Raw genomic sequence first — 57,671 nt, forward strand, 5'->3', positions numbered from 1 at the left:
TCTGACCGATCGTGCTGGTCATTATCCTGCACAGTTATCAGGTGGGCAAAAACAGCGTGTAGGTATTGCTCGCGCGATTGCTCCTAGTCCAAAAGTGTTGTTAGCCGATGAGCCAACCAGTGCACTTGATCCTGCAACGACCCGCAGCTTGCTAACTTGTCTGCGCGATATCAATGAGCAACTTGGCGTGACTATCGTTATTGTGACCCATGAGATGAGTGTTATTCGTAGACTTTGTGATCGCGCAGCGTTATTGCATCAAGGACAACTGTTAGAAGTTGCGGATGTGCGAGATGGTCTGATTCAAGCAACCACCCCGATTGGTAAAGGCCTAGTCGTCGAGGACTAATGAGGCAGGAGAAATAGATATGTTAACTGGTACTGAATTATCCGCCTCTATAGACAAGCTACTTGTGTTACGCAAAGAGATCGTGAGCGCGTTTGTTGATACGTTTGTGATGCTCGGTATTTCAACCACGGTAGCCATCGTCATCGGTGGGCTGTTTGGCGTATTTTTGTTTTTGTCTAGCGATCGACAGTTTTTGCAAAACAAGACACTGTACGCTGTGCTTGGCGGTATTACCAACTTTATGCGTGCTTTCCCTTTTGTGATTTTGATGATTGCGATGAGCCCATTTACCAAAGCCATCGTTGGTACAGGTATTGGACCGATCGCGGCATCACTCGTACTTGCTATCGCTGGTTCGTTTTATTTTGCACGTTTGGTCGAGCAAAATCTGCGTGAAGTACCGCGCGGTATTATCGAAGCAACAGAGTCAATGGGTGCACGACCTTTTACCATTATTAAAGTATTACTCAATGAAGCTCGCTCAGGTTTGGTATTGTCAGTCACTATTCTTTGTATCAGTTTGCTCTCTTATTCAGCAGCCGCTGGTATGATTGGTGGCGGCGGTTTGGGCGATTTAGCTATTCGTTATGGCTACTACCGCTATCAAACCGAGGTAATGATTTTTATCGTGATTGTCCTATCCCTCATGGTCATCTCGATTCAAGCCTCTGGTAACTGGCTCGCCAATCGTTTAGACAAACGTTAAACCGCTTTAGAGAATACTTGACTTTACGAGCGACTAGGTTTATTTTTGGCAATACCTAACCCTTATCTCAGCTCTTATACAAAAGCAGCATTGCTATTTATAATGTTGCTTTTTTAATGTTCAGACGATAAACGTTTTACTCAATCCCATTCATTATTAAGGACATATTATGAAATTAACAGATATCAGCCGTCAGTTAGCCAGCGCATTTGCTGCTGTTGGTGTATCAGGTCTAGTCTTAGTTGGTTGCAGCAATTCATCAGCGCCAGAAGCATCTCAAGAGCCAGTAACTGAAGGTGCAACTGCAGAAACTGCCGCTAGCGATATCGATCCTGATCATACCAAAATCGTTATCGGTACGACTGAAGGTGATTTTGCTGATATGGTACGTAACCAAGTAAAAGGTACGCTTGAAGATCAAGGTTATGAGGTTGAGTTGATTGCTTTTACTGACTATGTCCGCCCTAACCTTGCATTGGCTGAAGGCGATTTGGATATCAATATTTTCCAGCATAAGCCTTATCTTGATACCTTCAAAAAAGAAAACAACCTTGATTTGGTTGAAGTATTCCAAGTACCAACTGCACCACTTGGCATCTACTCAGGTAAAAAGACTAGCCTTGACGCTGCATTCAAAGGTATGAGTGTTTCTGCACCAAACGATCCAAGTAACTTTGCTCGTGCTTTGGTTATGATGGATGATCTTGGCTGGATTAAGCTAAAAGACGACATCGATCCATTGAACGCATCAAAAGCGGATATTGCTGACAACAGCAAGTATGATATCGAAATCGTTGAACTAGAAGCGGCTCAATTGCCACGCGCGCGTGATGAAGTTGACTTCGCAGTAATTAACGGTAACTATGCTACCGACTCTGGTATCGAGTTGACCGAAGCGTTGTTCCAAGAGCCAAGCTTTGCTTACGTAAACTGGTCAGCAATCAAATCTGCTGACACTGGTAAGAAATGGGTTGAAGATGTAACTAACGCTTATAACTCAGAATCTTTCAAAAAATACGCTCATGAAACGTTCCCTGGCTACAAGTACCCAAAAATCTGGGGTACTGATCATAGCGCACACATGGAGACTGCTGCTGAAACTGAAAGTGTTGACGCTTCAGAAACTACAGAAGCAGCTGCTCAGTAAGACTTTAGGTCAAAAATACCTAGTTTTAAGGTGTGATGATTAATATAAATGCCCATTACTTGACAGTGATGGGCGTTTTTTTGGCTTTGATTTTAGGAGTATAGCCTTCTAGATAGTCAATAGAACGCTTACTAACTATCAAATGACTAATAAAAATCACGTTACAGCCTGTTTGCCCTTTGTAGGAAACCGTCACTCACTCTTCCACTTATCTTTTGTTTTTCTTATAGTGAGCAAGCTTAATAGTGAATTGTTAGCTAAGTCTGACTATTCATGACATTTAAGAGTGATGAAAATTATAAGATACAAAAAATAAGGATAATAATATGAGTGCTAAAAACTATAATATTCGTACTGCTGGACAAGCAAATATTCCAATACTAGGTCTAGGTACTTGGCAGTCAACTGGACAAGATTGTGTGGACGTAGTCAAAAAAGCATTAGAGATGGGTTATGAGCATATCGATACTGCTCAAGCTTATGATAACGAAAAAGAAGTTGGCGAAGGCATCAGACAATCAGGCGTCGCTCGTGACAAGTTCTTTTTGACTACCAAGATTTTCCCAGATGATATGAAGTTTGAGCCAGAAAAATTGGTCGCAGCAGCGAAACGTTCTTTGGAAAATTTGGGTACAGATTATGTTGATCTGTTGCTACTACACTGGCCTGATGATCGCGTACCATTATCTGAAACCATTCCTGCGTTGTGTGAACTTCAAAAACAAGGTTTGACTCGTCATATTGGTGTCTCAAACTTCAATATCGCTAACATTATTGAGGCCAAAAAATATGCTGATGTACCTATCGTCGTTAACCAAGTAGAGTTTCATCCATTTATCAAGCAAAATACGTTACAGACATTTTTGAATAATCATCATATTCTGCTAGAAGCATACTCACCATTAGCGCGTGGCGATGTGTTCGATAATGAAGTGATCAAAGAGATTGCAGACAAACACGACGTAACACCAGCACAAATCTCACTAGCATGGATCTTATCAGACAAGCATCGTGTGGCTATTCCAAAGACATCTAACCCTGACCATCTGCAAGGTAATCTAGATGCTACTAAGGTCGAGCTAACTGCAGATGAGTTAGAGAAAATCGGTAATTTAGCAAGCTCTGATGGTCGTAAAATTGAGCATCCTGACTATAGCCCAGTATGGGATGACTAATAGAATTAACAAATAGTTAATCACATTTCAATAAAAAGCCACCGATAATCGGTGGCTTTTTTATATGGTAGGAAAACTCATAATATTTATTGTTGTAGCGTTTCAGTCTCATGAACTTTTTCGGCAGGACTGTACTGTTCAGAAGACGGTACCGCTCCGCTGCGATTGTTTTCTTTCATCGATTTGGCGACTTCAGGTGGCATATAGTTTTCGTCATGCTTAGCCAACACTTCACCTGCGACAAAAGTATCGCCCTGCATTTTACCCGTAGCAACGACGCCTGAGTTTTCAGCAAATAAGTCTGGCAGAATACCTTGATATGTCACTGGCACTGTTGATTGAAAATCAGTAATCGCAAATTCAACATTTAATGGATTATCTGCTGCACGCTGCACACTACCTGAGACCACCATACCACCAGCACGAATACGCTTGTCTTGAGGCGCTTCACCTTGGGCAATAGCGGTTGCATCAAAGTAGTAGTCAGTTTGCTGCCCGATGGCATAGATAACCAACATTACTGCTACTGCCGCACCTGCCAGCGTAAACATAACCCACGTCAGTTTTTTCCGACGAACTGCATTCATACCACTACCCCATTAATGAGTCACTGTTTTATAAACCATAATCCATTTATAAAACAGAAAATTTTGAAGAAACTACCATTAGAAAAACGTTCTAAAAATGTCTTTCTAATCGTACTCTTCTAATCGCTATATAGTAGCATCTTTCAGACGACCCAATAAGCACCATCGCTACCTGCAAAGTCATATTTTTGTCGGGATAAGGATACAGTTTCTTACGCTAAAACTATGATATTAAGATGATTTTTCATTTAGCTTGTTTGGTCACAGGTATTGAGGTTTTAGTGGTTCGCTGTGCTTGACGCGCTTGCTGGATAGTCAGCTGTTTAATGAGTGACTGTCGTTGTTTGCGGCTATAGATAATAAACGCCAACATCACGCCGATCGTTATCGCCCAGCACGACCACACAAAAACCCCATGCTTACCCATGGCGATGAATTCAGATACGCTATAAAAGTAAGGCTGCATAGTATTTTCCTAGCCGTTATTTGAGTTGACCACGAATGTATTCTTTAACCCACGCTTTGCCTTGATCACGGTATAGAATTAGCGTGTTAGTGCGATAAATTGCTAATGTCGCAACCAGTAAATAGCTACCGATAATCATCAGTAGCAAAGGCATCCACATATCTGCCGACATCTTCGGTGCTGCGGTCAAACTAAAGGTTGCGCCTTGGTGCAACGTATTCCACCACTCTACTGAGTACTTGATAATAGGCAGATTCACTGCACCCACGATAGACAAAATAGCAGCCGCTTTACCACGATTGGCCGTATGTTCAAAGGCAGCAAACAGTGCCATCACGCCCGCGTATAGAAACGCCAATATCAGCATTGACGTAAGGCGTGCGTCCCATACCCAGTAAGTACCCCATGTTGGCTTTGCCCAAATGGAACCTGTAAGCAAACTGATGACACATAGTAAAAACCCCATCGGGGCAAGTGCCTGCGCGACCAAACTGGCCGTCTTGATCTTCCATACCAAATAAATCACCCCTAAGACGGCAAGGGCAAAATAGATAGAAATGGCAATACTAGCCGCTGGAACATGGATAAAGATAATGCGATAGCTATTGCCCTGAAGATAATCAGGCGGCGCAAAAGCAAGGCCCCATACGCTACCAATGAGCAGACAAAGACTGGCCAATATCGCTAACCACTTAACCCAAGGGCTAAAGATACGAAAAAACTGCTTGGTACCCACAGTGGTCAAGAAACCCTGCCAAATGCGCTGCCATAAGCTAGGGGATGAGACGTTATTCAGGTTGGGCATGGGAAGAAACCTATTACACAGCTTACTGGCGATAAATAATGCGGTCTACACAAGCACCACGATCAACTCACCTGCTGGCGTTAAACACTGGATAGAATCTACAAAGAGCTGTTTACGTATTCAATTGACTATTATAGCAAAATTGCCAGTTTTCACCACGATGATAATACACAAGGTTTAGATGGCTAAGTTTAGATAATCGAATCTTGATAACTGGACTTTAGGATTACAGCAAGCAAATTACTTAATTCAGCCATGACATCTTTAAAGTGGTAGCAATCACCCAAGGCATGACCAAGACAGAAACAATACTTCCTGCTAGTAATAAGGCTAAAATAGGTAAACCATTAAGCCCAGAAACAAATAAATCAACCGCACCCGTAGCAAAAATTAATACTGGCAACTGCATCGGTAAAGCAATCAACGGAACCAATACCGCCCCATTCTTTAACGATAGCGTCAAGCTACTTGCGACTGCAGATAGCATTAGAAGCATTGGACTACCTGTCACGATAGAGGCCATCAATATCCATGCTTCAAACCAACTGAGCTGAAACAACGGCACGGCAAGCAAGCTAAGGACAGCCACAATACCACTACTAAAAACCCAATGAATGACCAGTCTAATCAGCACCCATAATGGTAGTGACGCTTTAGCCACGACCAATTGCGCCAGCGTACCATTATCAAGCGCAGGTTTGAATAATCCATCAACGCCCATTACCAGTGACAGCAACGCAGCAATCCACACTGCTGATACGCCCAGACGCTGCAATAGCGCAGGCTCACTACCGACTGCTAGCGGAAACAAAGTAATAATCACTAAGAACAGAACCAATGGATACAACCATTGCACCGCTCCTTGCTGCTTAACTTGCCATTCGCGACGCCAGAGCTGCATAAACCCAATACTGCGAGGTACTGCAACAATAGCATTTGGTTTTTCATTCATAGCGGCTACTGATCCTACTTGTATTGGACTGTCTGTCATTATTTGTCCTTGCACATATACTGATGGTACTGATAGCAATCAAACTTATACCATGTAATCTGACAAATCGAGCACTTGATTGGCAACACCGACTGCCTGATGACTGGTCATTAGTATCGACCCTCCAGCCTGTGTAAACTCGCATAACCGCTCTTCCATACGTGCCACCATATCGACATCTAACGCCGTGAAAGGCTCATCAAGTAACCAGATTGGTGTCACATCAGGAGTTAGTAGGTACAATCGCGCCAGTGTAATACGCCGCGTTTGACCAGCAGACAGATGGCTTGAGCTAATCGTTTCAAACCCTTGTAGCCCAACCCATGTGAGTGCGTCATCAATATCGGTAGCGCTTGGCGTGATACCATATAAATTCAGTAGAAATGTCAGGTTTTGCGCCACTGTCAGATTCGGATGAATACCCAACTGGTGCGAGACATATAACGGCTGAACTGGCAAACTCGACTGTCCTTGATAAGCAACCTCACCTGACAAAACAGGCAGTAGTCCTGCTAGTTGCATCAGCAGTGTGGTTTTTCCTGTCCCATTTGCCCCGATTAGATGGCAAATACTACCGGCAGATAGCTGCAACGCAACTCCTTCGCATAGCGGTATCTCACCGCGCTGAACCGTCAGCTCATCAAGCGCAAGTAAAGGCGTATCCAAAACCGTCATCAAAACCTCTGGCTATTTATCAAGCAACAGTCAATATTCATCACAAACAAAGGCAATGTTCGTGGCATAATACCCTATGCTCGCTACAAACACACAGTATAACAAATTGTCGATTACTCTGACTTCAAAAAGTACGACCTCAAAAAATACAACTTTAAAATATGATTTCAAAACCTATGCCGACTTCACTAGATAGCCAAAAACCTAATACTGCTGCAGAAACTAAAAATGACAACGCAGACACTAATTTGTCAAAAGAACAGCCTGTCAGCCGTTTGACAGTAGATAGCTTGATCGATGCTCAAGTTAACTTTATACAGCAGTGGCTACACAATCAAGCTGAGCCACTAGTGATGGAGGCTTGGCAATGGTTTGGTGCACAGCCTTTAAGTAAATATATCACCTGTGACCATTTACAGCAGCTGGTGAAAGACTGGCTGTTAAGTCAGCCAATGACTGAAGTAATGCGTACTGATATCCGTGATATTTTGCACACTATTATTTATCATCCAGTCAATGACAACGTACCTTTGTCTGAACTGGTCGACGATACTCAAGTTGAAACTTTGGCCAACTATGTCGGCAGCCATGAGCAGCAGCGTAACATACTGATTCATACGCTGGTCGGTAACGAAACCTTTGCAGATTTATTGACCCAAACACTCTATCACGCTATCAATGATTTTATGGAAAGTACGCTTGATAAAGCAGGTGGCGTTGGTAAATTGATGAAGCTTGGTCGTAGCTCTTTTGAAAAGGCGACCAACAGAAACCTTGATGAAAAACTGCAAACGTACCTGCATCGCAATATCAAAGATTTGACGCGCAAAGCTGAAGCTAATGCACAAGAGCACCTATCCAACGAAGAAGTTGCACGCTTGATGGTCATGGGCTGGGATCGTATCAAAGACCAACCGATCAGTGAACTACAAACTTACTTAAGCGATGAGCCTGGCAACAGTAGCATTGACCATATCGAAGCCAGTATCCAGCAAAGCTACAACCGTCTGCGACTGTCACCGTATCTGCATAGCTTAGTATCATCAAGCATCGATACTTGGTATGCCAATCATCAGTCTGACACGATGGCGACCATCGCTGCGAGTTTGCACATTGATGACGCAGCCATGAAACAGTGTAGTACTGCTCTACTGCCTATAGTGTACGATGTTCTTGAGACGCCTTGGTTGACAGCTCATATCCGTGAAATGCTAGAAGCGTTTTATGCACAGCCTACTATCAAAGAAAGTTTGGCATTCACTCACGATTAATTTATAACCCCTATTTGTCAGCATACTATTATGAGTCAACGCAATAAACTTAGCTTGTGGCAAAAGATCAAACGGTTACTGACTGCTTCCGCACCTCAGTCAGTTGTCAATGAGGCAAGCGAGCACGCACACTCACCACTTACTGAGAGCATGACTGATAATACAGCGAATATATCGGCTGATATTCCTAATATCAGCACTCAAGCTACTGATATCAATGCCTCTGATATCTCTCATGAATTAGAGGCAAAGCAAGGCAGCGAACAGCATAACGCTCAAGCAAATGCATCTCAACTCAAAACTGATAGCTTAGAAACCGATAGCGCCAATGCAGAACCCCAAAACCAAAGTCACACCCCTATCGTCAACTGTTTAAAACAATACTTCAATGACAAGCAGTGGCACTATACGCATTATCAACCCAAAACCAACGACAGCCAACAATCACATCATCTATCCTTGAGAATGCGTCACAAACAAATAAACTGTGGCTATCTGTTTCGGGTGCAAGAAAAAAACAAGCTACTGGCCGTCTACGGTATCTTGCCATTTTTGATACCAGATAGTCATCAAAGTGCCGCGATGCTACTCATCACCCAAATCAACTACGATATGCTAATCGGCAATCTAGAGATGGATGTTAACGATGGTGAGATACGCTACAAAAATGCCATCGATGTCGAAGCGGTTGGGATTGATAATGAGATCATTGAGCATTTACTACAAAGCGTGGTTGCGATGACCACTGTCGCCAACGAGCTGTTTGTGGATTTGATTAATAATCAATATCCTGCTGAAGATATGCAGACGCTACTCTTGGAGTTACGCCAACAGATAGACGCACGGACATTCTTTTTGCCAACTCAGTTTGTTCAATAACTTAGCTTGTTTAATGATTCAGTTCATTCAACCACCCAACTCATTCAATGAACTCGCTTTTCGATCAAGCTATAGTTAACGACAACTCTTACTTACGTCTTTATTCATCTATCTAAAAAACCATCAATACTAAGCTAGAATTATTATGCTAAAAATTGCCTACTCTGACGTCTTTCGCTACTCCGTACCAGAAAAGCACCGCTTTCCCATGCAAAAGTACATTATGATTCCTGAGCGTCTGCTGGCAGAAGGGACTATCAGCCAAGATAATTTTTTTGCTCCTGCTCGCTTGAGCGAAGATGAGATTTTGACCACTCATACCGCCGAGTACTGGCATCAGCTTAAAACCCAAACACTGCCGCGCAAGGCTGCTCGTACGATCGGATTTGAGATGACGCCTCAGTTGGTCGAGCGTGGACGTTATATTGCCCATGCAACATATGAGTGCGCGCTATATGCTCAGCAATATGGCGTAGCCATGAATGTCGCAGGCGGCACCCACCACTCATTTGCTGGTCATGGAGAAGGGTTTTGCGTTTTTAATGATGTCTGTATCGCTAGTAATTTACTACTAAATCGTGGACAGGCACAAAAGATTTTAGTTATCGATTTGGATGTTCATCAGGGCAATGGTAACGCCAGCATTATGACAAATGAGCCACGCGTCTTTGTCTTTAGCATGCATGGTGCCAAGAACTATCCGTTTCGTAAACAAGTATCAGACTTAGATATTGAACTAGACGATGATACAGGTGATGCTGAGTATTTACAGATATTAGAATATACGCTGCCACGTTTAATCTCTGAAGTTGCACCAGATATGATTTTTTATCAGTCTGCGGTCGACGTACTCGCGACCGATAAGCTAGGCAAACTTGGCTTGACACAAGCAGGTTGTAAGGCACGTGATGAATATGTCCTGCAGCAAGCAAAAGCCGCTAATATTCCTGTTGCTATCGTGATGGGCGGCGGCTACTCAGAAGATATCGAAGATGTGGTCGAAGCGCACTGCAATACCTTTCGTTTGGCAAAGCAGATATTTTTTGAAGAATTGGTCTAATAAGATATCGGTGACAAGGTAAAGATGATTTCTGAACTGAAATGGCTTGTATAGTTTATCTATAACAATGCGGTAATACCTTGCCAGCCAACGCGTATCCCAAGCACGATTAAGATTAATAAAATAAGCTGACGGAAACGTGCTTGCGGTAAGTAACGACGCAAGCGGATTCCAACTAAAAGTGTGACTATAGACAGTACACTCAAAAAAGCAATCAGCTGCCACTCGCCACTGCTCAATGCCATGATGGGCTCACGTAACACGATAATTTGGGCAATCTTTCCTAAGAAATAGCACATATTGCCAACTTTGGCGATGGTATTTTTATCATCACTGGCAGACAGCAGATACATCATCAATATCGTCGACATGGCGTTGGTCGAGCCGCCAATAACACCTGCACCAAAGCCAACGGCTATCAACATAGGCCTAGTATTTGGTAAACGGATTTGCTTGCCGAGTAAGCTACTCACAACGTAGAAGGCAATGACCGCGGCCAACAACAAGAGAATATAAGCGCTATCGACCCATAGCAATAGCTTCGCACCTAAAATGCTACCTAGTAGACTGGTAAGCGCAAGTAACCAATAGCGTCTGCCATAGTAGATAAAGTTTTGCCAAATGGTGCGCTCACCGCCGACTAGCCAAGTCATGGCATTGACTACTAGCGAAGGGAAAATTACTAATACAATGGCGTGTTGTAGTGGGTACATGCTAGCAAGCGCAGTGGTCGTCACTAGCGTTGCACCCAGTCCACTAATACCGTGTAGCAGTGAAGCAAGCGCAAAAATGACCGTCAGTACTAGCATCTGAGTGCTATCGTTACCAGCTATATTTATCATATCGGTCACACCATTTTAGGCTCAGCGTCTGTATCTATACACTATCTACAAGCTAGCTATCAGACTTAGCGCCTGTATTTTTAACTATTTTTACGTTGACCGATTGTTTCACCGATGATGCTAGCTAACTGCTCAGCAATTTTGTCTTTACTGGTTTTTTCAAGTGCTACCGCGTCACGCTCATAGCACTCAGAGAAAAATACCTGCATAGCATTGTCATCACTGGCAAAACCAATATCTGCACGCGAGACATCATTACAGGCAATCATATCTAAATCTTTTGCGACCAACTTACCACGGGCATAACGCTCGACATCTTGCGTTTCTGCTGCAAAGCCAACGACAAACAGCTCTGGATCCGCAAGAGAAATGGTCGCTAAAATATCAGGGTTTTTAACCAGACTGAGCGTCATGGCATCTTGCGTTTTTTTGATTTTTTGCGGTGCGGCTTCTTCCGTACGATAATCTGCCACGGCTGCGGTCGCAATAAAGATATCTGCTTTCACATATTGGCTGCCATCATGAGACTGTAATGAGTCATGGTTGACGTTATGGACGTTTACATCGTCATCACCGCAACCACAGTCGCCATGATGATGTTCGTGAGAATGATTGTGCTCATCTTCATAGACCAATTGCAGCTCGCTATGCGTGCCATCCACACATTGCTGCGCCGCTGTCAGCATATCTTCGGCAGACAATACGTCGATCCGTGTGACATTAAGCGGTGTAGGCAATGCAACTTTACCACCAGCTATTAAGACAACGTCTGCACCAGCAGCGACACAGGCACGCGCCAATGCAAAGCCCATTTTTCCTGAAGAATGGTTAGACAAATAACGTACAGGATCAATCGCTTCTACTGTTGGACCTGCGGTAATGACCACTCTTTTGCCTGCCAGCAGTTGCGGCGTTGTATTCATCGCGATGAACAGTAATACCTCATCCAACAATTGCTCAGGCTCAGGCAAGCGCCCTGCTCCGACATCACCGCACGCTTGCTCACCGCTGGCTGGTTGGATAATTTGATAATTCATATCGCGCAATGTTTGCACGTTTAGGTCAACTGCTGGATGTGCCCACATCTGCTGGTTCATAGCAGGAGCGATAATAATAGGCGCAGTAGTAGCAAGGCACACTGTGGTCAATAGATCATCGGCCATACCCATAGCCAGACGCGCAAGCGTATTGGCAGATGCAGGTGCAATCACGATTAAATCGGCCCACTTAGCCAGCTCAATATGTCCCATGCCTGCCTCTGCTTGTTCATCGAGCAATGAGACATGTACCTCGTTACCTGTCAACGCTTGTAGCGTCAGTGGTGTGATAAATGCTTGTGCACCTGTCGTCATGATAACGCGCACATCAAAACCCGCCTTAACTAACAAGCGGGCAAATATAGCAGATTTATAAGCGGCGATACCGCCAGTAATAGCAAGCACAATATTGGACATAAGCGTGACTTCAATAAAAAAGTAAAAAGATAAAATTGCGCTTATAGTAACAATTATGAGATAAATTGGGTAAGATTTTCCGTATCTATCTCGATAACGAGTATCAACCCATTTTCAAGGAGTGACAATGGCGATCAAAGACTGGCATGAGGATGACAGGCCACGCGAAAAACTTTTAAAATTTGGTGCAGCTCATTTGTCTGATGCAGAGATACTGGCTATATTTTTGCGGACAGGCACTCAGTCACAGTCAGCGATTGAATTAGCGCGGCATTTGATTGATCAGTTTGGTAGCTTAGCCGAACTATTGGCCGCTCCTCAAAAAACAGTGCTTGCCTGCCATGGTATTGGCCCTGCAAAATACGCCCAAATATTAGCCTCCCTTGAGATGGGTACGCGCTATCTAGACAGTCAACTCAAAACTGGGCAGTCGCTCGGCCGCTCACAAGCGGTCAAAGATTATATCAGTACCCAGCTGCGGGGTGAGCGTCGTGAAGTATTCGCGGTACTCTGTCTGGATAACGCTCTCAACCTTTTAAACTTTGAAATACTATTTACTGGTGGCATCTCATCATGTTCAGTCTGTATCAAGCACGTACTGCGACATGCATTAAGTCACGCTGCTAGCCAACTTATTATCGCCCACAATCATCCTCATACCGATGCCAAGCCGTCGACGGCAGATAACTTACTGACCTATGAATTAAAAAAGGCCTGTGATTTGTTAGATATCTCGCTTGTCGATCACATTATCGTTGGACGTAATGATACTTTGTCTTATGCCGAAAGCTGTACTGCCCCTTTTGGCTAGCTTATTTGTTAATTATAGATAGTAGCTAGTTATAGATGACAGCTGGCTATGTAATCTACGTAGCTGCTTGTCAAACCTCCAAACCATCATGTTTGATACATATCATCGACAGAGCGTAGCATTTTGGCTCTTGATAGTTATAGACAACTGTTTCATATTAGTAGCCATTATTGTCATTTATTTGTCAATTACTTGCTAGGCCGTTAATACTAGTATTTGAAAGACGTAGAATCGAACACTTAGTGATTAACAAACCATTCGACATACTTATAAAACAGTTAGTGGCAAGACGAAAAATAATTATAGTCAGTTCTTTCACTCACGTACTTTTCGCAGTTTTTATTCAGCATTTTAAAGGAGATAGTCATGGCAATTGGCTTATTTATTTTGGCAGTCGTCATACAGTTAGCCGTGGTCTTGGCCATCTTTTTGTTGTCCTTATCACGGGTCACGGGTAGCATCGTCGCCCTAGTTACGGTTATCGTCACCGCGATTATCAGTTCATGGTCGCTCATTTTGGGTATACCACTAGCACTACTGTGCTTAGTGCTACTTATATCGCCGTTACGTCAATCACTTATTACTAAGCCTGTCTATAAGGCACTAGGCGGCGCGATGCCGAGTATGAGTGATACGGAGCGTGAAGCGCTTGATGCGGGTACTAGCTGGTGGGAAAAAGAGCTATTCATGGGTGCGCCAAACTGGGATACCTTTGCTAACTATCCTTATCCGCAGCTTTCAGAAGAAGAGCAAAGTTTCATTGATAACGAAGTAGAAACCTTATGTGTCATGCTTGATGAGTGGCAAATTCAGCATAAAGATAAAGACCTATCGCCTGAAGCATGGCAATTTATCAAGAGTAATGGCTTTTTAGGTTTAATCATTCCAAAAGAGTTTGGCGGTTTGGAATTTAGCTCTTATGCGCAAAGTCGTGTAATGAGCAAGATTGCTTCGCGCTCGCCAACGGCTGCTGTGACCTGCATGGTTCCAAACTCGCTCGGTCCTGGTGAGCTATTGATGCACTATGGTACAGAAGAGCAGAAACAGCGCTGGTTACCAGGTCTTGCAAAGGGCGATGAAGTGCCCTGTTTTGGTTTGACTGGGCCCGAAGCTGGCTCTGATGCAGGTGCAATTCCTGATACGGGTGTGGTTTGCTACGGTGTGCATGAAGGCGAGCAAGTGCTCGGCCTACGTATGAACTTCTCAAAGCGCTGGATTACTTTGGCACCTATCGCTACTGTCGTTGGTTTAGCATTCAAAATGCACGATCCAGAAGGTCTGCTTGGTAACCCTGAAAAAACCGATTATGGCATTACTTGTGCTCTGGTTCCCGCTGACCATGAAGGCGTCATAACAGGGCCACGCCATAACCCAATCGGTTCACCATTTATGAATGGTACGGTCGATGGTAAAGATGTCTTTATTCCGTTAGATTACATTATTGGTGGCGTTGAGAACGCTGGTCGCGGTTGGCGTATGCTGATGGAGTGCTTGGGCGTTGGGCGCGGTATCTCTTTACCTGCTTTGTCGACATCAGCCAGTGAAATGACCTATCTGTCTGTCAGTGCATTCGCAAAAGTTCGTGAACAGTTTAAGATATCAATAGGTAAGTTTGAAGGTGTACAAGACGCCACTAGCCGCATGGCGAGTAACACCTATATGTTAGAGGCGTTCCGTCATTTAGTCACTTGCGGACTGAACCAAGGTGGTACACCATCTGTCATGACGGCCATGGCAAAATACTACGCGACTGAAACCATGCGTAGTGTGGTCAACGACGGTATGGATGTAGTCGGTGGACGTGCTGTACAAATGGGTCCACGCAACTTCTTGGCCACGCCTTATCAAGCAATTCCTGTCTCTATCACCGTTGAAGGCGCAAACATTCTGACGCGCTCACTCATGATCTTTGGTCAAGGTGCGATGCGTTGCCACCCTTACCTGTTTGACGAGCTTCAATTACTACAAAGCGAAGATAAAGCTGATGCTACTAAAAAATTCGATATCCTTTTCTTTAAGCATTTAGGTTATACGTTTAACCGTGGGGCAAAAGCATTTGTAGCAGGTTACGTTGGTGGTAGTAATGATGCACCAAATTTCGCTGATGCTTTTACCCGTCCTTACTACAAACATATCAACCGACTAAGCGCGAGCTTTGCCTTGACTGCTGATATGGCATTAGGTCTATTAGCAGGCGATTTAAAGCGTAAAGAAATGCTCTCTGGTCGTTTGGCAGATATCCATAGCCACTTATTTATTGCGACTGCTATTTTGCAATTCTATGAGCATGGCAGCAAATCTGAATCTGAACGCTTGCATGCTGAAGTTGCGCTACAGACTAGCTTATATACGATTCAAGAAGCCTTTGTTTCTTTCTTTGCCAATTTCCCTAATCGTATTGCAGCCAATGTGGTTAGCTTCGTAACTTTCCCAAGTGGACGTATCTTTACCCCTGCAAGCGATGAGCTCAAACGCCAATTGGGTGATACTTTCATGGATGACTTTGCAGCCAATCCGTTCCGCGACTACCTCAAAACCATGGTTCATTATAATACCGATGTAGATGACGTGACTGGTCGTATGGAACATGCTTATCAGACTCTAATCGAGATTGAACCATTGTGGCAGAAGTTTAAAAAGGCGGAGCATAAGGACAGCTTTGAAGGGTTAACCTTTGAAGACCATGTGGTACACGCCAGTCAAAATGGTGGTATTACCGAAGAAGAGGCTGAAGTGCTCATTCAATATAACGCCATGCGTTTTGATTCATTATTGACTGATACATTTGATGCACACCTATCAGAAGCGCTAGAACGTGACAATCCACATGCTCTTGAAAATGCAGTTCACCAATTGACTGACTATGCAGAGCTAAAAAGACAAGCTCAAAGCAGAAACGGTATCGCTGCGGATAGCAATGCATCTGCCGTTGATGAGTTATCCGCTGAGGAACTAGATAATACTACCAATACAGACAACCATACTGGCGATGCCAACCCTAACCATGGGTATGAGAGTGATGGCGATGTAGAGTTGGTCAGTGAGCAAGATACTGTCGAAGAAGTAAACTCGCAGACAGATTTTGAAGAGTCAGAACCTAAAGTAGAGGCACTAGATCGTCGCCATCGTGATGCTGAATCACATCTTAATGAGCGCATGGGTAACAACCATAATCGTCACATTGCACCATCTGACGAAACAAATACTGAAGCGAGTGATAATGACATTAAACCATTAGATCGCCAGTCTCCTTCGCCGCGTGAGGAGGATGATAAGGTTTAATGGTCTACTCTATTTTTAATATTATAATTAGACACTGGGTTTAATTATAATTTATAGTAAAATTTTCACTTCTTATCAGCCAGACTATCTATAAACGATAGTCTGGCTTTTTTTAGTTCTACCGAAAAATTGAACCCAATCAATCGTATAAATACTACACTTCTCTTTCCATTTTAATAACTTGGAATCACTAGCTCTATATAAATAGTTTGATACGTTCACTTATTCTAAGCGCTCTTTCATAAATATTTTGTTTCATATGAGAAACAAACCGTTTAGAATAAATATTGACTGTATTATGGGCACATAGTTATAACGAGAAATGTACATTTAGAATAAAATCAGAAAAAAATCTTGCAGTGCCCTTAGCTATTCTTTTATATTGTCCACGAAAATGTGACATCGAGCGACAATCACAGGAACTTAATAGTCATAACAAGCTTTGCAGTAAGGCTGATAAGTACAATCATGTTGGCTACTAAACACTTACTATAAAGCTGTTATGCACACAAAGGATATGAATTATGTGGAAGAATTTGGGACTGACGGGCAAGATCATTGTTGCCATGGTGCTCGGTATTGGACTGGGCCTATTTCTAAACTACTCAGGACTAAACGGCGAAGGTAGTTTTGTTGATACTTATATTACTAATGGCTTCCTCGCCATTGTCGGTAAGCTATTTGTCAACTCGCTAAAAATGTTGGTCGTACCTTTGGTGCTTATCTCACTGATTTGCGGTGTATGCGGTATTGGTGATATTCGCTTACTTGGACGTATTGGTACCAAAACATTCATTATTTATATGTTTACCACTGCGCTTGCTATTGCAACTGCGATTGGCCTTGGTTCGCTATTCGGTATCGGTAAAGGCATGAATATCGCATCTGAAGCTGAGTTTGAAGCAGCGTCAGCGCCGCCTCTACTTGATGTGTTCTCTAACATTGTCCCATCGAACCCCATAAGCGCTATGGCAAATGGCGATATGTTATCGATCATCTTCTTTGCTATCTTGATCGGTGTCAGTATCTTGATGGTAGGTAAACCTGCTAAAGGCTTAGTGCAAAGTCTAGAGCTGATCAACGAAGTCATCTTAAAGATGGTGACGATCATCATGAACCTCGCACCATATGGTGTATTTGCTCTGTTGACCAAAGCAATGGCAGAGTTAGGTTTAGACCTGATCTGGTCACTACTTGGCTATGTCGCGGTATTGGTCGGTTCATTGGCCTTCCACTTCTTTATTACAATGATGATTGTACTTAAGATCGCATCAGGTCTCTCTATCAAGACGTTCCTGGCAAAAATGCGTGAAGTTCAAATCTTTGCTTTTAGTACATCAAGCTCGAACGCGACGATTCCTATTACGTTGCGTACTGTGACCAAGCGTATGGGTGTAAATAACTCAGTTGCCTCGTTCACTGTTCCTTTTGGTGCGACCATTAACATGGATGGTACGGCCATTATGCAGGGTACTGCGACCATCTTTATTGCCAATATTTATGGTATTGATTTGGGCATAACCGAATACTTAACCGTTATCTTGATGTCAGTACTGGCCTCTGTTGGTACGGCTGGTGTGCCTGGTGTTGGTCTCATCATGCTGTCTATGGTATTTGCTCAAGTAGGTCTACCAATCGAAGGTATCGGTCTAATCTTGGGTGTGGATCGTATTCTTGATATGTTACGTACTGCTGTAAACGTGGGCGGTGACGCTGCTGTTACCACTATCGTGGCAAAATCAGAAAACAAAATGGATCTGGCTATTTACAACGATCCTAACGCTGGCGCAAAAGACGTATTTGATGGTCACATCGATGAAGACAATGGACGTGAATTCTCTGAAGTCTTTAGTGATGGCATCATGGGAAGTGAATACGACGATGTTGATCGTCGCCACTAATCCAATCTTGCTAGATGAAAGTGCATAAAATAGAAAACCTCAGTCAAATTGGCTGAGGTTTTTTTATAGGCAATAATCAATAACCAGTCAATAGTAATAGTTGATACTATTTAGCTAACAGCCAATTAGCCAAACACATACTTAGTCAGCATTGCCAAACAGACCAATACAATCACTGGGCGAATCAATTTGCTACCGCCTTTGACCACCATATGTGAGCCAAAATAAGCGCCGATGGTTTGTCCAACCATCATCGCCAACCCCACTTTCCACAGTACGTTACCGCCTAAAATAAAGAAAATTAACGAGCCAATGTTGGTCGATAAATTCAATACTTTAGCTGCGCCTGTCGCCTCGATAATTTGACGACCGCGCAATGCCACATTGCCAAGCGCAAAGAACATACCAGTACCCGGACCAATATAACCATCATAAAAACCAATCAATGGCGCTACTACTTTTTGCCACTTGCTCTCTGAGATACGCGGCGCCGCTTCTACTTCACCCAATCTAGGAGCAAATAGCGTATAGATACCGATAGCCGCGATCAAAAATGGAATTACTTTTTCAAGCAAGTCAGGTGGTGACATCTGTACAGCGATGGTACCGATAACAGAGCCAATAAAAGCGGCGATGATGGCTACTTTGATACGTTGTGGTTTGACCACCCCTTTTTTAATCATGGTGATAGACGCAGCGAGCGCGCCTGATGCTGCTTGCAACTTATTGGTACCGAGCGTCAATACTGGTGGAATATTGGCCAGTAGCATGGCAGGGATCGTCAATAGTCCGCCGCCGCCCGCAATAGCATCAATAAATCCTGCCAAAGCAGCTACCGCTGTAAGCATTAAAATAATCTCTAACGAGAAAGTTAAGTCCATGACACTGACCTGCAAAATTTTATAAGAAAGAAAAAGGAGTTCTAGGATAAGACTAAAGTGTCACTATTGATAAGCTGACCGCTTACCAGTACTGGCAAAAGAAATAACGACACGTCGTACAGCGCTGCTCATTATAAAGATAAAACCGCAAAAAAAGCCAAAAACGTCACAAAGTCTGCTAAATTTGTTCAATAACGTTCCGAATATACTCAATCAAATAGCCACTTATTAAAAAGATGTAACGACTTACAACTATTGTGCTCGTTAAATCCTCTTTATAATATTGCTATTGTGAATATAAAACAGTAGACCGTTAGCGTTGGCTCGACGTATTTTGTTGTCTATATTGATAAGAGTATGAGAAACTGTTTCTGTCTATTTGCTACTTCAACATTATAAGTAGCGCAGACATTGATGGATATTTGAGGTTATTTAGTAAATTGCACTTAGCGAATGAGGATGATATGGCAATACGAAGGATTAAGGCATTTTTTGAATTTGAGGCAGCAGGCGGAATCGTCTTAGCATTGGCTGCCGTTGCTGCAATGATCATTGCCAACTCCCCTCTTAATGTGTGGTACGAAAGTTTTATCCACGCACCAGTTGCGATTCAAATTGGTGACTTTGCTATTGCAAAAGATGCTCACCACTGGATCAATGATGGTCTGATGGCAGTGTTCTTTTTCTTGGTTGGATTAGAGCTTAAGCGCGAAGTACTGATTGGTGAGCTGTCCAACGTCAAGCAAATCATTCTACCAGCTGGTGCAGCATTGGGCGGCATGATTATGCCAGCGATTGTATATATACTTTTTAATCTCAATGAGCCTGAGTATTGGAAGGGCTGGGCAATTCCTGCTGCAACCGATATCGCATTCGCACTTGGTATTTTAAGCCTGTTAGGTAGCCGCGTACCCAACTCCCTAAAAGTCTTCTTAGTCTCTATCGCTATTTTTGATGATATTGGTGCGATTTTGATCATCGCTCTATTTTATACCAGTGAATTGTCATTAGAGTCGTTAGCAGTAGCTGGTCTATGTCTGCCATTCTTATACCTGCTCAATCGTCGCAATGTGACCAATATCACGCCTTATCTGCTGATCGGTATCGTCATGTGGATTGCGGTACTCAAATCAGGTATCCATGCAACATTGGCAGGTGTGGTATTAGCATTATTTATCCCTATGTTTGACCGTACTGATCCTGAGCATTCTCCGCTAGAGGAGCTAGAGCATGATCTCCACAACTCTGTCGCCTTTGGTATTTTACCAATATTTGCTTTTGCTAATTCAGGCATCTCACTCGAGGGTGCAGGGCTTGCTGAGCTATTCCACTCAGTCCCACTAGGTATCGCTGCAGGCCTATTTATTGGTAAACAGGTAGGCGTTATGGTCATGTGCTGGTTAATCTTTAAGCTTGGTCTATCTACTATGCCAAAAGGCATGGACTATAAGCAAATATATGGCGCAGCATTATTATGCGGTGTTGGTTTCACCATGAGCTTGTTCATCGGTGGCTTGGCTTTCGCTGGCGACACCACTATGTTTGATGAGCGCTTAGGCATTATTATGGGTTCAATCGTCTCTGGTATCGCGGGTTATATCATGCTGAAAGTAAGCTTGAAAGACAATGTTAGCAGTACATCAGTCGATTTGACTCGTCCGCATTAATGGAGTTGAGAGTAGCTTATAGTAGTACTGCTGAATCGCAATACCACTTATAAGTTACTTTTATTTTGTTCATGTGTGCGTTATCGAAATATCTATAAGTGACTTAGCAATCAATCACAAAGCTGCATAATGTAGTTGATTGCTAGCATCGTTTATTTGCGTTCATAGTTATGATAGTTATCGGAGCTAACCGTGTACCGACCTATACACCGCGTTGTACGTCATCTGACATTGGGATTGTCTGTTTTCGGTAGTATCTATCTGTTAGCAGGCTGCGCAACACTATCAAAGCAAGAATGTCTCATGGGTGACTGGCAAACTATCGGTTATAACGATGGCGTCGCAGGTTATCATTCAGGCCGCTTAGCGTCCCATACCAAAGCCTGCGCTAAAGCCAGTGTCACACCTAACTATCAAGCGTGGGAACATGGTCGCAAGCTTGGTCTACAGCAATACTGTACTATCAGTAATGCCTACAATATTGGCAGACGTGGTCGTCAGTTAAACAACGTTTGCCCAATCACTATGGTCAATACATTGCAATCGGCTAATCGAAAAGGGTTAGATTACTACGCTTTAGACAGTCAGTTAGACGAAGACAATCGCCTCTTAGATACTTATCAATCAGAATTCGATAAATTAGAAAATGGTGAAATGCTCGATTTTGCTAATGAAAAAGAAGCCCGTGCAAGGCTACTATCGCTGTCTGATGAGATTCGTAATACTAAACGCCGTATTCAAGCGACGCGACAGCAATTGGATTCATTGAATCAGTCCAATAGTTTTTATGAATGATTATGATAAACAACTATCGTAATGCAAGTTTTACACTCTAAAGCGCGCTCTCACTCTGAAAATGGTACTTGATAACTATGGATAAAAAAATCATCAATACGGCAAGTACTCCAACTGACAAACCTGACCTCCAGTTATCGAATGCTTATCAGCGTCATGGACGTACCACTGATATCAATGACCATAGCGACTTACAAGTTTTAAAACGAATTAAGCGTTATCTATTACCAAAAGACTTTACGATCTCACCTGCTCTACTTGATGAAATCGTGGCAGGTTATGATATTGGTGACCCACTCGCAGACGCGTTAGCTGCTCAAAACATAAAATTTGTAAAGCCTTTACAGCAAACTATTCTCGGTAACCGTTTAAGTAACAATTTAAATAATAGTCTAAATAACGACCTTATAACCAATCCTTCATTTAGCGCGCTCACTGAGCAATTTAGCAGCCATCCCGACTGGTTCGACCCGAAGCTTGCCCAGATAGGGGCGGTTGCCTACCGCCGCTATCCATTAATGCTCATTTGGCTACTGCGTAATGTGGCCCTGATGGCAGGCTATAGCATTCCTGCTCTTTCACTACCGCTCATTCAGACGGGCGCACTGATGCACGATGCACTACCTCGATTGATGCGTACTTATGCCTATATCTTAGCCGTGTCTGAACACCCTTCATCCGATACAAGCACACGTAACCAACACAAACCTATCGATCAAGTGCTAGCTATCGGTTCTGAGGGTTGGCGTCAATCTATTCAGGTGCGTCAGATACATACCTTAGTACGGCAAAAACTACTCAAAGGAAAAGGCAATGCTGCCACAGGCGTGATACCAAATGCTGAACAACATCATAATTCTGATGGTAGTTGGAATACCGACTATTGGGGCATACCTATCAATCAAACCGATATGATTGCCACCCATTTGCAATTCTCATTACTGATTATGCGTGGACTACGATTGCTAGGCGCACGTATTAGTACAGAAGAAGCCGAAGGTATCTTACATCTATGGAATCTTGCCAGTTATTGGATGGGTGTTGATCTAGATCGCTTACCAAAAGATGAGGCCGCGTGTTGGGAGTGGCTCTATACCTATCTATCGGTACAGCAGCTAGACTTTAAGATGGGTCAACCACTAGCAAAAGCATTGCATGATTTACCTCGCCAGCTAATGGGTGAGGACAATCGCCGTGGGCGTTTTGTGGAAATGGTCAACGCAAGTGTCACTCGCACCTTGGTCGGTGATGATATTGGTGACGGGCTAGACTTACCAAAGTCAAAGATACGCTTTGGTGTGTTGTCCTCAGTACCAATTCTTTTTGCGCTCGATACCGCACGTCAGCGTAATGCGTCCGTTGCTCATAAGCTAGAGGCATTCCGTGCCAAACGCCAAGACAATATGAACTGGTGGCTTAAGAAAAATGATGATTATTATAAGTAAATAACTGTGTTGAGTAGATGACATCTATCAGCGTTTATTTGCTACGCGGTAATACCATTCTAGCTGTCGATCAAAGCCCGTTTCTAGTAGGTTTGCAATCACACGTCCTGTTAGTCCCCAAACCGTCTCACCATCGACTTGCCAGCTAGGTGTTAGGAGGGTCGCGATTTCTTCTTGCATCTTATACTCAATTTCATACTCTACAGTTGGTTGAGTCACTAATGACTCAAAATCTGCCCAAAAAATACGTGATATTTCTCCAACTTCAGGTACGAGTATTAGACCAGGAGCGATGAGTGCCACGATTGGACGTACGCTCAGACCACTTTTTGAAGTTTGAATAGGCAATTGACCAAGTAATTGGACTTTGTTGGGTGGTAACGCTGTCTCCTCACAGGCTTCACGCAATGCCGTCACGACGTTATTGCCATCCCCTATCTCATACTTACCACCAGCACAAGATACCTCGCCAGCATGACTATTCATATGGGCGGCGCGGCGTGTCAGTAGTAGTTTAGGCCTACGCTCATGGGTAATGGCGACCAATATTGAGGCATCGGCAATCGGTGTCTGATACAGACTGTCTAAAACACGGCTACTATGAGAGGTGTTCCGGGCCTCATACATCGCTGGACTTGTCAGCGTATTTAGAGTCTCATGTTGCACTCGTTCAGCTAACTGACGAAGCGTCGGATGTCGAATAAAACTAGGTACAGCGACTGATAGATTATCGAAACTCACAGCCTCCGGAGGGGATAACATTATAATTGCCCTATGTTTTTATCATTATTAAGTGGTATCAATAGCATCGTTCTTGTCTTTGTTCATTAAAAATACGGCTACTAAATAAAACCAGTAATATATTTATCTTTTTTGGCTATTTGATTGATTAGTATGGTCTCAATCACTACTGACCACTCACTAGACTAGCGCAATATAATAGTAGCTGCATGCTATTTATGTGACTGATTCATTGCTTATCAATGCTCAATGACGGCATTTTTAATAAATGATAGCCAGCCTTTCTGTGAAATGATACGTTACTGTTATCGTGATTCTGTCCGTCGATAATATGTGCTATCTTAAGACGATGGCTGTTTCTTAGAATAATATATTATATAGTTGAGCTCATATAAGTCAGGTACATCTATATTAGATACGTTTAAATGATTTACATTGTCAGGTTTAACCAATCTACTGCGTACAATATTTGTCTCATCACTCTTAAATCTGACTTAACCTAAAACAACGACACTGACACTTCAAAATATGGGTCTTATAATCTATAAAAAACATCATACACAATAACTTTTATAACAAGGTAGTTAATATGCACTATTGCCTCCAATGCGGTCATGAAGCAGAACGAAAGATCCCACCTACGGATAATATGCCGCGTTTGGTATGTCCAAATTGCAACTATATTCACTACGAAAACCCAAAAGTTATCTGTGGTTCGCTAGTCGTCCATGAAAATAAAGTATTACTCTGTCGCCGTGCTATCGAGCCACAATATGGCCTATGGACGATACCTGCAGGCTTCATGGAGAATGGCGAAACCATGGCTGAAGGCGCCGCGCGCGAGAGCTACGAGGAAGCCGATGCTGTGGTGCTGCATCCGCATTTATACTGCATTTATGACTTGCCAGATATTGGACAAATCTACTCTATCTACCTAGCCGATCTAAAAGACGGTGCGTATGGCACTGGCTCAGAAAGTCTCGAATGCGCATTATTTAGTGAAGAAGATATCCCATGGGATAAACTTGCATTTGAAGCTATTCGCCGTACTTTAAAAAGCTACTTTGCAGATCGCAAGCAGTTCAATGAGCTGTCTGAATTCCCGATTCATCAAGATAAAATTGGCAAAGATTTGAGTATCAAACGGTTTTAATCAACTACTTAACCGCAAAAAGCCAAGCATTATGCTTGGCTTTTTTGTACTTAATAATACATTTTACTGGTTTAGCTCTTTATTCTACAAACCTCAAAACCAAGACCTTTTACTGTCTCTTCTTTATCATAAGGCGCTAGTACCGCACGTACATGCTTTTGGGCTTGCAGGTATTGCTTGGCAACACGCTGTAAATCAGCGACCGTCACAGCCAAGATTGATGCACGCATTTTGCGTTGCCAATCAGCACCGCGATGATGCAAATTCGCAAAACATGCTTTGATCGCCTCGCCTGCTGGAGAACCTGGTTTGTCCATACCTGAGATAATACCTAAGATAGCCTCTTCCAACTGCTCATCAGTTTGTGGTTCGTTCAATAGCCATTCAATACTATCGTCAAAGTGAGCAAAGGTCTCAGCGCATTGCGGATCACGATAGCTAAAGAATTTAAAGGCACACGCATTGGCATCGTAACCTGCACCACCACCATAAGCACCCCCGCGCTCACGAATTGCACTGTGCAAATAGCCGTTGCGTAAGTAAGGCGCTAATACCATAAGTGCAGCAGTATCTGGATGATCAGCTGCAGGTACAGTATAAGCACTGGCATTATGATAGACGTTGGTTGGCACTAGCCATGCCAAATCTTCAACATCGAGCGCCACGCCATTTTCTAATGCTTTGACTGTATCAGTCGCGCCATTTAGAGCCGTATCTAGTTGCAGGTTTGCAAACTCGCTTGGGATATTTGCTGCTGCGTTTGTTAAAGCATTAGTAGCGGTTGACGCTTGGCTGTCTTTCCAGCTATCGACGATTAAGCTGCTTAAGCGTTCGGTTTGCTCTGCTTCACAAATAATAACGGCATGTTTCGGCAAGCTGATCAGGCGTTGATGTAAGTCCATCAAGCTCGTTGCCAGTTGATCCCATTGAGCATCGTCAGTACTGGCATGTGCCAAAAAGCCCTTAAGTGCGTTCAATGCTGGTAGGCCACTGCGCACATATTCCAACTGCGCTTGGCGGCTCATACCGCGACTGGCTGTTTGCATCGCATAAGAATGCCCTGAACCTGCAAGGTTTGACTGCCAACCTGCTTGACGCTGTTGCAAGATTTCTTTGATACGGTCATGCTCAGAGAAGATACTGTGCTCCATCACTTCTTTGAGTAGGTCAATCGCTTCAGGCTTGCGATTCAGCGCACGCGTTGCCACAACAAAATAACTGCTAATCGCTTGGCTGTCATCGACGTTGGTACGTTGGCTAATACGAGCGGTCACGCCAGAAGAATGCGCCGCTTGCTTGGCTTGCATTTCGTGAGCGCTAAGTGAATCAGTACCTAACTCAGACAGTAGACTTAAATAAATAGGCAGCAATGGATGATTAATCACATCATTGGCTGGTAACTCAGCAGCACTCGTATTGCCAATTGCCTCAGTAAGCGGAACGATCACTTGATAGTAATAGATGCCATTGGTGCCAGCTTCATATTCAAATAGCGTGCTGTCCTGTCCGTTCAGACGCACTTGCTTTTGCGCACCTTCTTTAAAGCTGATATCCGTTGGTACATCTTCCAGACCTACTTTTGGCAATAAGCTCAAATCATCTGGCGCGGCTTGGCGTGCTGCCAAGTCTAAAGCTTGTTGCTTTAGGATAGCTTTATCGTCAGCAGTCAAATCCATCTCGATAGTATCAAGACGCGTCTGCTCAGCTGCTGCCAAACGTGCTGTTTTTTCACTATCAGGAGTCATCGTTACGCGCACACGATGCGGATTATCTACTAGATGCGTTTTGATTAAACTCGGTAACCACTGTTCATCTTTTACTTGCTCGCGTAACCACTGTAGATGCTCGTCTACTTCCCATACGTCGATAGGATTACCATCATGAATAGCCGTACTAAAACCCTCTAACATGAGGTTTAGACCATAAGGGATGCTATCGCCGCCGATATGACGTTGATCAATTTCGATCTGATGCAAAATGGTTTCAATTGTCTCGTCATCGACTGGTGAGTTGGCTACTTCAGTCAGCAAATCAATAATGCCCTGCTCTACTGCTTCGGCATGCTCAGGGTTCGAACCACGCAGACCTGTATAAAATGCCATTTCATAATGGCTGTCATCAAGCCCTAATAGCGGACTTGGCGCTTTACCCAGTGGATGGCTATCAAGGTAAGCGCGCAATGGCGAGCCTGCATGCTCAATCAATACGCCTTCTAACAGACGTAATGCTAAGCGCTGCTTAGGATCAGTAATCGACGGCAATAACCAAGCAACTACGTGATGAGTTTGATCTGGCCCTGCTTCATCCGCAGTATAAGTATCGACCGCACTCACTGGCGCAGACAAACGCTGCTCTGGACGTGATACGTGCTTTTTACCGGCTTCAAACTGAGTCAAGGCATCTTCATGTATCTTCGCTTGCGTCTCAGCAACAGGGATATTACCGAAACTCATGATGACGCTGTTCGACGGATGATAGTGGCTCTGATGAAATTCAGTCAGCTCAGTGTGCGTCAAGTCAGGGATATCAGCAGGATCACCGCCTGAATTATAGTGATAGGTCGTCGTTGGGAACAGATGATGCGCAACCGTATGATATAGCTGATCAATCTCGCCGCTCATCGCGCCTTTCATTTCATTAAAGACGATACCTTTAAACTGTGGCTTGTCATTTTCGTCAAGCTCTACGCGGATACCTTCTTGTGCAAAGTCGAGCGGATGGATATTTGGGAAAAATGACGCGTCAAGATACACAGCGAGCAAGTTAAAATAGTCATTTTTGTTTTGCGTCGCATACGGATACGCAGTCCAATCGGCTGCAGTCATCGCATTCATAAACGTGTTTAATGAGCGTTTAATCATTGAGAAAAACGGATCACGCACTGGGAATTTGTTCGAACCACACAAGGCCACATGCTCTAAGACATGAGCCTCACCTTTTGAGTCCATTGGCTGGGTGCGAAAGCCGACCAAAAACGCATTTTCATCACTTGGGTGTGCCAGATGATAATGCATCGCTCCTGTTTTTACATGCTGACTGATCAGCACATCCATCGATAGCGCTTCAATATGGCGATGCTCAATCAACTCAAATGCTGGATGCAACGTTAAATCAGCAGTAAATGGCGTGTCCGTCATAGTTATCCTTATCGCTTATTATGCGTATAGAGCCCTGTCTATCAGGGAAAATAGAGTAATAAATTGGCTAAAAAAGAGTTGGCTTAGCGCTATTAGTGGGGCTGCGACATGGATAAGTCAAGGCAGCAGCCATGCAATAATCTACGCTGCTATTAACTTTATTCATTGGGTACTTAGCACGACAAATTTAACAATAACCATACTTTTATTGTGGTTTTTACACTTAACGAAGATAGTCCGCGCTGCTAATATAAAGTTAACTACCTAAAAGGAGCTTCTTATGAGCTACCAACATATCTTACTGGTCACTGACCTATTGCCTGACGCGGATGAAGTAGCGCTAAAAACCAAACGTATTCTCGCAGGCTCTCCTGATGCCAAATTATCTGTGCTGCATATTGTCCAAGATGATATGGTACGCTTTGGTTATGAGCTAGTACCTGCTTCGAGACTCTCAGGTGATGTCGATGGTGAGAAATGGCAAGAAGCACGGACCAAACTGGCAAAGTTTCTCGAATACAATCAGCTAGAAGCCGCCAACTATGAAGTAACAGCCGCCATTTCTAATAGCAAAGGTATCGTTGATTATTGTCATGAAAAAAACGTCGATTTACTGGTTATTGGTCGCCACGAGCGTCATGGTATCGCCGCGTGGTTGGTAAAAGCAACCGCCGACAGTATACTACCCAACGCCCCTTGCGACAGCTTGGTTGTTCGACTTGATGAGCCTGTACCAGAATAATGAGCGATGTTTGTCGCATGCTATATATTCAATCTAGCTGGTCATTTACGGTGACTGTAATGACTGGTCTTGGTAGACCACAAAAGACGACAAGCTTCACTTAACAGTGCCCTAGAGTAGTGCTATAGTAAATACTATCTGACATGAGGAAGACGCTATGAGTTACGAACATATTTTACTGGTTACCGACTTGCTCTCTGATGCCGATATAGTCGCACAAAAGGCCAAGCGCATCGTCGAAAACCGTCCAGGCTCTAAGCTATCTGTTTTACATATTGTCAAAGACACCATGGTTGGCTTCGGCTATGAGCTGGTGCCTGCCTCTAGCCTGTATGATGAGATTGATGACGAGCGTTGCCAAGAGGCGCGTGCCAAGCTGGCGCAATTCCTTGAACGCAATCAGCTAAATGCAGCAACATCAGAAGTCACGACTGCTATCTCTAGTAGCGAAGGCATCGTCAGCTACTGTCATAAACACGATGTCGATCTATTGGTCATCGGTCGTCACAAGCGTACCGGTATTGCTGCATGGATCAGTGGCGCAACTGCCGATAATATACTACCAAATGTACCTTGCGACAGTTTTGTGGTTAGACTGGACAAACCTGTTCCAGAATAAAAAAACACGCTTTAATTGTCTGATGCTCCCAGAAAACATCTTAAAGATAAAAGCGCCGCGTAATTTTTAACGCGGCGCTTTTTTATTGTCTGTCGTTTTGGATTCATCGTTCAATTTTACTGAATAATATCTATAAAGGTTTGCCAAATGGGGCTTTGGTGACGGGCTTTATGCCAGACCAACCACCATGTTCTTGATAGGTCGATTCCCGCCACATTTACTTGAACCAGCTCACCTGTCGCCAATTCTGTCTCAATCACATGCTGCGATAGGCAACCCAGTCCAATATCTGCACTTACCATGTGCTTGATAGCCTCAGACTGATGTATCGCCTTTACCACCTCTGCATTGGGTAGATATTTTAGCAATTGCTCATCGATAATCTGCCGTGTACCTGATCCTGCCTCACGTACCAGCAGTGGTAACTGCGCTAGCTGGTTAATGGTCAGCTGATAGCACTTTTCATCCTCGTTATAGGTAGCAACATCCTTTAGCCACTTGCTATCACACTTGGCAAATATCATCAGCGTATCGGTACGCCACTCACGCTGCTCAATGGCTTTCATATCTACTGGACGCGGCATTCCTTCTACCAGTGCGATATCGATATTTAGCTGCTCAACCTCGCTCACCACTTCTTGAGTATTGGCAATATACATATCGACATTGGCATCGGGTAACGCCTCATATAGCTTGCCAAGCAACGACGGCAGCACATAGTTACCGATAGTGGTACTGGCGCCGATATGAATCTGTCCTGCTTGATACTGATGATAATGCTCAAGCGTGAGTGACTGCCCCAAAATAGCCTGTGCTTGTATATAAATAGGATGAGCATTAGGATGCTGATTGAGCCGACGACCAACGCGCTCAAACAGCGGCATTTGTAGTCTGGACTCTAACTCTGTCAGCGCGCTACTAACTGCTGATTGTGATAAATGCAGCTCCTCACTAGCACGACTGGTGCTGCCTGCTTGATAAATACTGACAAAAACAGCGAGCTGCTTAAGCGTGATTTTTGGCAATGTCTGCACAGATTTTTTCATGGTATCAAGGATGCCCTATGTGGCCTTATGTCAATTTTTAATCTGTCTTATTCGTTAGGTATATCTTTTTTCGATATTCATAACTCTGATATCGATTCATATCATACGCTTTAACCTAAAAAATCGATAGCTTATATCTTATTAATCTGTTTTTATTATAAGTTCAGTGGGCTTATACTGTTTATTCATAAGCTTATGCTTATCTTAATATAAGCAATAGGATGCCGCACTATGCATACACTTGTCCAAACAGTCAGTAACTCTGTTCATAACTATACTCCTAATCACCGTCACGTAGCGGGATTGTTAGTCGTTCTGATGGGTAGTTTGTTTTGCTTATGGTTGGACAGCAGTTTGGATGTATGGTCAAACGGACGTATCGTCGGTTTATCCTCTTTAACGCTAGCGATATTGCTAGGTATGATTTTGGGCAATACCATTTACCCTAGATTCACTGAACGTTTAAACGGCGGCGTCTGCTTTGCAAAGGGACAAATCCTACGCCTTGCGATTATGTTCTATGGGTTTAAGTTGACGATGACCCAAGTTGCTAGCGTTGGTATGCCAGCGATTATGACCGATGCGCTCGTACTAACGTCGACCTTTCTGCTGACCTATTGGTTAGGTACTAGATGGTTAAAAGTCGATAAAGAGACCGTTATTCTAATTGGCTCAGGAGCGAGTATTTGCGGAGCTGCTGCCGTTATCGCCGCAGAGCCAGTGGTCAATGCAAAAGCGCACAAAGTCACTATTGCTGTGGCAACCGTCGTGGTCTTTGGGACTATCGCAATGCTGCTGTATCCTTTTTTGTATCATCTTGGCTGGTTACAGCCTTGGCTAAGCGCCCAGCAATACGGTATGTACACAGGCTCAACCGTACATGAGGTGGCGCAAGTCGTGGTCGCAGGTAATGCCATCAATACCGAGATTGGTGATACTGCTGTCGTAACCAAGATGATACGCGTCATGATGCTTGCGCCTTTCTTACTCGTGCTGTCTTTCGCATTAACTAAGGATCGCACCGTTAATAATGCACCTATCAAAGAAAGTAATGATAAAGACGAGACCACATCATTTATGACCCGAGTCAAACAGGTAAAGGTACCATGGTTCGCATTTATCTTTATTGGTATTGTATTGATACATACTTGGGTGCCAATGTCTGAGAGCATCGTACGCAGTATGGTTATGCTAGATGACGTGTTACTTACAATGGCTATGTTTGCACTAGGTCTGACCACGCATCTGAGCGCGATTAAGCAAGCTGGCGTTAGACCGCTTATCCTAGGTGCCATTATGTTTGGTTGGTTGATACTGGGCGGTGGTCTGATCAATATCGGCATCAGCTTTATATAACAATCTGTCTGACCATTCTTAGCATTTTACCCCCTCACTGAATACGAAAAGCCTCCAACTATTCATAGTCGGAGGCATTTTTGTATCTATCACTTGGTCTAGGGTGATTGGCTAAAACGTTTAATCCTGAACTAGCATTCATCTTAAGACCTTAAAGACCAAGGCGTTCAATACCAAATCATAGACGAAAAAAAACGAACCCGAAGGTTCGCTTTTCTACATCTATTTATCTATCTGTCTATAAGGACAAATTAGATAGCAACGATGTTATGTGCTTGTGGGCCTTTTTGGCCTTGAGTTACAGTGAACTCAACTTCTTGGCCTTCAGCCAAAGTTTTGAAACCTGAACCAGTGATTTCGCTGTAATGAGCAAAAACGTCTGCGCCGTTTTCTGGAGCGATGAAACCAAAGCCTTTAGCTTCGTTGAACCACTTAACTGTACCTTTTTGAACGTCTGACATAATATAATCCTACTTTTAAATTTATTAATGGTCTAGTGACCGGTAACGCTTGCAAATAGCTACTGAACGATAAATATTAAAACGAAGGATTATAACTAATACTACGAGGTAATGATTTGGTGCAGAACTGCTCTTAAGCTTGGGCATATTATAAGTCGAACATCCTAGTATCGCAAGTCTTATCTCATGTTTCGTGTAACTAAAGCCCTTTATTGACCAATTTTTGCCCAAATTGCAACGAATTTAAGCATTTGGTAAACGGAACAAATATATCGCAACCCCACTACAAACAGCAGCTACCAGCCATGCCATCCACATCATATCAGCAGGCAATCGATAGAATAACATGATGGTCGATGCCGCCATCATAATAGTCGCCAAACACTTGGCATACAGTGGAACGGCATGCTTCTCCTCCCAATCTCGGACGAATTTGCCAAAGTATCTGTGATTGATCAGCCAAAAATGAAAACGTCGAGAGCTGCGTGCCCAGCACCCTGCTGCCAGCAAAATAAAGGGCGCGGTAGGCATGACAGGTAATAGTATCCCGATAAGACCCAATATAAAAAACACCCAGCCAAGTACCACAAATGTCCAACGCAACATCGGATGCTTGGATTGATTGGTTTTTGGGCGGTAATAAAATACTTTTTTATTATTGGTCATAGATTTCATATCATTGGAAAAGTGGTCGTTGGTGCCAGTAGTGAGCCACCTAAGAATGATGACTACACGAGGTATAGCATGCCGTAGTCAGACAAACTGTACAAGACAACTTATATGGCGTTTTTGCTATCAATGCGTATATCTGGTGCGTAATTGGGTAAGTATTAACGAGAAACAATGCATTAACGAGAAGTGCGGCGTTTTTCTATTAATAATTAAAATAGAAGCAACTATTATTAGCCGCTATAGATCTTGCGATGTCCTACCATTACCATGCCATACATACTTGCATCACCTCTTATAAGTCGTCTATGATGGCGCAGTAGCTATCGATTATCGATAATAGCCATTAGCAGTACGATTCAGCAGCAGTACTGTTTAAAAATAATATAGTACCAATCAATCTTGTCGGGGTGCTTTGATTTAACGCTGTAAATACAGCCCGGATCATCGCTGAGACATACCCGTGAACCTGAAGCAGTTAGCACTGACGTAGGAAACAAGCGCGACACGCCTTAAAAAGTCTACAAGTAAGAACAGTCTACAGATGTTGTACTGGTGCCAAACATATCGAACGTTAAGCACCTGATAATTAGCATCGAGATGTCACCTCTCTTATTTGGCCTTTCTTGTTTTGCCTTAATAGCATCAGTCTGATTGTTTCCCATCCTCAAAAAGGAAACAACCATGCAGCCAACCACCAAACTTACTCTAACTCTCGAATGGTTTTTGAACCCTGACCATCTACCCTTTATCGCTGGTGTGACGACGGGTGCATATGAGCAAGCAGGGCTGGATATCACCATTATCGAGCCAGATGACCACTATGACGGCTTTGCTGAATTACAGAATCAAAGCATCGATCTGCATGTCAATGAGCCTATTCATTTGTTTGAGCATTATGCGCCCAATCTGCGCGCGCTGGGCTGCTTTTTTGAGACCGATGGCGGCATACTGATGCAACGCGCGAGCATGGATAAGCTAAAAAACAATCAGCCTATTCGCATCTGCACCCCTGCCGCTGAAGAAAAAACCAATCGTATTGGCTTTGAAATATTAGCGCGCTATGCCAAAAAAAACGGCTTTACTATCAGCCGTGATAATGTGAGCTTTGTACAAAAAGACTTCTATCATATAAAAAACCTGCAAGAAGACCCAAGCCTAGATGGCGCATGGCTATGCTTTTATAACTTTGAGGGTGTTGAGGCAACTCATGAAGGATTAGATTTTACGTTTATTGATCAGAATCTGTCACCTTATCCTAACTTCTCGGCGTTAGAAATTCTCACGACGGATGAGATCTATAGCGCGAAAAAGGACGCGATAGACACCTTTATCCAAGTGACCAACCAAATGACGGAACTGTGCAAAAATGAGCCAGACGCTACCCACCGTATGTATTACGACTATAGTAAAACCGAAGCCGATGTGCTGATGGATGCCATCATTGACAACACACTAGGCAGATTGATCACGCCGATCACACCTGATGCAAATAAGTGGGAAGAACTGCGCGAAATGCTAGCCGAAATCGATATCGTGACATTGACTGACGAGCAATATCAGTCGCTTTGGGTACTGTAGACATTTTATACGTTAAGTTATTTTAGAAAATAAGACATTTTAAATAATAAAAAAACCGCCATCGTATCTGCTGTGGCGGTTTTTTTATTTAGCTTAAATTAAATAATCAGGTTACTGCTGCACGATATGATCGGTTCAATTTAAAAGTAGTACAAGGCAATCGAGTGGTGACGCAATAATACTTTTATAATGAAGTGACGATACCAAGTTGCTTGGCTTCTTTTAGCCAGCTTGGGAACTCTTCTAGCATGTTTTCATACAAGGCTTCTTCACTGATATCGTCCAAATCATCGAGTTCAAAAAAGTCGCAATTATCAATCACGCGGCCTTCCATGTCGTCAAGTTTTTTGAGGATGCCATAACCACGACCACCCAAGCCCACAAACTGCCAAAATATCGGTAGTTTCGCTGCTTCCGTCATAACTCTGGTGATACCGCGATTGTCATTCACCCCGCCATCACTGATAAATAGCACGTAGACAGGCACATCCAAGCCGTCCTTTTGATAAAACTCCGTCACCGCTTTCATGACTTCTGCTTCATTATTGATACGCGGGCCAAGTGCCCATTTGCGCCAGCCGCCATGAGCGTTTTTAATAAAACCGTCGTAGTTATTCAGCCCAATCTCGCCCAAGTACTGCGGATCTTGAGCAAACGCCCAGCAGTCTAGCGCTTGGTCGTCATCGAAGTTCACTGCCAATGGTAATATGCGGTTGACCACCTCTTGCACGCGGCCTTTTTTGTACTGTCTGTTCATTGAGCCTGATGCATCTAGCACCAACGCGACCTTTGCGGTTAATTGCTGCAATTGGCGTTTTTCAAGCGATACCGTAGCTTTTTTGGCGAGATTGACCAGTTTTGGCGCTTTGTCTAGCATGACCTTCTCGAGCGATGGTTTTGCTTGAGCTGGCGTTGCCGTTACATCTGCTGCTTGCGTAGTGTCTTCTTCTACGTCGCCTCCGAAATGCTGCACAATGGCGGCAAGCCCACCATTAAAGCCTTGCGCGACGTTAGATACTCGCCACACACCGCCTTTACGATAAAGCTGCATCAACATACTGGCTTGCTGCTGGGCAAAGTCAGCTGCTTGATACTCTGCCTGTGCCTTTTGCGACTGTTGCCAAATGCCAATCTCTAACGATTGAATTTGATTGAGCGGTGTGTCGGCTGATAATACAAAAAATAAGCTGTCTATATTAGTCGCCAGTTTGGATAAATTAACTTCAAACTCAGCTTGAATGCCTTTACTCGCCGTTGGCTGCGACTCGTAATGGGTGAGCTTGATTTGCCCACACGGAGAGGTTGGCTGATTATAAAACACCATGTAATCATCATTAATCAGTTTGCCCGCTGCGTCTAAGGCAAAGCAGCTGATATCCATCTCTATTGGGCTTTGGCGGGTGAACTTGAGCGTGATTGGTGCGGTATCGTCAATAGCAAGATTGCTTAAAGGCGCGCGTTGTCCGACGGTGAGGTTCATAAAAGTACCTTTACGTGATTTAATGTTGTGTATTGCGTTTAACAGCAACGATAATTTGCCAAGTCAGTATGCCGAACCATATAAAAAACAGTAGGCTGATAAACTGTATACCATCTTTATTTTCAAGTACTTTGCTGAATAAGGGTACATTAGCGGCACAGGCATTTAAAATTTCTGATAGAGATATAAACCAGTCCTGTGTTACGAAATTTCTGAGTGTTACAGCATACCTTGCTATAGGTTCCCCACTAAAAATATCTTTATGCACTTCTAAGATACCAGTGTAAACACCTATTGAAAATAAGAATATTATAAAAGGCTGGATATAGCTCTCACCAAATCTAGATATATAATAATTCGTACTAAGCACAATTTTTTTGGAAAAATTGTTCATTATATTTTTAAAAACGTAATCCGAACCAATTATCTTTAGTACAAATTCATTGCCAGAAAAAACCACTCTAAGAAAAAATTTTAAAAAATCCACACTTTCTTCAACATTTTTATTTATCTCTTTTTTATACCTTATCATTTCATATATAAAAAACCTATTTAATTCTATCTTATTATTTACCTTTTCAAATGAGTTTTTTGTTATTCTCAATGTTTCTCTATCTATTCCTACTAAGCTAATATCAGCATTTAAAAAATTAGGCTCTTGTTTTATATTAGCACTAGAAAAATTTAAACCAGATTTGAATTTTGTATTTCTAAAATTAGAAAAATCTTTGAAAGTAGTATAAATAAAATTTGTTATATTTTCTTTTTTTTATCACCAAATACTACATATTCAAATGCAGTAAATTCTTCGAAAATACTCTTATGAAACTTAGCTTTTACAAATGAACTTTTATATACATCAAAAATACCATCAACATTAGAGTTTTCAAAAATAAAATCCTGTACTACTCTATTTTTTATTTCTAGTTTAGATTTAAATTTAGTATCCAATACTTCTAAATTATCAAAAACCAAATCACCTATTTTAAAATCAAGACCATGAAATTTAAATTTAGCAATATCGTCTATGTCGAAGCCATTTATTTTTAAATCCTCTTCAAAAATACATTCTTTTATAGTTAATCTTTCAATCTTATAGCAGTTTTTTACTTTGTTAAATTTTTTATTAGGTCTAAAATTAGTGTTAGTAGCACTATAACTATCTAACACTCTTAAAGGATTAGGAAACCTAAATAAGCTTTTTTTAAATTTCAAATTACTTACCGATACATCTTTTTTAAAATTACAACTATCAAAAACATTACAGTACATCTCATCAATATAGGATGCACAAACATTAACATTTTCAAAAAAAGTACATCTATAATATCTATATACTGAGATGTCTCTTCCTTCTTTATCTACTACGTGAGGAAAGAGACTTATATTTACATCCTCATTAAAAAAGCAATATTCATAATAACTATTATATGCACCAACGAAAGAAAAATCATGAAAATAACAGTGCTCAAATTTAACTCTTCCTAGTTTTTTGACTAGATTGGTACAGTTTAAATTTAAAATCCCTTTATGATGTTTTTTTTGTAAATCTTATATTTTTAATTACTATATCCATTGTTCCTAATTTTTCAATTAAGGAGTTATTTCCCATCAACTCGCTATAATTAAAACATTTTATCTCGTAATCAGGCGTAACCTTTCTATCCTTCCCTACTTTATAAAACTTATTACTTACAATATTTTCAAATAAATATTTCATAAACAAATTAGAAAAACCTTCTAAATAATCATCTATATCATTACCTTCAACTTCTTCATCTGAGCAATGTAAAGCACAGTAATCAAGCTCTTTAAAAACGTCATTTTTACAACCACTCGGTAACTTACATGCCATTTATCTATTTCCTAATAAAACTAAATATATTTATTTTCTTAGCTTTTAATATTTGACTCATACCTTATATTAAAATATGTAGAATAGCACACAAATATTCAGTTATATGATAAAGCTAAGTGCTAGTTAGAGAACCAACCAGTAGACAATAAAAAACGCCACCACAATTATGACAGCGTTTTTTATTGCTATAGATATTTACGCTTTATTTACAACGCTTTCAACTGCTCCATCTACCTCGTCATCGCCGCAACTGCCCTTCACACTCAGCCAGTTTAACCCAACAGCCATACCACAGCGATTAAAGTAAACAGCAACATACCGATATTAGCATGGAAAAAAGTCGGAATGACACTGTCTTTGATATGGTCATGCTGTCCATCCGCATTTAGACCAGCAGTCGCACCAAGCGTAAGTGTAGACGCAGGTGAGCCCGCATCACCCAATGCCGCAGACGCACCAAGCATAGCCAATGTCGCTAATGGAGAAAAACCCAGCGCTACGCATAATGGAATATAAATAGGTGCCAAAATCGGTACAGAAGCAAACGAGTCACCAAAACCAATCGTGATAAATAACCCCACGACCAGCATCATGACAGCACCGAAGAGCTTGTTATCACCTAGCATCTGAGCAGCAGAAGCCACTAACGGATCGATGTCACCTGTAGCCGTCAATACCGCACCGAAGCTGGAGGCAATAGTAATAATCACAGCGATTTCAGCCATCAGTCGAACGCCTTGCGTAAAGACATCGTCCTGAGCCCGCCAGCGATAGATACCAGAGAAACCAAGAATCATAAACCCTGTCATGGCGCCAATGAACAACGAATCAAAATACATTTGAAACAGCAACACCACTATCACAGCCAATGCAGTAAAAATCAAAGGCTGTATGCCTATCTCTATTTTTTCTTGATCGGTAGATGTCTCCGTTTCTTGTTTTGGTGATTCAGTATAAATGCGCGGCTTACGATACGTGATAAACACAGCAACCAACATACCAGCCAAAATACCCATCACTGGAAAAAACATCGCTTTAGGCGCCATACTGGCTGTGGCAACAAACCCAGAGGCCGCACCCACCGTATTAAAATTTTCTAATAAAATCTCGTTGAGATAAATCACACCAAAACCAAACGGTAACAACAGATAAGACGCACTGATACCACAAGCCAAAATACAAGCGATGGCACGACGATCCATTTGCAGACGATTCATCAATCCAAGTAATGGCGGGATCAATACTGGAATAAAAGCGATATGTACTGGAATCAAGTTTTGCGAGAGTAACGAGGCGACAATGAACAGTATAAACAGCATCCATTTGACCTGTTTGCGCACATGAACACTTTCACGATTCAGGCTACGAGCCATTTTTTGCGCCACCCAATCAAGGACTCCACTCCTCGACAGTGCAACGGCAAATGCCCCGACCATGATATAAGTCATACCTACTTGCGCACCACTGAGTAAGTTGTCATTCAATACTTGCAAGATATCTGGAAACGCCATTTGTGCATGCATACCGCCTAGCAAAGCCGCTGAGACTAACGAGACTGCAACGGGAATTTTGATAAGACAAAATACAACCATAAGGACAATGGCCAACACCACAGCATTGATCGGAATAGACAGCAATGACAACAGTCCATAAATAGCCGCTAAAGCAACCAGCACGGGTAACGCTCGACTAAGAAAAAACGTATCATCTCGATAAGCAGCTAACATAATATCCCTCAAAATAATGTTTCAAATAAATCAAATGGGTAAAGCGAACTCAAAAATAAAAAAACAGCATGCAATATACACCCCTTAACGCGAAGGAATCATTCCTATTTGGCTATTGGGGTATTACTACTCTTTAACAGTATAGGTTTGGACGACGCTAACTGATTTTAGGCATCTCAGGTACATCAGGTAGATATCTTGTTGACCATCATCCTGACAATAAAAAACGCCATCACAATCGTGACAGCGTTTTTTATTACTATAGATATTTACGCTTTATTTACAACGCTTTTAACTGCTTCATCTGCGCCGTCATCGCCGTTAGCTGCCCTTCTAGCTCAGCCAGTTTCGCTTTTTCCGCTTCGACCACTTGTGCAGGTGCTTTACTGACAAAGCCTTCATTGCCGAGCTTGCGCGCGATACCATCAGCTTGCTTTTGCAGTTTTTCATGCGCTTTATCCAGACGTGCCAGCTCAGCCGTTGGATCGATTAACCCTTTCATCGGTACGAGTACGCGTAGCTGACCGACCATACTTGATGATGAGAGTGGCACTTCATCGCCTTCTTTAACAATCTCTAAGCTCTCGACTTTGGCAAGCGCTTTGAACTGATTGGCAATGCGCGATAGGCGCGCTTCTTCATCGCTAGAGACGTTTTGTAGTAGCACTGGCAGACGTACCGCATTACCCAGTTTCATCTCACCACGGATGTTACGGACGCTCGCGATTAGCTCCTGTAGCCACGCCATATCGGCTTCGGTCTGCTCACTGATTTGGCTGGCATCAGTTTGTGGATAGTCAGCGACCACGATGCTGTCGGTGTTTTTGCGGCCCAGTAGCGGCGCGATGGTCTGCCAGATTTGCTCAGTCAGATACGGCATGATTGGATGGGTGAAACGCAGTGCTGTCTCTAGCACGTGCAGTAGCACATAGCGGATTTGCGCTTTACGCTCATCCGACACCGAATCATCGTTTAGACTGGCTTTGGCTAGCTCAACGTACCAATCACAGTACTCATTCCAGATGAACTCATAGATGTCTTGGCTGACCATATCGAGACGATACTGGGCGAAATGTTGATGAATGTCTTTGATGCTAGAGTTTAGACGACTCATGATCCATTTTTCTGGTAATTCCCATACATCAGGGTTTGCCACTTGGTCGATAGGCTTGGCATTACTATCGCCATCGACACAGTTCATAAGGACAAAACGGCTGGCGTTCCAGATTTTATTACAGAAGTTACGATAGCCCTCGACACGCTTTAGATCAAAGTTGATATCGCGACCAGTACTGGCCAATGAGGTAAAGGTAAAGCGCAGTGCATCCGTACCATAAGCTGGGATGCCTTCTGGAAATTCTTTACGTGTTTGCTTCTCAATCTTGGCCGCGTCTTTTGGATTCATCATATTGCTGGTGCGTTTTTCGACCAGCGCTTCTAACTCAATACCGTCGATTAGATCGATCGGATCTAAGACGTTACCTTTTGATTTTGACATTTTTTGACCATTGCCATCACGTACCAGACCATGCACATAGACGGTCTTAAACGGTACTTGCGGCGTGCCATCTTCATTTTTCACAAAATGCATGGTCATCATGATCATGCGGGCAACCCAAAAGAAAATAATGTCAAAACCTGTCACCAACACGCTGGTTGGGTGAAAGGTGTCCATCACGCGTGGATCAGCGTTAACGTCTGCCCAGTCAAGCGTACTGAACGTCCATAGACCTGAGCTAAACCACGTATCGAGTACATCATCATCTTGACGCAATACAACATCGTCGCTGAGATTATACTTGCTACGTACTTCCGCTTCGTCACGCGCCACATAAATCTCGCCCGTCGCATCGTCATACCATGCAGGGATACGATGACCCCACCATAACTGACGGCTGATACACCAGTCCTGCAAGTCGGTCATCCACGCCATATACATGTTTTTGTACTGTGCAGGGACGAACTCAATGCTGCCGTCTTCTACGGCGTCAATCGCAGGCTTGGCAAGCTCTTTGACTGCGACATACCACTGATCAGTCAACCACGGTTCAACGATCGTACCGCCACGCTCAGCACGTGGGGCTTTTAGTGCGTAGTCCTCAATGTCTTCTAGCCAGCCCTGCTCGCCTGCTTGCTCGACAAGGAACTTGCGCGCCGCAAAACGCTCAAGTCCTGCATATTCGCTCGGCGTAGTCTCTAACTCTGGCTCACGTGTCTGCAAATCAGGATACACTTCCATCGCTGGTAGAATATTAGCGCGCTCATCGAGAATATTAATCAATGGCAAGTCATGACGGCGACCCAATTCATAATCGTTGAAATCATGCGCTGGGGTGATTTTGACACAGCCTGTACCGAAGTCACTCTCGACATAATCATCAGCAACGATAGGTACGACGCGACCAGTGATTGGCAAAGTAATGGTTTTGCCAACCAAATGCGCATAACGCTCATCGCTAGGATTGACGGCGACAGCAGTATCACCTAGCAATGTCTCAGGACGCGTGGTCGCTACCACCAGATAGTTTTTGCCATCCTGAGTGGTTAGGTCTGTATCCGTGAAATGGTAGCGGAAATGCCACAAGCTGCCCTTTTCGTCATGGTTCTCGACTTCTAAGTCAGACAGCGCGGTTTGGAACTTAGGGTCCCAGTTCACTAGGCGCTTACCACGATAGATAAGCCCATCGTCAAACAGACGAACGAACACTTCTTTTACCGCATTGGATAGACCATCATCCATGGTAAAGCGCTCACGCGACCAGTCAACCGAGCTGCCCAAACGGCGAATTTGGCCAGTGATATTTCCGCCCGACTCTTCTTTCCACTCCCACACTTTATCAATGAAATCTGCACGCGTCATGTCACGGCGTTTGATGCCTTGTGCTTCCAAACGACGCTCAACAACCATTTGGGTGGCGATACCTGCGTGATCTGTACCCGGTTGCCATAGCGTATTGTCACCATCCATGCGGTGATAACGCGTGAGTGCATCCATAATCGCATTGTTAAAGCCATGACCCATGTGCAGCGAGCCTGTGACGTTCGGCGGTGGTAGCGCGATAGAAAATGACTCGTCTTTGTCAAATGTCGGCTGAAAATAGCCGCTCTCTTCCCAGCCTTGGTACATGCCTGCTTCGACTTGTGCAGGATTATACGCATGCTCTAACTGGCTTAAGGCCGCTTGAATAGATGTGGTGAGGTTGTGATTACTCATAATGGCATTATCTTTTATTGATTGAATGTGATCAAAGTTAATTGGATTAAAGCTAATATAAAAATTAGAAAAATAATGAATAGAGTGATTTTAACGCAGATAGGCATATTTTGTTAGATGCTAAGGTCATTTATAAAGCCTGAAGGCCGTTTTTAACCAAGTTATAGTCAAATCCATATAAATCCGCTACATCGTCATCCTCGTTGACCATACTAATGTATCGCTTGCACTCGGTTTCCTTGTATCGAAATTATTTGAACTCAACTAAATTAAACAATTAATAACAGCAGTCGACTCAATGCTAAACATAATCTACGATTGCCATACTATAAAATATGTTTTTATCTAGGGCGTATTGAAGGCCCTATATCGCAAAATCATTAGCCTACAACCAGCGAGCCAACTTTGTCCCAAGATACTGAGCATGACCATAACTCTAAGGCTAACCTGTCAGACGATGATCGTATAAATGCGAGCACCATAATACCTGTGCCTGAAGGTAACGATATACCAGAAGAGAGCGATAGCCCTTCTAAAGGTAGCACGGTAGACAAGGAGGTAAACGAGAACGTAGACGATACGCCAGATAGTGATGTAGACGAACCTATCAAAGCCACCGAAGACTTAGAAAACGATGACCTGCCAGAAGAAATCAGCGAAGAAGATAAAGAAACCATCAAAAAGGTCGCCAGTGATGACAATCTAAGCCAAGCAAAAAGCTATGCCAGTATATTGGTTGAGCAAGTTATTCATGCAAAAGAAACGTTTGAGCGCTCACTTGGCTCGCTATTTACCAGTGCTTTTACCGCTGGGTTAGAGATTGGCATCAGCTTTTTTATGATTTTATCGGCGTTTGCTCTACTCAATGATGTGATACCGAGTCGCTATGCCATGGTGCTATCATCATTGCTATATCCAATTGGCTTTATTATCGTAGTGATTGGTCAGTCGTTATTATTCACAGAGCAGACTTCCCTCTTAAGCTTACCCGTCTTAAACAAGATTGAACCGTTGCATAAGCTCATACGGCTATGGGGCATCGTCATCGCTGGTAATATCGTTGGCGGCTGTATATTTGCAGCATTAATGATTGGTCTCGGGCTACATATGCACCTTTTTACAGACCACGCTATTGATGTCTATGCTGAGCATATTTTAGGTTTTGAGTGGTGGGTCATATTTGGTAGCGCGGTGCTAGCGGGCTGGATGATGGGTGTAGCCGCATGGCTGGTTACCTCTGCACGAGATACGCTTAGCCGTATCGTACTGGTTACGCTTATCACAGGTAGTATTGGATTTTTAGGTTTGCATCATAGTATCGTGGGCAATATCGAAGTATTTTCAGCGTTGCTGTATGGCAATACCGTCAGTCTCTGGCGCTACTTAGTATTTTTAGTTGTGGTACTGGTGGGCAATACGGTCGGCGGTGTGGTGTTTGTCGCGGTACTCAAAAACCGTACGTTCTTATTTGAGGTTGAAAAGGTAAAGGAACAGTCTGCCGAAGCAAGAGCAAATATGGTTAGAAGAAGGTTTTAGCTAAAACTAACATTAAACAAAAAAGCCCATAATCGCTTCATCATATAAAGCAGATTATGGGGTTTTTTTATTGAACCAGATATTGCTGATTTTCTGCCAACTGCTTACTTTTCAGCAGATAATTGCTCTTCAATAAACAGTCACTTAGAAACAATCAATTAGAAATACTAAATTAGAAACAGTCACTTAGCTAGTTCAGCAATACGTTACAACAGCTATCTTAAACATATTACATTCTACGTGCTGCCAATACGCTATTTTCTATCTCAGTTTTTTTAGCTTTATTGTGCTGGGCAGCAAAGACTCTGACCAAGATGCCAGCGGTCAAGAACATAATGAGCGTATAGATAGCAGGGGTCATCGACATTTTATAGTTAGCTAACAACGTGAGGGCCATAAACATAGAAAGCGTACTGTTTTGTAAGCCGACTTCCATAGTAATCGAGCGTCTTTGCGCAGGGTCTAAACCAAACCATTTACTGGTGTAATAACCAAGCGCCATCGTTGACACATTTAATATCAATGATACAGGGCCTGTTGCTATTAAGGCTTCTACAAGAATATCTCGTTGTACATAGCTTAAGAATAGCACCAAGAAACTCAAAAATATTATACCAAAACGAGAAACCAGAACCTGTCCCTTATCTGCAGCGTTAGGGGCATAGCGTTTGATCAGCATACCAATACTGACAGGTAAGATAGTCAAGGCAATTAAGCTGATCATGGTCTTAGCCACTGGCAACTGAAACTCACTACCAGCGCCCATAAAGTAGACAAGCGAAAAGCTCAGGACAATAGGAATGGTAAATACGGTAATGACGCTTGCTATGGCTGTCATAGTGACCGAAAGTGCGACATCACCTTTGGCTAGATAGGTAAACAGGTTAGATGTTGTGCCTCCAGGACACAGTACCAATAGCATGACACCAACGGCATACTCAGGCTCTAGTGCCATGAATGTTGCTAAGGCAAAGCCAACTAACGGTAGGAATATCAGCTGGTTCGTTAACCCAATTGCAACTGCTTTTGGGTATTTGACGACTCGTTTAAAGTCATTGGTGACGAGGGACAGTCCCATGCCCATCATAATTAAAAAAATACTAATGGGAATGACTTTTGCATTTACAAACGTGACTAACTCAACACCTTCCATAACTACATCCTTGTAGATAGAGCCCACACGGGCAGGTTTATGACAACTTCGTCATGCTCAATCAGCTAATCCTGCTGATATCTTGGGTAAAAGCCACCGACGTTGTCAGCTCTTTATATGATACTTTTCATACAATATTGTTTTTCAAGACTATATTTTTGACGTTATTCGTCTACGTGCGCCGAAATAATGACGGAACAGTAAAATTCAGTATATCGTTGTAAAACTGTATGTATTTGATTTTTCTGACTACTCGTCAGTCAACTATAGGTTTTTACACTTGAAAATAAAGTAGAAATGATTTAGGCGGGGATTTTGTGATCTACAGCAGATGTATGTTTAATATGGTCAATACTAATCACTGCCGTACCGTAGGCGATGGCCTCGACCATACTGCCTAATTGGTTGACATTGGTTACCTCAAGACGTAAACCGTAGATATGCGTGTAGCCTTTGGCTTTTGCCTCAGTCCGCATACGAACGATGGCTTCGCGGCGTGCACGATCTAGCAAAGTCTCATAGGTGGTTAAGTTTTTACCGAAGACGCTTAATACGCGAGCAATGATCATTTTGAAATAATCTTGAGCGATGACGACACTACCCAGTACCAGTTCGCCTTCACTACCCGACGCTAATGTTGGACGGTATAAGCGTTCACTTGAAACCGTTATATCGCCCAATGCTTGCTCTGCTACTGTTAGCTGTGCCAGATGCCGACGCTCATGGCGCGACCCAAAAAACCAGCCAGCCGCGAATAAGAAGACAAACGGCCCATAATTGATGAGCACTTGCGTAAGTGAATCATTCATAACACGTTTCTCATCATAAAAAGCATCGGAGCTTTTAGCATTATAGTTTTTCGTATTGTAGGATTAACCAAAAGGATTGAAACGCGGTAAGTCATCAGGTGCGGCTTGGGTCTGAGTATTCGTATTTTGAGTAGCATGACTATCAATACTGTCTGACGGGCTTTGATACTGCTGCTGTGATATTGGCGCGACCTTGACCGCTGTACCATAGACAAACAACTCTGACGCGCCTTGCGCAATGCTAGAAGTCGAAAAACGCAAACCAACAATTGCATCAGCACCTAGCGCCTCTGCTTTGATAATCATGCGATCTATTGCTTCTTGGCGCGACTCTTCCAATAACTCAGTATAAGCCGTCAGCTCGCCGCCAACGATATTCTTTAACCCTGCAAACAAATCCTTACCCACATGCTTTGAGCGTACAGTACTACCGTACACAACATCTAGACGTTCGGTGATTTGATAATTGGGTAAATGCTCAAGGTTAGAGAGTTGCACAGTCATAGGATGACCTTATCGGTGGCTTGTAAAATACATGGTAAAACTAAACGGTGTGATATCGCATAAATATAAACAGCACTGCTAGCAGCACTGTTTTTTAGCATCATTAATCATTGGTATGAAATAATAAGAACAATTCAGTCAAATTGCCTTCGATACTATTGGCCATTTGTACCATTTTGTCTTCGTCTTTACGCATCTCAGACAGCTCTGGATCTTCGTCATCGATACCGCTAAGCACGATCATTGGCAAGGTCAATACCGCGACATCTTCTGCCGTTTCTTCATCTTCAAACCAATCACTTGCTTCATCGCCATACATCGCATCGACAAAACCAATTGACCAAGCAACGATGTCTGACTCATCCGAGAAATCAACCGCTACCTCTTCATCACCAGCATCTTCACCAAATGGCAGCTCAATAGGCGTCTCGTTCTTTAGCTCAGCCATGATCGAATCACGCCAGCGTTTAATACCGTCAATCACATTTTCTGGAATCTCACTCACATGACCTTCAAACAGGGCATCCATCCAGTTTGGTAATGGACGACCGATAACCGTCGCTGTCAAAAAACCATGCGCGGCGACACTATCTAGCACGAACTGGCTTTCTTGATTGTCCAAATAGTCTAGTAATTCATCAAAACTTAGTTTGTTACTCATAATTTGGTTTTCCTTAGCAGATAGATGTCGTCAATCGCAGTACGCGATCGGTTAAATAAAAGAGAGCAAGTATTTAGATACTTAGCTAAAGACTAAAGGCGGCTTAATTCACTAAAATTCAAGCGACCTCTATCAAGTAAGTATTATCGAGATAAACTGGTTGCGAGCAATCGTAACAAAGCACCAAACAAAAAAAGCCATTAGTTTGACTGGTTAAATGGCTTTTAGTTACTAAAGTAGTTACTAAAGCACTTTAGTCCACTTAAACGACTGATACCGATAAATTAAAAATCGTCATCATCCCAATCATCGCCGTCTTCGTCAAAGTTATCTATATCGTCTAAATCGTCTTTCAACTCTTTAGCCAAACGCTTTTCTTCTAGCAAATTATCAATTAACCGACGCTTCTCAAGACTACTTAAACGTGTACGTACGCTTGTCTCAGCTTCTTCAACCATCTTTGCATCATCATCATCGACAAACTCATCATCAAAATCGTCATCAATATCAGCGTCACTCATGACAAACTCCTATCATTTTTAGGCAAGGGTATTAGAATACATCAATATATATATGCCTTATAAAGTCTCAATTGAATGTTGTCAATCCTTTTTCGTAATATAGTACATTTCATGGCTACGATTAAGACAGTCTAGTAGACCGTATAATAGACAATTGTAGTATAAATGAATAAACACAGTCGGCATTAAACGTGCAGGTCGTCCTCATCTTCAATCATCAGGACTGCGTTACGAACATCAGCCAAACGCTGAATCAATGAGTCATTAGCACCATCAAATATCGCACACTCGCGCTCATAGACCGTGGTTGGACGCATAAGACTATGTACTTGTACATGATTACTGATTTGCTTGAGACCTGCATTTGGCAATAGTATTAATAGCTGCTCTTTTTTGCCGATACTCTGCAGCAGATGTGTCATTGGCTCTGACTGCGCCTCATCACTCACGCCCGCTTTTGCTGGTAAAGCAAAACGTGACAGCTCAATGTGCTTATCATGAATAATTTTGTTGAGCATTAAATATAGCTTGGCAAGCATCACACCTGCAAGCGCCACTTTTGCATGGCTATTATCAGCTTTTAGCACCACGCTTGCGCCATTGTCCTCAAAGTGCGCTTCATTCATCGCACTAACACCCAATAGCAATGGCTGCTTGAGTAACTCTGTCACAGCTTGATTAAGCAGCTGAGTGCAAAGTGCTAGATAAGGCAAACGCTGCGCAGGTGCCAAGCGCTCAAGCATATTGAACTCGTCATGGAATCCTACTTGAACTGTGACGCTATCAACAGATCGGCTAGCGGATAATTTAGACGTGTGACTGGCAGCTTTAGAAGCGGCACTATCGGTATCTGCTACTTCGCTTTCACCGCCTTCACTCGTTTCCGCTAGATTGTCAGTATCGCTACCTGCCTCTTGGTTTTGTTGGGTTCTGAGATACTGGTTCACTTCATTATGCACATTAAATTTGCGCGTATTAGTCACTTTGTCAGCTGCAGCATTTGCAGTATTATCGCTCGCTATTTGACTGTCCGCCAAATGAGATACTGATTGGCCCGTTGACTGGCGCTCGATCTCTCTATCATAGCCACGCTGATCAACTGGTCTATATTGGTCGCGATACAGCTCTTGGATATCTCGACTTAATGCATTGATCTGCTCTTTAGTCGGGCGAGCGAGGTAACCATAAATTAACCAAAGCAATAAGTGTAGCAGCATTGTACCAATGACAAACGGCCACTGCATGGTGATAATCTCACCTTTACTGACGTCTTTTAAGGTCAGTGCAACGCTACCGATGACTGCGTCGCCATTGGTGGCGATTTGGCGAATGGTATCACCTTGCTGCATCGGCGCATTACCTACTGGCACCAAGATCTCGTCATTGTTGTCTTTAATCAGTATCCGTGTGATGTCTTGCTCGCTGGTGTAGCGATTGGCAATAACGCTTAAACTCACACGATCTTTGTTTTCTAAAGACAACCTTGCTTCATCAATCAGCTGGGCGACCATCTGCTCGCCTTTCAACGCACGACTATTGCTCAGCTGCTGGTCAGTACTAATGACCAATAACAGCGTCTGCAAACAAAAACTAACCAGAAGAATAATGGCAAACAACCCTTGCCGCGGCGCTAAATACGTCATGATATGTTAAACTTTTTTGGGGAGAAGAAATTAAAAAACGAGGCTATTGCTCATTTTTGGCTAATTTTTGAACAATTATGATGTGCGCCAATGGTAGTGCGCACATAGTGATAAAGCAATACTGATTATTAGCGACTATTGACAATACTATTACATCTAAGACACGGTTAGACCTAAAGCATTACTGCACAAAACGGTCTTACACATTGGGATAGATTTCGATTGGTGACGTCATTATTACTAATACCATCAATATCGTTGCCATATTCTGCTAAGAGGTCATCAATAAACGGTCAGCTTATCTCATCTACTATATCACCATAATAAGCCTTATAGCGTGAGCACTTTATAAATTTATCATAATAACCTTATCGCATTTTCTATGACTTCTTACGCCATAAAATCTGTTTTTTAGCATCATTGTTACTTTGCACGTCATCTATAGGCGCTGCCCAGTAAAACTGTTATTATTCCTAATCTTATATGAGCATACAAGGGACAATTGAGCCATGCCAAAAAATACATCTTATTCGTTACCAAAAGACAGCAAAGCATGGCAACAAGCCGTCGACTCTATTGCAGTATTATTACCCGAAGATACCAATTTGCAAGACTTTGATGCGCTACAGTCGCTACCTGTTTTTGCGCTCACTGTAGTACTGCCTACTCAGGTATCTGCATTAGATATTCATCAGTACGTTCAGTCGTGGGTCGATGAGCAGCCAAGTTGGCATTTAGTGACCGTTGCTGAAGATACTGACGCTAGCTTTGTCAATATTACAGTGTCTGATACAGAGCCGACAGCAGCAGACGCACAGCGCCTACCCTTTACCCATACTCAGGTTTACCGCTATCTGCTAGTGCCAGTCACTGACACACTGATGCACCCTGGCAAAAAAACCGCAGCCGCTCACATCATTGATGATCAGCTGACCACTCGCCTGCGTCATGACTTAACTGAAGAATATAACAACACACGTAGTGCCGACAGCGCCGACAATCTAAATATCGTGGACTGTCATATTCTATCTGTCGGTCATATGCTACGGACGCATAAGCTTGCCTGCTTTGATATGGACTCGACCTTGATCGAGCAAGAAGTCATCGTAGAGCTGGCAAAAACTGCTGGGATTGGTGAGGAAGTCGAAGCCATCACTGAATCGGCGATGCGCGGTGAGATTGACTTTGATGAATCATTTGCTCAGCGTGTGGCTTTATTGAAAGGTATCTCTACCGAGGTGCTTGATGATATCTGTAGTCGCCTAACGTTATCGACTGGTGCGCGTACGACGATCAGTGCGCTAAAAGCACTAGGCTATCATACGGTACTTGTGTCAGGCGGCTTTACTTATTTTGCCCGTTATATCGCTGAGCAGCTAGGTATCGATGAAGTCCACGCCAATGCTCTAGATATCGAAGATGGTGAAGTTACTGGTCATGTCCAATTGCCTATTGTCAATGGTGCCAAAAAAGCGGCTATCGTTGAGCATACTGCTGAGCGCTTAGGTATTGAGATGTCACAAGTAGTCTGTATCGGTGACGGTGCTAATGACTTACCGATGATGGCACTGGCCGATTTGGGAGTAGCCTATCACGCCAAACCAATCGTTCAAGCACGTGCTGATGCCGCTATCAATGTGACAGGGCTTGAAGGTACTTTATACGCTCTTGGCTATCCAGCACTGGCGCCTACTGAGTAAGTACTAAACGCTTTATGTTATTTAATAAGCTAGGTTAATGTTTCATCATTAATCTGGCTTTTATGTTTTAGTTCTTCACGATTACTAATAAGATTTTCTGTTTATACTTATTTTTAGCTAACGTCTGTTTTTAGCTATCGCTCACTCTTAAATAACGCTTATTTTTAAATGATAAAGGAATGCTCATGACGGCATCACAATCTCCACGGCCAACTCAGCCGTCAGCAGCGCAGCCATTAGATACCAGCACCGCTCCTATACGCAACGATAGCCCAAAACAACTTTTTGGGGTTTATATCAAAGGTATGGCCATGGGTGCAGCGGATATCGTACCTGGCGTCTCTGGTGGCACCATTGCTCTGATTGCAGGGATTTACGAGCGTTTGATCAATGCGCTTGGTAGTATCGGCCCCAATCTTTGGGCAATATTTCGTCAAGAAGGTGGTATCAAAGGATTTGCTGCGGTTTGGCGACAAGTGGACGCGACATTTCTATTATGTTTGCTACTGGGTATTGCCACTAGCTTTGCGACCTTAGCCGGTATCATTAAGCATTTATTGGACGATCAGCCACTGCTTATTTGGTCATTCTTTTTTGGGCTGGTCGTTGCTACAGTCTTTATATTACTCAGTGAGATTAAACGCTGGAATATAGGACGTATCGCCCTGTTCGCGACTGGGCTTATTGTCGCCGTATTCATTAGTAGTATGCCGTTACTGACGACTACGCCTAGCTTACCGTATCTATTTTTTGCAGGGGCAATTGCCATTTGTGCCATGATTTTACCGGGCATATCAGGGTCGTTTATCTTACTCTTGCTAGGTGCATATGATGCAGTGCTAGAGGCGGTCGATACGATGAATCTAAGCGCTATTTTCGCAGTCATTGCTGGTATGGCAACTGGATTATTGTTGTTCACGCGCGCACTTAAGTGGCTACTATCACACTACTATCAGGCCACTTTGGCATTACTCACAGGCTTTATCGCAGGCTCTCTAATGAAAGTATGGCCATGGAAAGTAGATGCTTTAGGCTCGCTAAATACTGCAGCCGTCCATAATGTCATGCCATGGCAATACCCTACTGGTGCACAGTGGCCAACCACAATAGGGCTTATGCTACTTGGTGCTACTCTAGTTTCGCTACTATCGTGGTGGGGCAGCCGTACCAATCGAGTCTAAGCATCCGTCAAATTATCTATCGTATCTTCTAGCTAGCAGACGCTTCTCAGACTGGCAAGCTTATTTCTATATTTTTTAAAATGAGCGCCTGTCCTCACGGCGCTTGCCCTAAAACTTAGCCATCAAATATCGCAAAAACAAGCCAAAAAACCAAACGTCAACGGTTGTCGCAAAGTCACCTCCACCCTCTTCAGCTTTACTCAATAACCTCTCATAATAGTCTCATTGAAATTCACCTTATGAATAGCGAGATGAATGATGTTAGTGACTATATTTTCTTTTATCGGTGTAGAGGCATGGAGCAGCTCGGCATGGCTTGGTTATGGACTGCTAGCAAGTTTAGTAGCAGTGTTTGCCTTGTCGTCATATCGTTGGCTGTTGCTATATCTGTTTGGCGGTATGGCCTACTGGTTCGCCGTTGAATTGATTCAAAACATATTGGCAGGTCGTCCTATATTGATGGAGCTATCATCATGGCATCGCTATATCATCGCTATGGGCATCAGTTGGTTGCCGTTGGCAGTTTGGGTACTATATAGGGCATTGCGCTATGATGATGTGAGCCAAACAGTGAGTCAGCAACGCGAGCTAGAAGCCGCACGCTATATCGAGCATACTCCTGTCTACGATGATAACTATCAGCCACGTTTCCGTTAAGACTGTCTCATTTATACCTCTGCTTGTCTATATCAATACCTTACTTACGTCAGTGACATCGAATGTTACAAGATACTTAACGCTCTCTACTTAACTCCTAAAGAGCTGACGCCCTGTCATAGTTTATAATCCAGTTATATATTTGTCATAGAAACTGGTATAAAGTACGCTTTATTTTTATGCCTCATTTTTTTAGGAGTTCTGCTATGTTTACTGTTCCTGTATTAGATATCAAATCTGATCCATTAGATGCTTTATTAGCTGTAGTCGGCTATCGTTTGTCTATGCTAGCTGATAGTGATAACGAAGATGTCAAAGCGTTATTTGCTGACCGTCAAGTTACGATTGAGTTTGCTAGTACTGAGTCTGATATCGCCCGTTCTTTTAGCTTTGACAATGGACAGTTCAGTCAACAAAGCGGTCATGCAAAAGAAGCCGATTTGACCATTACTTTCAAAGATTCTATGACTGGCGTTAGACTGCTAACCAAAGGTAGCTTACCTGCCTTTATGACTGCCGTACAAGAAGGCAACTTGAGCATCGAAGGCGACTATAGCCTAATGATGTGGTTCAACAAACTTGCCAAGCATATCGTTCCAGCTATCCCAGAAGAGTGCAAACCATATATCCAAAAAGCCAAACCTTACGCTTATAAAGCACAGAAATTTGCTGAGCATTGGGTTGGTATTGCTAAGCATAAACTTGGTAAATAAAAAGAATGGTGCACTGAGCGGTAGTCATTGGTAGAATGAATGATATAGAACTAGATAGCCAAACGTATAGTTACTATTTATGTGCGCTACTGTGACAATTATACATACTGTCTAGCAGTGTTCTGATTTTCTAAAAAGGTTGCGGTATACTATACGGCAACCTTTTTTGTTACCTTATAAATGACAATAGATAAAAATATTGGTTTTATTTAATACCCTCCAATTCTTATAAAAGGACTTACCTTATGGCAGGATTGCTTAGCATCTCCGAACCTGACGCCACTCAGCCAGATACGGCCAACAATGACTTTTTGGCCAACCTAGCAACAGACACAGCTCAAACTGATAGTAAAGCTCCCTCCACGTACAGCCGTGACGAGATTGCGCAGCTGTTTGATTTACCTTTAATGGACTTGTTATTACAAGCACAGACCATTCATAGAAAGTACTTCACTGCCAATGAAGTACAAATCAGCACGCTACTTTCTATCAAAACAGGCAACTGCCCTGAAGATTGTGGCTACTGCTCACAGTCCGGCCACCACCGTGATACCACTAAACTACAAGCAGAAAAACGCATAGAAGTTGACAAAGTCATCGCTGCGGCAAAACGTGCTAAAAGCAGCGGCTCGTCACGCTTTTGTATGGGTGCTGCGTGGAAACACCCAAGTGCCAAAGATATGCCCTATGTGGTTGAGCTGATCAAAGAAGTAAAAGCTTTAGGACTTGAAACGTGCATGACGCTGGGTATGCTCGATACCAATCAAGCAACTCAACTGGCTGATGCAGGACTAGACTACTACAACCATAACCTAGATACTTCGCGCAGCTACTATGAGCAAGTCGTTAGCACACGTAGCTATGATGAGCGCTTAGACACGATAGAAAACGTGCGTAACTCTGGTATCAATGTCTGTAGTGGCAATATCGTCGGTATGGGTGAGAGCCGTGATGACCGCATCGACTGGGTACTTGAGCTGCTAAAAATGCCAAAAGCGCCTGAATCGATTCCCGTTAACTTGCTGGTACCTATTGCAGGCACACCAATCGGTGACAAAGTATTGGCTGAAGGTCAACTGTCTGTACTTGAGTGGATTCGCACTATTGCGGTCGCCCGTATTTGCTGCCCGACTAGCTACGTGCGTCTATCTGCTGGCCGCGAAAGCCTATCAGATTCTGAGCAAGCATTGGCATTTATGGCAGGTGCCAACTCATTCTTTTATGGTGACAAGCTTCTTACTACTGGTAACTCAAGCCAATCAGGCGACGACAGATTGATGCGTGAGCTTGGCCTCACCAAGCAGTTTGCCGCACCAAGAGCGCCTAAAGTATTGCCTGTAATGGATGCAATGAATGGTCATCAAACACAAGTAGTATTGGCAGATTAAGCCAAAACCAAGCTAAAAAATATAAGCTAAGCAAGAGAGACTATGATGGCAGATTATTTTAACTGGATTAAAGCGGCACACATCATCTCGATGGTCTGCTGGTTTGCGGCGATATTTTATTTGCCGCGCCTGTTTGTCTATCATGCGATGAGCGATGATACTATCAGCCAAGAGCGCTTTGGCATTATGGAGCGTAAACTCTATCGCGGCATCATGACACCATCGATGATAGCAACATGGATCTTTGGTCTATGGATGCTAGGATTGGGCTGGGATGTGTACAAAACCCAAGGCTGGCTACATGTTAAATTGCTCTTAGTCGTGCTGTTGTCAGGCTATCATGGCGCTTGCGGCTTATATCGTAAAAAACTGATTGATAACCCACACTATAAAACGCATAAGTTTTGGCGCTGGTTTAATGAAATACCAGTGTTTGCGTTGATATTTATCGTTATTTTAGTCGTGGTAAAACCGTTTTAGGTTCAGAAAAATCAATTAAACATGCAAAACAAAAGCGTCCGTCACTTTAACCAGTGATGGACGCTTTTTTATAGATTTAATATAGCTTGTAGATTAGATAAAATTAATACCGTTAGCTGTATATCTTGAACCTACCATTCAACTTTAACTGCTGCTAAATATTAAGTTCTGCACACTGAGTATCAGACGCTAGGTCGCATAATTTGATAAACATTACTTAAGTCATAAACGCGATAACGAGCTGGTTCGCGGCGGTTTTCACCAGCATAACTTAATATCAAAGCCTGCTTGGCACGCTCATCGACCCAACCAACAAACAGGCCGCTATGCTCGACGCCATTGTAGCCATGGTTGATATAATAGAGCCAATCGCCTGCTTCAATTTCGCTACTATTAGCATAAGGCCCTTGCGCATAAGTACCTTTGTGTATGGTATTACGCGATACCCCTGCCCGATTAAATACAGCATTTAAATAATCCCAGCAGCCACCCCGAATAATTGTGCGCTCGTTAAGTGCCATTTTACGTGCGGTACTGACCACCTCACGCGCCGCTGGACTACTTTGATTTTCTGCATTGCTAAGTAGCGGTAGATACTCACTATCGACATTGTCATAGTTACCTGATAAAAATGCTGGTAGTACCGTAGGCGCTTGACGTGTTACCTCAGGATAAACATGTGCTGTGCTTGTCACTGATTGTCCTGACTTCTGGGCGATAAGCATACTCATACTATCCGCATTGACTTGCCCCACCATGCCACAGGTAAACAATAAAAAGCCACATGACGTGGCGACTGACGGTATATACAAACGCGACATGACTAACTCCTTGTCAACTAGATCTCAATGACAGTCTCAATAATAAGAAAGATGAACTTTATAACCCTACTTATAAACTATTTGTGCACAAATCCGCAAGCACTATTCGCCTGCGATAGGTGATAGACATTAGAAGTATACTAGTGAATGACTATATTGGAGAGACGCGCTAAGTAAGACTTGAAATGAGACTTGAACTAGAGGTTTAGGTAGGACAAAGATAATCTCTTTGCTTTGGTACAGTACAGGGTTTAGCGATGATGCTAGTTGCTCTTCATTTTGATATTTACGTGGCGTTTCGTTAGCGCTTGTCCTTCTAAAATAGCTTTTGTAGCTTTTGCCTCTTGAGCACTCTCAAAACCAATAATACGACATTTTCGGATATCACTGCTATCGACAATCTGTAATTGCTCATCAATCAGTGTTATTTTATCGCCGTCAGTCAAATGAATATGCTCACGCTTACCTAGATTGTCATGAACCAACTCACCAGCCCTTACCCACAATGTGCCGCTGCTAATCATACCACTCATGGCTTTCTTGTGTTGTTGGCGCTTTTTGTTGAAAATAAAGCTACCAATGATGAGCAGTGCAAGCGCACCGATGGCTAAACGCTCAGGCAATAAACTCATCGCCATGGCCACTGCGACCGCCCCTACCAATAATGCAGAACCGAACCAAAACATGCCATTATCAGCAGCATTTGATTGCCCTTGTAATGTGATTTTAGCGCCATCATCAGTCAGCTTTAGCATATGTTATTACCTATTACGTGATGTACGAATATCTTCTATTAAAAAACTGCCCATTAGCAGCTAACAGGCAGTTATTGAGACTAAAAACAAAGACAATGTGGTGTGTATAAGCGCTAGTCTACCAACCAAGCGCCGTCTGTTGCATTTCAATCAATTCAGCAATGCCTTTTTCAGCT

The 57,671-nt window shown here is 43.0% G+C and carries 53 protein-coding genes (2 of these 53 running past the window's edge); 25 read left to right on the forward strand and 28 right to left on the reverse strand.

Annotated elements, in window-relative coordinates; all coding sequences use genetic code 11:
• The 4 genes from ACT3QQ_RS00775 to ACT3QQ_RS00790 form a co-directional block, all read left to right on the forward strand.
• Positions 1–349, forward strand: the 3' end of a protein-coding gene (locus ACT3QQ_RS00775; protein ID WP_444526516.1) for a methionine ABC transporter ATP-binding protein. Its footprint begins 422 nt before the window's first position; the window shows 349 of its 771 coding nt (coding positions 423–771); its start codon lies off the left edge, out of view; its stop codon occupies positions 347–349.
• A 19-nt stretch (positions 350–368) separates the two neighbouring features.
• Positions 369–1,055, forward strand: coding sequence for a methionine ABC transporter permease (locus ACT3QQ_RS00780; RefSeq protein WP_444526517.1), 687 nt, complete (start codon positions 369–371; stop codon positions 1,053–1,055).
• 169 nt (positions 1,056–1,224) lie between these two features.
• Positions 1,225–2,202, forward strand: coding sequence for a MetQ/NlpA family ABC transporter substrate-binding protein (locus ACT3QQ_RS00785; RefSeq protein WP_444520276.1), 978 nt, complete (start codon positions 1,225–1,227; stop codon positions 2,200–2,202).
• A gap of 326 nt (positions 2,203–2,528) precedes the next feature.
• Positions 2,529–3,377, forward strand: a complete 849-nt coding sequence (locus ACT3QQ_RS00790; RefSeq protein ID WP_444526518.1) for an aldo/keto reductase — start codon at positions 2,529–2,531, stop codon at positions 3,375–3,377.
• Positions 3,378–3,463: 86 nt separating this feature from the next.
• On the opposite strand, the gene ccmE is transcribed toward ACT3QQ_RS00790, so the two are convergent.
• The 5 genes from ccmE to ccmA all read right to left on the reverse strand — a co-directional run bounded on the left by ccmE (position 3,464) and on the right by ccmA (position 6,901).
• The gene (gene ccmE, locus ACT3QQ_RS00795; RefSeq protein WP_444526519.1) at positions 3,464–3,964 is read right to left on the reverse strand and encodes a cytochrome c maturation protein CcmE; all 501 of its coding nucleotides are present in this window, start codon (positions 3,962–3,964) and stop codon (positions 3,464–3,466) included.
• Positions 3,965–4,208: 244 nt separating this feature from the next.
• Entirely contained in the window at positions 4,209–4,430 is a 222-nt protein-coding gene (gene ccmD, locus ACT3QQ_RS00800) for a heme exporter protein CcmD (RefSeq protein ID WP_444526520.1), read from the reverse strand.
• 16 nt (positions 4,431–4,446) lie between these two features.
• Entirely contained in the window at positions 4,447–5,235 is a 789-nt protein-coding gene (gene ccmC, locus ACT3QQ_RS00805; protein ID WP_444526521.1) for a heme ABC transporter permease CcmC, read from the reverse strand.
• Positions 5,236–5,479: 244 nt separating this feature from the next.
• Entirely contained in the window at positions 5,480–6,136 is a 657-nt protein-coding gene (locus tag ACT3QQ_RS00810; RefSeq protein WP_444526565.1) for a heme exporter protein CcmB, read from the reverse strand.
• Between the two features lie 135 nt (positions 6,137–6,271).
• Complete coding sequence (ccmA, locus tag ACT3QQ_RS00815) at positions 6,272–6,901, reverse strand: heme ABC exporter ATP-binding protein CcmA (protein ID WP_444526522.1); 630 nt, start codon at positions 6,899–6,901, stop codon at positions 6,272–6,274.
• A gap of 176 nt (positions 6,902–7,077) precedes the next feature.
• Between ccmA and ACT3QQ_RS00820 the strand changes: the two genes are divergently transcribed.
• The 3 genes from ACT3QQ_RS00820 (at position 7,078) to ACT3QQ_RS00830 (ending at position 10,111) form a co-directional block, all read left to right on the forward strand.
• Positions 7,078–8,172 (forward strand): hypothetical protein, encoded by a 1,095-nt coding sequence (locus ACT3QQ_RS00820; RefSeq protein ID WP_444526523.1) that lies wholly within the window; start codon positions 7,078–7,080, stop codon positions 8,170–8,172.
• Between the two features lie 30 nt (positions 8,173–8,202).
• The gene (locus ACT3QQ_RS00825; protein ID WP_444526524.1) at positions 8,203–9,051 is read left to right on the forward strand and encodes a hypothetical protein; all 849 of its coding nucleotides are present in this window, start codon (positions 8,203–8,205) and stop codon (positions 9,049–9,051) included.
• Positions 9,052–9,196: 145 nt separating this feature from the next.
• Positions 9,197–10,111, forward strand: a complete 915-nt coding sequence (locus tag ACT3QQ_RS00830; protein WP_444526525.1) for a histone deacetylase family protein — start codon at positions 9,197–9,199, stop codon at positions 10,109–10,111.
• Between the two features lie 59 nt (positions 10,112–10,170).
• Here the strand turns inward: ACT3QQ_RS00830 and ACT3QQ_RS00835 are convergent, their stop codons facing one another.
• Both ACT3QQ_RS00835 and coaBC read right to left on the reverse strand, forming a co-directional pair.
• On the reverse strand, positions 10,171–10,953 hold the full coding sequence (locus tag ACT3QQ_RS00835; protein ID WP_444526526.1) for a TSUP family transporter: 783 nt from the start codon (positions 10,951–10,953) through the stop codon (positions 10,171–10,173).
• An 80-nt stretch (positions 10,954–11,033) separates the two neighbouring features.
• Positions 11,034–12,407: a bifunctional phosphopantothenoylcysteine decarboxylase/phosphopantothenate--cysteine ligase CoaBC gene (gene coaBC, locus ACT3QQ_RS00840; protein ID WP_444526527.1), complete on the reverse strand. Its 1,374-nt coding sequence runs from the start codon at positions 12,405–12,407 to the stop codon at positions 11,034–11,036.
• Between the two features lie 127 nt (positions 12,408–12,534).
• Between coaBC and radC the strand changes: the two genes are divergently transcribed.
• The 3 genes from radC (at position 12,535) to ACT3QQ_RS00855 (ending at position 18,401) form a co-directional block, all read left to right on the forward strand.
• Positions 12,535–13,218, forward strand: a complete 684-nt coding sequence (gene radC / locus ACT3QQ_RS00845) for a RadC family protein (protein WP_444523765.1) — start codon at positions 12,535–12,537, stop codon at positions 13,216–13,218.
• Between the two features lie 366 nt (positions 13,219–13,584).
• Positions 13,585–16,500 carry an acyl-CoA dehydrogenase gene (locus tag ACT3QQ_RS00850; RefSeq protein ID WP_444526528.1) on the forward strand — a complete coding sequence of 972 codons (2,916 nt, stop codon included), beginning with the start codon at positions 13,585–13,587 and terminating at the stop codon, positions 16,498–16,500.
• 524 nt (positions 16,501–17,024) lie between these two features.
• Complete coding sequence (locus ACT3QQ_RS00855; protein ID WP_444526529.1) at positions 17,025–18,401, forward strand: dicarboxylate/amino acid:cation symporter; 1,377 nt, start codon at positions 17,025–17,027, stop codon at positions 18,399–18,401.
• A gap of 125 nt (positions 18,402–18,526) precedes the next feature.
• Here ACT3QQ_RS00855 and ACT3QQ_RS00860 read toward each other — a convergent pair whose 3' ends face one another.
• A complete protein-coding gene (locus ACT3QQ_RS00860; RefSeq protein WP_444526530.1) occupies positions 18,527–19,282 on the reverse strand; it encodes a TSUP family transporter in 756 nt (251 codons plus the stop codon).
• 464 nt (positions 19,283–19,746) lie between these two features.
• Here ACT3QQ_RS00860 and nhaA point away from each other — a divergent pair, with 464 nt between their 5' ends.
• The 3 genes from nhaA to ACT3QQ_RS00875 all read left to right on the forward strand — a co-directional run bounded on the left by nhaA (position 19,747) and on the right by ACT3QQ_RS00875 (position 23,189).
• Positions 19,747–20,949 carry a Na+/H+ antiporter NhaA gene (gene nhaA / locus ACT3QQ_RS00865; protein WP_444523769.1) on the forward strand — a complete coding sequence of 401 codons (1,203 nt, stop codon included), beginning with the start codon at positions 19,747–19,749 and terminating at the stop codon, positions 20,947–20,949.
• A gap of 192 nt (positions 20,950–21,141) precedes the next feature.
• Complete coding sequence (locus ACT3QQ_RS00870) at positions 21,142–21,744, forward strand: DUF2799 domain-containing protein (protein ID WP_444526531.1); 603 nt, start codon at positions 21,142–21,144, stop codon at positions 21,742–21,744.
• Between the two features lie 77 nt (positions 21,745–21,821).
• Positions 21,822–23,189, forward strand: a complete 1,368-nt coding sequence (locus ACT3QQ_RS00875; protein WP_444526532.1) for an oxygenase MpaB family protein — start codon at positions 21,822–21,824, stop codon at positions 23,187–23,189.
• Positions 23,190–23,216: 27 nt separating this feature from the next.
• Here ACT3QQ_RS00875 and ACT3QQ_RS00880 read toward each other — a convergent pair whose 3' ends face one another.
• Positions 23,217–23,951, reverse strand: coding sequence for an NUDIX hydrolase (locus ACT3QQ_RS00880; protein WP_444526533.1), 735 nt, complete (start codon positions 23,949–23,951; stop codon positions 23,217–23,219).
• 568 nt (positions 23,952–24,519) lie between these two features.
• On the opposite strand from ACT3QQ_RS00880, the gene ACT3QQ_RS00885 reads away from it, so the two are divergent.
• Positions 24,520–25,083 carry an NUDIX hydrolase gene (locus tag ACT3QQ_RS00885; RefSeq protein WP_444526534.1) on the forward strand — a complete coding sequence of 188 codons (564 nt, stop codon included), beginning with the start codon at positions 24,520–24,522 and terminating at the stop codon, positions 25,081–25,083.
• A gap of 71 nt (positions 25,084–25,154) precedes the next feature.
• On the opposite strand, the gene ACT3QQ_RS00890 is transcribed toward ACT3QQ_RS00885, so the two are convergent.
• Complete coding sequence (locus ACT3QQ_RS00890; protein ID WP_444526535.1) at positions 25,155–28,220, reverse strand: insulinase family protein; 3,066 nt, start codon at positions 28,218–28,220, stop codon at positions 25,155–25,157.
• 280 nt (positions 28,221–28,500) lie between these two features.
• Here ACT3QQ_RS00890 and ACT3QQ_RS00895 point away from each other — a divergent pair, with 280 nt between their 5' ends.
• Positions 28,501–28,962, forward strand: coding sequence for a universal stress protein (locus tag ACT3QQ_RS00895; RefSeq protein WP_444526536.1), 462 nt, complete (start codon positions 28,501–28,503; stop codon positions 28,960–28,962).
• Between the two features lie 157 nt (positions 28,963–29,119).
• Positions 29,120–29,581: a universal stress protein gene (locus tag ACT3QQ_RS00900; protein WP_444520298.1), complete on the forward strand. Its 462-nt coding sequence runs from the start codon at positions 29,120–29,122 to the stop codon at positions 29,579–29,581.
• Positions 29,582–29,697: 116 nt separating this feature from the next.
• Here ACT3QQ_RS00900 and ACT3QQ_RS00905 read toward each other — a convergent pair whose 3' ends face one another.
• A complete protein-coding gene (locus ACT3QQ_RS00905; protein WP_444526537.1) occupies positions 29,698–30,627 on the reverse strand; it encodes a LysR substrate-binding domain-containing protein in 930 nt (309 codons plus the stop codon).
• A 231-nt stretch (positions 30,628–30,858) separates the two neighbouring features.
• Between ACT3QQ_RS00905 and ACT3QQ_RS00910 the strand changes: the two genes are divergently transcribed.
• Entirely contained in the window at positions 30,859–31,983 is a 1,125-nt protein-coding gene (locus ACT3QQ_RS00910; RefSeq protein WP_444526538.1) for a YeiH family protein, read from the forward strand.
• A 251-nt stretch (positions 31,984–32,234) separates the two neighbouring features.
• Here the strand turns inward: ACT3QQ_RS00910 and cspE are convergent, their stop codons facing one another.
• Complete coding sequence (cspE, locus tag ACT3QQ_RS00915; protein ID WP_068403593.1) at positions 32,235–32,444, reverse strand: transcription antiterminator/RNA stability regulator CspE; 210 nt, start codon at positions 32,442–32,444, stop codon at positions 32,235–32,237.
• Between the two features lie 243 nt (positions 32,445–32,687).
• A complete protein-coding gene (locus ACT3QQ_RS00920; RefSeq protein ID WP_444526539.1) occupies positions 32,688–33,110 on the reverse strand; it encodes a YbaN family protein in 423 nt (140 codons plus the stop codon).
• Positions 33,111–33,797: 687 nt separating this feature from the next.
• Between ACT3QQ_RS00920 and ACT3QQ_RS00925 the strand changes: the two genes are divergently transcribed.
• On the forward strand, positions 33,798–34,694 hold the full coding sequence (locus ACT3QQ_RS00925) for an ABC transporter substrate-binding protein (RefSeq protein WP_444526540.1): 897 nt from the start codon (positions 33,798–33,800) through the stop codon (positions 34,692–34,694).
• Between the two features lie 184 nt (positions 34,695–34,878).
• Here the strand turns inward: ACT3QQ_RS00925 and ACT3QQ_RS00930 are convergent, their stop codons facing one another.
• The 6 genes from ACT3QQ_RS00930 to ACT3QQ_RS00955 form a co-directional block, all read right to left on the reverse strand.
• Positions 34,879–36,174: a VWA domain-containing protein gene (locus ACT3QQ_RS00930; RefSeq protein WP_444526541.1), complete on the reverse strand. Its 1,296-nt coding sequence runs from the start codon at positions 36,172–36,174 to the stop codon at positions 34,879–34,881.
• A gap of 19 nt (positions 36,175–36,193) precedes the next feature.
• Entirely contained in the window at positions 36,194–36,778 is a 585-nt protein-coding gene (locus ACT3QQ_RS00935) for a hypothetical protein (protein ID WP_444526542.1), read from the reverse strand.
• Between the two features lie 149 nt (positions 36,779–36,927).
• A complete protein-coding gene (locus ACT3QQ_RS00940; protein ID WP_444526543.1) occupies positions 36,928–37,389 on the reverse strand; it encodes a hypothetical protein in 462 nt (153 codons plus the stop codon).
• A 313-nt stretch (positions 37,390–37,702) separates the two neighbouring features.
• Positions 37,703–38,029, reverse strand: coding sequence for a hypothetical protein (locus ACT3QQ_RS00945; protein WP_444526544.1), 327 nt, complete (start codon positions 38,027–38,029; stop codon positions 37,703–37,705).
• Between the two features lie 275 nt (positions 38,030–38,304).
• Positions 38,305–39,759: a Na+/H+ antiporter family protein gene (locus ACT3QQ_RS00950; RefSeq protein WP_444526545.1), complete on the reverse strand. Its 1,455-nt coding sequence runs from the start codon at positions 39,757–39,759 to the stop codon at positions 38,305–38,307.
• 280 nt (positions 39,760–40,039) lie between these two features.
• Positions 40,040–42,973 carry a valine--tRNA ligase gene (locus ACT3QQ_RS00955; RefSeq protein ID WP_444526546.1) on the reverse strand — a complete coding sequence of 978 codons (2,934 nt, stop codon included), beginning with the start codon at positions 42,971–42,973 and terminating at the stop codon, positions 40,040–40,042.
• Positions 42,974–43,378: 405 nt separating this feature from the next.
• On the opposite strand from ACT3QQ_RS00955, the gene ACT3QQ_RS00960 reads away from it, so the two are divergent.
• Positions 43,379–44,509, forward strand: a complete 1,131-nt coding sequence (locus ACT3QQ_RS00960) for a formate/nitrite transporter family protein (protein ID WP_444526547.1) — start codon at positions 43,379–43,381, stop codon at positions 44,507–44,509.
• Between the two features lie 229 nt (positions 44,510–44,738).
• On the opposite strand, the gene ACT3QQ_RS00965 is transcribed toward ACT3QQ_RS00960, so the two are convergent.
• From ACT3QQ_RS00965 to ACT3QQ_RS00990, 6 genes are all read right to left on the reverse strand, one after another.
• Positions 44,739–45,662, reverse strand: coding sequence for a bile acid:sodium symporter family protein (locus tag ACT3QQ_RS00965; protein ID WP_444526548.1), 924 nt, complete (start codon positions 45,660–45,662; stop codon positions 44,739–44,741).
• Positions 45,663–45,964: 302 nt separating this feature from the next.
• Complete coding sequence (locus tag ACT3QQ_RS00970; RefSeq protein WP_444526549.1) at positions 45,965–46,471, reverse strand: YbjQ family protein; 507 nt, start codon at positions 46,469–46,471, stop codon at positions 45,965–45,967.
• 63 nt (positions 46,472–46,534) lie between these two features.
• Entirely contained in the window at positions 46,535–46,975 is a 441-nt protein-coding gene (locus tag ACT3QQ_RS00975; protein WP_444520310.1) for a YbjQ family protein, read from the reverse strand.
• 103 nt (positions 46,976–47,078) lie between these two features.
• Entirely contained in the window at positions 47,079–47,636 is a 558-nt protein-coding gene (locus ACT3QQ_RS00980; RefSeq protein ID WP_444520311.1) for a YecA/YgfB family protein, read from the reverse strand.
• 284 nt (positions 47,637–47,920) lie between these two features.
• Complete coding sequence (locus ACT3QQ_RS00985) at positions 47,921–48,157, reverse strand: PA3496 family putative envelope integrity protein (RefSeq protein WP_444520312.1); 237 nt, start codon at positions 48,155–48,157, stop codon at positions 47,921–47,923.
• A 185-nt stretch (positions 48,158–48,342) separates the two neighbouring features.
• Positions 48,343–49,800, reverse strand: coding sequence for a hypothetical protein (locus tag ACT3QQ_RS00990; protein WP_444526550.1), 1,458 nt, complete (start codon positions 49,798–49,800; stop codon positions 48,343–48,345).
• A gap of 509 nt (positions 49,801–50,309) precedes the next feature.
• On the opposite strand from ACT3QQ_RS00990, the gene serB reads away from it, so the two are divergent.
• The 6 genes from serB (at position 50,310) to hemJ (ending at position 55,919) form a co-directional block, all read left to right on the forward strand.
• Positions 50,310–51,500 (forward strand): phosphoserine phosphatase SerB, encoded by a 1,191-nt coding sequence (serB, locus tag ACT3QQ_RS00995; RefSeq protein ID WP_444526551.1) that lies wholly within the window; start codon positions 50,310–50,312, stop codon positions 51,498–51,500.
• A 185-nt stretch (positions 51,501–51,685) separates the two neighbouring features.
• A complete protein-coding gene (locus tag ACT3QQ_RS01000) occupies positions 51,686–52,681 on the forward strand; it encodes a DUF368 domain-containing protein (protein WP_444526552.1) in 996 nt (331 codons plus the stop codon).
• Between the two features lie 255 nt (positions 52,682–52,936).
• Entirely contained in the window at positions 52,937–53,338 is a 402-nt protein-coding gene (gene aciT / locus ACT3QQ_RS01005; protein WP_444526553.1) for an AciT family ciprofloxacin tolerance protein, read from the forward strand.
• 206 nt (positions 53,339–53,544) lie between these two features.
• A complete protein-coding gene (locus ACT3QQ_RS01010) occupies positions 53,545–54,051 on the forward strand; it encodes an SCP2 sterol-binding domain-containing protein (protein WP_102090478.1) in 507 nt (168 codons plus the stop codon).
• Between the two features lie 245 nt (positions 54,052–54,296).
• Complete coding sequence (gene bioB / locus ACT3QQ_RS01015; RefSeq protein WP_444526554.1) at positions 54,297–55,439, forward strand: biotin synthase BioB; 1,143 nt, start codon at positions 54,297–54,299, stop codon at positions 55,437–55,439.
• Positions 55,440–55,484: 45 nt separating this feature from the next.
• A complete protein-coding gene (gene hemJ, locus ACT3QQ_RS01020) occupies positions 55,485–55,919 on the forward strand; it encodes a protoporphyrinogen oxidase HemJ (protein ID WP_444526566.1) in 435 nt (144 codons plus the stop codon).
• 182 nt (positions 55,920–56,101) lie between these two features.
• Here hemJ and ACT3QQ_RS01025 read toward each other — a convergent pair whose 3' ends face one another.
• The 3 genes from ACT3QQ_RS01025 to rph form a co-directional block, all read right to left on the reverse strand.
• Entirely contained in the window at positions 56,102–56,740 is a 639-nt protein-coding gene (locus ACT3QQ_RS01025) for a hypothetical protein (RefSeq protein WP_444526555.1), read from the reverse strand.
• 263 nt (positions 56,741–57,003) lie between these two features.
• The gene (locus ACT3QQ_RS01030; protein ID WP_444526556.1) at positions 57,004–57,495 is read right to left on the reverse strand and encodes a hypothetical protein; all 492 of its coding nucleotides are present in this window, start codon (positions 57,493–57,495) and stop codon (positions 57,004–57,006) included.
• 118 nt (positions 57,496–57,613) lie between these two features.
• Positions 57,614–57,671: the end of a ribonuclease PH gene (rph, locus tag ACT3QQ_RS01035; RefSeq protein ID WP_444520321.1), read on the reverse strand. The gene runs 659 nt beyond the window's last position; 58 of the gene's 717 nt are visible here — the last part of the coding sequence; its start codon lies off the right edge, out of view; the stop codon is at positions 57,614–57,616.

The organism is Psychrobacter sp. AOP7-A1-24 (genome assembly GCF_052376235.1).
Taxonomy (GTDB): Bacteria; Pseudomonadota; Gammaproteobacteria; order Pseudomonadales; family Moraxellaceae; genus Psychrobacter.

Coding starts and splice junctions, on each gene's coding strand:
- ACT3QQ_RS00780 (WP_444526517.1), top strand. CDS start 369: ATGTTAACTGGTACTGAATTATCCGCCTCTATAGACAAGCTACTTGTG.
- ACT3QQ_RS00785 (WP_444520276.1), top strand. CDS start 1,225: ATGAAATTAACAGATATCAGCCGTCAGTTAGCCAGCGCATTTGCTGCT.
- ACT3QQ_RS00790 (WP_444526518.1), top strand. CDS start 2,529: ATGAGTGCTAAAAACTATAATATTCGTACTGCTGGACAAGCAAATATT.
- ccmE (WP_444526519.1), bottom strand. CDS start 3,964: ATGAATGCAGTTCGTCGGAAAAAACTGACGTGGGTTATGTTTACGCTG.
- ccmD (WP_444526520.1), bottom strand. CDS start 4,430: ATGCAGCCTTACTTTTATAGCGTATCTGAATTCATCGCCATGGGTAAG.
- ccmC (WP_444526521.1), bottom strand. CDS start 5,235: ATGCCCAACCTGAATAACGTCTCATCCCCTAGCTTATGGCAGCGCATT.
- ACT3QQ_RS00810 (WP_444526565.1), bottom strand. CDS start 6,136: ATGCAGCTCTGGCGTCGCGAATGGCAAGTTAAGCAGCAAGGAGCGGTG.
- ccmA (WP_444526522.1), bottom strand. CDS start 6,901: ATGACGGTTTTGGATACGCCTTTACTTGCGCTTGATGAGCTGACGGTT.
- ACT3QQ_RS00820 (WP_444526523.1), top strand. CDS start 7,078: ATGCCGACTTCACTAGATAGCCAAAAACCTAATACTGCTGCAGAAACT.
- ACT3QQ_RS00825 (WP_444526524.1), top strand. CDS start 8,203: ATGAGTCAACGCAATAAACTTAGCTTGTGGCAAAAGATCAAACGGTTA.
- ACT3QQ_RS00830 (WP_444526525.1), top strand. CDS start 9,197: ATGCTAAAAATTGCCTACTCTGACGTCTTTCGCTACTCCGTACCAGAA.
- ACT3QQ_RS00835 (WP_444526526.1), bottom strand. CDS start 10,953: ATGATAAATATAGCTGGTAACGATAGCACTCAGATGCTAGTACTGACG.
- coaBC (WP_444526527.1), bottom strand. CDS start 12,407: ATGTCCAATATTGTGCTTGCTATTACTGGCGGTATCGCCGCTTATAAA.
- radC (WP_444523765.1), top strand. CDS start 12,535: ATGGCGATCAAAGACTGGCATGAGGATGACAGGCCACGCGAAAAACTT.
- ACT3QQ_RS00850 (WP_444526528.1), top strand. CDS start 13,585: ATGGCAATTGGCTTATTTATTTTGGCAGTCGTCATACAGTTAGCCGTG.
- ACT3QQ_RS00855 (WP_444526529.1), top strand. CDS start 17,025: ATGTGGAAGAATTTGGGACTGACGGGCAAGATCATTGTTGCCATGGTG.
- ACT3QQ_RS00860 (WP_444526530.1), bottom strand. CDS start 19,282: ATGGACTTAACTTTCTCGTTAGAGATTATTTTAATGCTTACAGCGGTA.
- nhaA (WP_444523769.1), top strand. CDS start 19,747: ATGGCAATACGAAGGATTAAGGCATTTTTTGAATTTGAGGCAGCAGGC.
- ACT3QQ_RS00875 (WP_444526532.1), top strand. CDS start 21,822: ATGGATAAAAAAATCATCAATACGGCAAGTACTCCAACTGACAAACCT.
- ACT3QQ_RS00880 (WP_444526533.1), bottom strand. CDS start 23,951: ATGTTATCCCCTCCGGAGGCTGTGAGTTTCGATAATCTATCAGTCGCT.
- ACT3QQ_RS00885 (WP_444526534.1), top strand. CDS start 24,520: ATGCACTATTGCCTCCAATGCGGTCATGAAGCAGAACGAAAGATCCCA.
- ACT3QQ_RS00890 (WP_444526535.1), bottom strand. CDS start 28,220: ATGACGGACACGCCATTTACTGCTGATTTAACGTTGCATCCAGCATTT.
- ACT3QQ_RS00895 (WP_444526536.1), top strand. CDS start 28,501: ATGAGCTACCAACATATCTTACTGGTCACTGACCTATTGCCTGACGCG.
- ACT3QQ_RS00900 (WP_444520298.1), top strand. CDS start 29,120: ATGAGTTACGAACATATTTTACTGGTTACCGACTTGCTCTCTGATGCC.
- ACT3QQ_RS00905 (WP_444526537.1), bottom strand. CDS start 30,627: ATGAAAAAATCTGTGCAGACATTGCCAAAAATCACGCTTAAGCAGCTC.
- ACT3QQ_RS00910 (WP_444526538.1), top strand. CDS start 30,859: ATGCATACACTTGTCCAAACAGTCAGTAACTCTGTTCATAACTATACT.
- cspE (WP_068403593.1), bottom strand. CDS start 32,444: ATGTCAGACGTTCAAAAAGGTACAGTTAAGTGGTTCAACGAAGCTAAA.
- ACT3QQ_RS00920 (WP_444526539.1), bottom strand. CDS start 33,110: ATGACCAATAATAAAAAAGTATTTTATTACCGCCCAAAAACCAATCAA.
- ACT3QQ_RS00925 (WP_444526540.1), top strand. CDS start 33,798: ATGCAGCCAACCACCAAACTTACTCTAACTCTCGAATGGTTTTTGAAC.
- ACT3QQ_RS00930 (WP_444526541.1), bottom strand. CDS start 36,174: ATGAACCTCACCGTCGGACAACGCGCGCCTTTAAGCAATCTTGCTATT.
- ACT3QQ_RS00945 (WP_444526544.1), bottom strand. CDS start 38,029: ATGGCATGTAAGTTACCGAGTGGTTGTAAAAATGACGTTTTTAAAGAG.
- ACT3QQ_RS00950 (WP_444526545.1), bottom strand. CDS start 39,759: ATGTTAGCTGCTTATCGAGATGATACGTTTTTTCTTAGTCGAGCGTTA.
- ACT3QQ_RS00955 (WP_444526546.1), bottom strand. CDS start 42,973: ATGAGTAATCACAACCTCACCACATCTATTCAAGCGGCCTTAAGCCAG.
- ACT3QQ_RS00965 (WP_444526548.1), bottom strand. CDS start 45,662: ATGGAAGGTGTTGAGTTAGTCACGTTTGTAAATGCAAAAGTCATTCCC.
- ACT3QQ_RS00970 (WP_444526549.1), bottom strand. CDS start 46,471: ATGAATGATTCACTTACGCAAGTGCTCATCAATTATGGGCCGTTTGTC.
- ACT3QQ_RS00975 (WP_444520310.1), bottom strand. CDS start 46,975: ATGACTGTGCAACTCTCTAACCTTGAGCATTTACCCAATTATCAAATC.
- ACT3QQ_RS00980 (WP_444520311.1), bottom strand. CDS start 47,636: ATGAGTAACAAACTAAGTTTTGATGAATTACTAGACTATTTGGACAAT.
- ACT3QQ_RS00985 (WP_444520312.1), bottom strand. CDS start 48,157: ATGAGTGACGCTGATATTGATGACGATTTTGATGATGAGTTTGTCGAT.
- ACT3QQ_RS00990 (WP_444526550.1), bottom strand. CDS start 49,800: ATGACGTATTTAGCGCCGCGGCAAGGGTTGTTTGCCATTATTCTTCTG.
- serB (WP_444526551.1), top strand. CDS start 50,310: ATGCCAAAAAATACATCTTATTCGTTACCAAAAGACAGCAAAGCATGG.
- ACT3QQ_RS01000 (WP_444526552.1), top strand. CDS start 51,686: ATGACGGCATCACAATCTCCACGGCCAACTCAGCCGTCAGCAGCGCAG.
- aciT (WP_444526553.1), top strand. CDS start 52,937: ATGATGTTAGTGACTATATTTTCTTTTATCGGTGTAGAGGCATGGAGC.
- ACT3QQ_RS01010 (WP_102090478.1), top strand. CDS start 53,545: ATGTTTACTGTTCCTGTATTAGATATCAAATCTGATCCATTAGATGCT.
- bioB (WP_444526554.1), top strand. CDS start 54,297: ATGGCAGGATTGCTTAGCATCTCCGAACCTGACGCCACTCAGCCAGAT.
- hemJ (WP_444526566.1), top strand. CDS start 55,485: ATGGCAGATTATTTTAACTGGATTAAAGCGGCACACATCATCTCGATG.
- ACT3QQ_RS01025 (WP_444526555.1), bottom strand. CDS start 56,740: ATGTCGCGTTTGTATATACCGTCAGTCGCCACGTCATGTGGCTTTTTA.
- ACT3QQ_RS01030 (WP_444526556.1), bottom strand. CDS start 57,495: ATGCTAAAGCTGACTGATGATGGCGCTAAAATCACATTACAAGGGCAA.